Consider the following 54,663-nt stretch of genomic DNA (forward strand, 5'->3'; position numbering starts at 1 on the left):
GCGGCCGAGACGATGTTCGAAGTCGGCGCGTTGACCACCATGACACCCGCTGCGGTGGCTGCCTTGATGTCGACGTTGTCGAGCCCGACGCCCGCGCGGGCGACGACCTTGAGCTTCGGAGCGTGGGTGAGCGCCTCTTCGTCGATGTGCGTCGCCGAACGGATGAGCACCGCGTCGGCATCCGCGAGCGAGGCGAACAGCGCTTCGCGGTCGGTGCCGTCGACGTTGCGAACGTCGAAGTCGGGGCCGAGGGCCTCGATCGTGGCGGGAGAGAGAACTTCAGCGATGAGCACGACGGGCTTCGGCACAGGGATCCTTCGGGGCAGCGCGACAGGGGGCCGATGCGCCGCACACCGTGGGGGCGCGATCACTTCAACTGTACCCGAGCGGCTCCGCTGCTCCGTGCCGTGTGACGCCGTCTGTCAGAGAGCGACGGTCACGAGATCGGACATGTTGAGGATGCTGTAGCCGATCAGGCTCAGCCAGAACACCGCCACGACGCCGAGACCCGCCAGCAGCACCAGAGCGAGCTCGCCCGCGCGTCGCCGTCGCCCGATCACGTACGCGAACACGAAGACGAGCGCCGGGAACACCACTCCGAAGAGAAGGGTCATCCAGCCGATGCCGGTGAGTCCGCTCTGGGCCATGGAGACGAGATGAGCGACGGCATTCCAGATCGCATAGGCGTAGAAGAGTCCTGCGACTCCGAGCACGAGTGCATTGAGCCACCGCGGGGAGGCGGAGGTCGCCGGAGAGGTCGACTGCTCGGTCATGATCCGATCACCCCCACCGTCACGAAAGGCCAGGGCACGAGCAGCACGACTCCGAGCAGCAGCAGTCCGACCCGGATCCACGTCGCCTTCCCACGGGTCAAGACCCACACCGCGAGGAACCAGAGTGCGGGCGCCGCGACCGCGAGCACGAACCACGGCACGTACATGGCATCGGCCACGATCAGATTGGCCAGCGGCTTCAGCCGCATCCCTCCGACGACCCATCCGATGCTGTACAGGAGGTACACGCCGCCGACGACCCCGAGGGTCAGCAGCATCGCGGTGCTCAGGTGTGCTGATTCCTGCTCGTCCGGCATCGTGACGGTGCCGTCGGTCTCGACGCGACCGACGGCCTCGCTGCCGCGGCCGACGGCGTTCCAGCCGTCCGGCAGCGCCGCATCATCGGCGTGATCCCGCTGGGTGGACGCCTCGCTCTCAGAGCGCTTCGGAGTGCGCGCCTTCGGCGCGACGCCGTCGTCGCCGTCCCAGCTCAGGGCATCGTCGGAGTCGGAAGTCATGTCCCCAGCGTAGGACACGTCGTCCACTATGCTCGGGGGCATCTGGGCCACCGCGGCCCTCTCCGGAAGGGAAGCCAGTGGCCGAGCAGAACGACAGGGTCGACCAGAGCACACCGGGCGGAGCCGACGAGCCCGCCGCGGGATGGAAGCCGACAGCCGCGGCGAAGTCGCGGGCGACGACCTTCCGCTGGATCGCCGCGGTCCTGTGGGGTCTCGCCATCGCGGCCGAGGCGGTGTCGATCTTCTGGCTGCTCCGCCAGCGCGAGTACGTCGGCGAGGACGGCACGCTCGTGCGCGACCCCGACACGGGCCTCCTGGAAGAGCAGGGCGTCACGGCGCAGTTCCCGCAGTGGGCGTTCGTCACGCTTCTCGTCCTGCTCGTGGTCATCGCCGCGCTCGCGATCACCGGCTCGGTGCTCTGGAAGAAGGCCAACAGGCTCGACCCCGCGCGCCGATCCGAGACCGTGCGCTTCTTCGTGCAGAACCAGCTCGGCGCGATCATCGCGATCGTGGCCTTCCTCCCCCTGGTGATCCTGATCTTCCTCAACAAGGACATGAGCAAGGGGCAGAAGACGACGGCCGGCATCGTCGGCGTGGTCCTCGCCCTGCTCGCCACGGTGATCGGTGTCGACTTCAACCCGCCGTCCGTCGAGAAGTACACGGCCGACCAGTCGGCGGTCATCCTGATGCTCGGAAAGGACGAGGTCGTGTGGGTCGACGGCGGTGCGGTCTACCACGTGTGCGATGAGGTCTCCGACATCCAGACCGGCAGCGAGAAGCGCACCGGCACCACGGCTGAGGCCGTGGAGGCCGGCAAGAGCCGCCTCACGCTGAAGTTCGCCTCCGAGCTGCGCACCTGCGGTCTCGCCGTGCCCGAGAACGCCGACGAGATCGAGGACGCGTTGCGCGAGATCCAGGGCGGAGCGGTCGACACTCTTCTGCCCGCGCCGGTATGGGCCGACCCCGCCGACGCCCCGATCGAGGTCGAGGAGGCTCCGGCGGAGTGACCCGCAGAACCGCGAGAAGGGGCCCGGTGCGATCCGCACCGGGCCCCTTCTCTTCGACCGTCTCAGATCAGCGCGCAGCGCTGCCGTCGACGTAGTCTTCGTCCTGCTGCTTCCATGCGAAGAGCGAACGCAGCTCCTTGCCGGTGGCCTCGATCGGGTGCGTCTCCTCCTTGGCACGCAGTGCCAGGAACTCCTCGGCGCCGTTGTCCTGGTCGTCGATGAAGCGCTTCGCGAAGTTGCCGTTCTGGATGTCCGCGAGGATCGCCTTCATCGACTCCTTGACCTCGGGGGTCACGACGCGGGGACCCGAGACGTAGTCGCCGTACTCAGCAGTGTCGGAGACCGACCAACGCTGCTTCGCGATGCCGCCCTCCCACATGAGATCGACGATGAGCTTCAGCTCGTGCAGCACCTCGAAGTACGCGATCTGCGGCTGGTATCCCGCTTCGGTGAGCGTCTCGAAGCCGGCCTGCACGAGGTGGCTGACGCCACCGCACAGCACGGCCTGCTCGCCGAACAGGTCGGTCTCGGTCTCTTCGGTGAAGGTCGTCTTGATGACGCCGGCACGGGTGCCGCCGATGGCCTTCGCGTACGAGAGCGCCGTGGCCCACGCGTTGCCCGATGCGTCTCGCTCGACGGCGATGATGTCGGGGATTCCACGGCCGGCGACGAACTCGCGACGGACCGTGTGACCCGGAGCCTTCGGGGCGACGAGGATCACGTCGACGCCCTCAGGAGCATCGATGTAGCCGAAGCGGATGTTGAAGCCGTGCGCGAAGGCGAGCGTCTTGCCCTCGGTGAGGTTCGGTGCGATCGACTCGCTGTAGATCGTGCGCTGGTGCTGGTCAGGCGCGAGGATCATGATGAGGTCGGCCCACTGCGTCGCGTCGGCGACGGTCTTGACCGCGAATCCGGCCTCTTCCGCCTTCGGCGCCGACTTCGACCCCTCCTTGAGGGCGATGGCGACCTCGACACCCGAGTCGCGAAGGTTCTGCGCGTGCGCGTGACCCTGCGAGCCGTAGCCGACGATCGCGACCTTCTTGCCCTGGATGATCGACAGATCGGCGTCTGCGTCGTAGAAGATCTCGGTGCTCACTGGTTTCTCTCCTTGATTGATGTTCGTGTACGTGTGTGAAATCTGGTCAGCCGCGCAGGACGCGCTCGGTGATGCTCTTGCCTCCGCGGCCGATGGCGAGGAGGCCCGACTGCGCGATCTCCTTGATTCCGAAAGGCTCGAGGGCGCGGAGCATGGCATCGACCTTGCCCCTGTCACCGGTGACCTCGATCACCAGCGCGTCGGAGGCGTAGTCCACCACAGACGCGCGGAACAGGTTCGCCACCTCGATGACGTTCGACCTGGTCGCGTTGTCGGTGCGCACCTTGACGAGCATGTGCTCGCGCTGCACCGAGGTCGGGAAGTCGAGCTCGACGATCTTGATGACGTTGATCAGCTTGTTGAGCTGCTTGGTCACCTGCTCGAGAGGAAGATCCTCGAGATCGACGACGACCGTGATGCGCGAGATGCCAGGCACCTCGGTCACGCCCACCGCGAGAGAGTCGATGTTGAAGCCACGGCGTGCGAACAGTCCCGCGACTCGGGTCAGCAGGCCGGGGGTGTTCTCCACGAGGAGGCTCAGCACGTGAGTCGACATGGTCAGTCCTCCTCGTCGAATGCGGGCGCGTGCTCGCGGGCGTACTGGACGTAGCTGTTGCTCACGCCCTGGGGAACCATCGGCCACACCATCGAATCGGCGCTGACGACGAAGTCGATGACGACGGGACGGTCGTTCGTCTCGAGGGCGAGCTTGATCGCCGCGTCCACCTCCTCCTCCTTCTCCACGCGGATCGCGAGGCAGCCATATGCCTCCGCGAGCTTCACGAAGTCGGGGATGCGGACGGTGCCGTGACCGGTGTTGAGGTCGGTGTTCGAGTGGCGGCCGTCGTAGAACAGCGTCTGCCACTGGCGCACCATGCCCAGCGACGAGTTGTTGATGATCGCGACCTTGATCGGGATGTTGTTGATCGTGCAGGTGGCGAGCTCCTGATTGGTCATCTGGAAGCAGCCGTCACCGTCGATCGCCCACACCACACGGTCGGGCTCGGCGACCTTCGCGCCCATCGCAGCGGGAACCGAGTAGCCCATGGTTCCTGCGCCCCCGGAGTTCAGCCAGGCGTTGGGGCGCTCGTACTTGATGAACTGCGCAGCCCACATCTGGTGCTGTCCCACGCCCGCGGCGTAGATGCCCTCCGGCCCGGTCAGCTCACCGATCCGCTGGATCACGTACTGCGGAGCGAGGAGGCCGTCGGTCGTCGGCGCGTACCCGAGCGGGAACTCGTTGCGCAGCCCGTCGAGGTACGACCACCACTCCTCGGTGTCAGGGGTCGTGGTGGTGATCGCGGTGCGGAACGCCGACTCGAGATCGACCAGCACGTCGCGGACGTCGCCCACGATCGGCACGTCTGCGGTGCGGATCTTCGAGATCTCGGCCGGATCGATGTCGACGTGCACGACCTTGGCGTTCGGCGCGAAGAGCGCGGCCTTGCCGGTCACGCGGTCGTCGAACCGCGCCCCGAGGGACACGATCAGGTCGGCCTCCTGCAGCGCCAGCACCGCCGGAACAGTGCCGTGCATGCCCGGCATGCCGAGGTGCTGCTGGTGGGAGTCGGGGAATGCGCCGCGAGCCATGAGCGTGGTCACGACGGGCGCCTTCGTGGTCTCGGCGAGGGCGAGCAGCTCGGCAGACGCGCGACCGCGGATCACACCGCCGCCGACGTACAGCACCGGCTTCTTGGCCTCGGCGAGAAGGGTCGCCGCCGCCTGGATCTGCTTGCCGTGCGCCTTGGTCACGGGGCGGTATCCGGGCAGGTCGTACTTGGGAGGCCAGACGAACGGCGCCATCGCCTGCTGGGCGTCCTTCGTGATGTCGACGAGCACCGGTCCCGGTCGGCCGGTCGAGGCGATCTCATAGGCCGCCGCGATGGCGCCCGGGATCTCCGACGCATCCTTCACGAGGAACGAGTGCTTCGTGACCGGCATCGTGATGCCGACGATGTCGGCCTCCTGGAACGCGTCAGTGCCCATCAGCGTCGAGAACACCTGCCCGGTGATCGCGAGCAGCGGCACCGAGTCCATGTAGGCGTCGGCGATCGCGGTCACGAGGTTGGTCGCACCGGGACCCGACGTCGCGATGCAGACGCCGACCTTGCCCGAGGACGACGCGTAGCCTTCGGCGGCGTGTCCCGCTCCCTGTTCGTGCCGCACGAGGATGTGCCGCAGCTCGGCGGCGTCCATCAGCGGGTCGTAGACCGGGAGGATCGCTCCTCCGGGAAGACCGAAGACGTCCTTGACGCCGAGGAGCTCGAGCGTGCGGACCACGGCCTCGGCTCCGGAGATCTCCGGTGCGGCGGACTTGGGTGCGGGCGGCCTCGGCACAGCCGAGACGGTGTCAGCAGTCATGACACTCCTTCTGGTGGTCTGTTGGCGACGTCGGAGGCTGGGATGCCGGAGCCGACGCGGATCAGCCGGTCGTCGCGCCCTCGGCGGCGGACCGCACGAGTCGCGAGTACTTGGCAAGAACGCCACGGGTATAGCGCGGGGGTAGCGGCTCCCAGCCAGAGCGGCGGGAGGCGAGCTCCGCCTCGTCGACGAGTAGGTCGAGAGAGCGAGCTGCGATATCGACCCGTATCAGATCACCATCGCGCACGAAGGCGATAGGACCTGCGTCCACCGCTTCGGGTGCTATGTGGCCGATGCACAGGCCGGTTGTGCCGCCTGAGAATCGTCCGTCAGTCAAGAGTAGTACATCTTTTCCGAGCCCCGCGCCCTTGATGGCCGCGGTGATGGCGAGCATCTCGCGCATACCGGGTCCGCCCTTCGGACCCTCGTAGCGGATGACGATGACGGTGCCCGCCTCGATCTCGCCGTTGGCCACGGCGTCCATGGCCGCGCGCTCGCGCTCGAACACCCGGGCGGAGCCCTCGAAGACGGCCGCGTCGAAGCCTGCGGTCTTCACGACGGCACCCTCGGGCGCGAGCGACCCGTGCAGGATCGTCAGGCCGCCGGTCGCGTGGATCGGGTTGTCGAAGGTGTGGATGACCTCGCCGTCGATCGGCTGCGGGTCGAGGTCCGCGAGGTTCTCGGCGAGCGTCTTGCCCGTCACGGTGAGCGCGTCACCGTGCAGCAGGCCCTCGTCGAGCATCGCCTTCATGATCACGGGGATGCCGCCGTGGCGGTCGACGTCGTTCATGACGTACTTGCCGAACGGCTTCATGTCCGCGACGTGCGGCACCTTGTCGCCGATGCGGTTGAAGTCGTGCAGGCTCAGCTCGACCTCGGCCTCGCGCGCGATCGCGAGCAGGTGCAGCACGACATTGGTCGAACCGCCCAGGGCCATCGCGAGGGCGATCGCGTTCTCGAACGCCTCCTTGGTGAGGATGTCGCGGGTCGTGATGCCCTGGCGGAGCAGGTTGACGACGGCCTCGCCGGAACGGTGCGCGAAGTAGTCACGACGACGATCTGCGGCGGGCGGAGCGGCAGACCCGGGAAGGCTCAGGCCCAGGGCCTCGGCGACCGACGCCATCGTGTTCGCCGTGTACATGCCACCGCAGGCGCCCTCACCCGGTGCGATCGCGCATTCGATGCGCTTGAGGTCCTCTTCGCTCATGAGTCCCGCGCGGCAGGCGCCGACGGCCTCGAACGAGTCGATGATCGTGACGTCCTTCTCGGTGCCGTCCGAGAGCTTGACCCAGCCCGGTGCGATGGAGCCGGCGTAGAGGAACACGCTCGACAGGTCGAGCCGGGCGCTGGCCATCAGCATTCCGGGGATCGACTTGTCGCAACCGGCGAGCAGCACCGATCCGTCGAGTCGCTCGGCCATCATCACGGTCTCGACCGAGTCGGCGATGACCTCGCGCGACACGAGCGAGAAGTGCATGCCCTCGTGGCCCATCGAGATGCCGTCCGAGACCGAGATCGTCCCGAACTGCAGCGGGTACCCGCCGCCGGAGTGCACGCCCTCCTTGGCACCCTGCGCGAGCCGGTCGAGGCTCAGGTTGCAGGGTGTGATCTCGTTCCAGCTGGAGGCGATTCCGATCTGGGGCTTGTCCCAGTCGGCGTCGCCCATGCCGACGGCACGGAGCATGCCTCGGGAGGTCGTCGCCTCGATGCCGTCGGTGACGACGCGGCTGCGGGGCTTGATGTCGATGGGCGCGCTGGTGGAGGGATCATGCGAGGACATGACGGAAGTCTATTCCCGCCGGGAGGTGCGCTCGTCCGCGAGCGCCTCCAGAAGCAGGGCGATCTGTTGTGGGTTCTCCACACGAAGCTCGGCGGCGCTCTCCCCCGGTCCCACGCGGACGCCGAGATCGTCGCCGCTGAGCACGCGCATGGCGTCCTCGTCCGTGACGTCATCGCCGGCGAAAAGGATGGCGGTGGCGTCGAAATGCTCGCGCAGCGCGGTCATCGCGGCATCCTTGCCCTCGTTCCGCGACGAGAACTCGAGCACACGGTGCCCCGAGCGGCGTCGCCAGTGCGGGAAGCGCTCCGCGACGAGTGCATCGATCTCGGCGAACACCGCCTTCTCGACCTCCGGTGTGGCCGTGCGGGTGTGCACACCCATTCCGAAGGTCTTGGGCTCGAGCTCCGCCCCCTCGTATCGATCGATGATCGGCCGCGCGGCCTCCCACAGCTCCTCTCGCGACCCCTCCGCGGTGTCGCCGTCGGCCTCGTTGGCGCCGACCCCGGGATACCAGTACTGCGCACCGTGCGATCCGGCCAGCGCGATCAGCGAGTCATCCGTGTGCTCGGTGATCACCCGCAGGTCATGCATGCTGCGCCCGGAGACGTAGGCGACGACCGTGTCGGGGAGCGCCGCGAGACGGGCGACCTGCACGGCGACCTCGGGCAGAGCCCTGGCGGCCATCGGATCGGGGACGAGCGGAGATGCCGTGCCGTCGAAGTCCAGCGCGACGATGAGTCTGGGTGTGGCGGCGATGGCGCTCAGCGCCGGGTCTGCGGCTCCGGGGGTCCAGCTACGGGTCACAGTGTCTCCAATCGAGGCGGTGTCCTCCCAGTATGACCCGGCGGAACGGTGCGACCCGGCCGATCAGCGTCCGCGGACGTCCGCGAGTGCGCGCAGGAACGACGACGACCACGCGTTCACGTCGTTCTCCAGCACGCGACGTCGCAGCGACCGCATCCGCTTGCCCTGCTCAGCGGGCGTCATGGTGACCGCGGTCATGATCGCGTCCTTCAACCCGGCGATGTCGTGCGGGTTGACGCGCACCGCCTGCCGCAGCTCGTCGGCGGCGCCCGTGAACTCGCTCAGCACGAGCACCCCGCGATTGTCGGCCCGCGTCGCGACGTACTCCTTCGCGACGAGGTTCATGCCGTCGCGCAGCGCGGTCACGAGCATGACGTCGGCGGCGAGGTACAGTGCGACCATCTCCTCGCGCGGGTAGCCCTGGTGCAGATAGCGGATGGCGGTGTGCCCCATGGTGTCGTGATCGCCGTTGATGCGCCCGACCGCGAGTTCGATCTCATCGCGAAGATGCACGTACGCGTCGACACGCTCTCGGCTCGGACTCGCGACCTGCACGAAGGTGACGTCGTCGACGCTCAGCTTGCCGTCTTCGAGGAGCTCGCCGTACGCCTTGATGCGATGCCGGATGCCCTTGGTGTAGTCGAGGCGGTCCACGCCCAGGAGGATCTTCTTCGGGTTGCCGAGGCTCGCTCTGATCTCGGCCGCGCGCGCTCGGACATCGGGGCGTGCCGCGAGCTCGAGGTACGGAGCGGTGTCGATCGAGATCGGGAAGGCCCGAGCGACGGCGGTGCGCGTGCCGCCCCCCTCGGTCGGGATGGTGACCGCCGACCCCTTCACCTCGTGACGCAGACGACGGCGCACAGCGGTCAGGAAGTAGGTGGCGTCCTGTGCGCGCTGGAAGCCGATGACATCAGCGCCGAGCAGGCCTTTGAGCACCTGATCACGCCACGGGAGCTGGGCATAGAGCCCGTGCGCAGGGAACGGGATGTGGTGGAAGTAGCCGATCGTGACATCGGGCCTCAGTTCGCGGATCATCTGCGGCACCAGCTGCAGCTGGTAGTCGTGCACCCAGACGGTGCCGTCCTGTGCGACGACGTCGGCGGCTGCCTCCGCGAAACGGCGGTTGACCTTGACGTACGCCTCCCACCATTCGCGGTGGTACTGCGGCGGCGCGATGACGTCGTGGTACAGCGGCCAGATCGTGTCGTTCGCGAAGCCCTCGTAGTAGTCGGCGACCTCCTCGGCGCTGAGCGGCACCGGGATCAGGTCGATGCCGTTGATCTCGAATCGATCCAGCTCGACATCCGGCTGGCCGGCCCACCCGACCCAGGCTCCGCGCGCACTGCGCATCATCGGCTCGAGTGCGGCGACCAGACCGCCCGGGGAGGTCCGCCACTCCTCGTCTCCGTCAGGACCCACGACCCGGTCGACGGGAAGTCGGTTGGCGACGACGACGAAATCTGCGACTGACATGGGTGAGTGCTCCTGACGATGCAGTGGGGGTGCTCCTCAGGCTACAGAAGCTCAGACCGAGGCTACGCGAGGTCGGGGGCCGCTCAGCCACCAGTTGACAAGCCCGGCGACGAAGGCTATCGCCGCAGAGATGATCGGCAGCACGAGAGCGCTGGTCGTTCCCGCGCTCTCGGCGAGCTCTCCCGCCACGGCCGCGCCGAGGGACTGGCCGACGACGATCCCCGAGCCGAGCATCGTCATCACGGTCGCCGAGCGCCCCAGAGGGCTGCGCGCAGCCCCGAAGCTGTACTGCGTGACGAGGGTCGGGCCGATGCCGATCCCCATGATCCCGAGAGCGATCATCATGGTCGCCGGCGAGTCGACGAGGAGCAGCAGCAGGCTTCCGCCGAGCAGGATGCCGGCGAACAGCAGCCAGCGCGCGCGGAGCGAGAACCGCACCGGGAGCCACGCGACGCCGAGCGCGAGAATCGCCGACCCGACGCCCATCACGCCGTAGAGGAGCCCTGCCTGTTCTGCGGCGCCGCGGTCCGCCATGAAGGAGGTGAGCGATGTGAGCATCGTGCCGAAGAACATGCCGACGCCGAGGATGCCGACGACGACGATCAGCAGACGCGGGCTGAAGAGCTCGGTCACGGCCGACGGCGCCCGCCCGTCCTCGCCTCGGTGCACCGAGACGACACGCGCGCTCGGATGCAGGGCGAACGCGCCCACGAACACGACCGTGAGCACCGCCGCACCGATGAGCGGGGCCCACGGCGCGATGGCGGAGGCGAGGATGCCGACGATGAACGGGCCGAACACGAACACGGTCTCATCGGCGGCGGACTCATACGCCATGGTCCCCGAGACGGTGCGCGTGCGCGCCGCCTCAGGCATCCGATCGGCGATCATCGTCACGAGTCTGGATCGAGACATCGGAGCGACCTGCGGAGCGGTGGCGCCGATGCCGAACGCGGATATCAGCACCAGCGCGTCCGCTCCCCCCGTGTAGACGACGACGGTGAAGAGCACCAGCATCGCCCCGTTGGCGATCGCCAGGATCAGCAGCACCATGCGCTGTCCGAACCGATCGGCGGCGGCGCCGAGCAGAGGTCCGAAGCATGCTGTGCCGAGTCCGACGGCCGCCGAGGTGAGTCCGCCGAGCGAGAGCGAACCGCGCGCCGAGACGACGACCGTGAGCACTCCGACGACCATCATCGCGAACGGAAGCCGGGCGATGAACGCGATGATGAAATACGGGAGCCCCGCGATGCGGAGCAGTCCTCGCTCCTCAGCCGCGGGGATCGGGGCAGGGTGCTCGGGAATGGGAGTTGCGTGTGTCATGGGCTCTCGCGCGTCCACGGACGCGGGGTCGGGTGCCGCCGCTGTCCGCCGGGAAGCCGGCGGCCGGTAGATACACGGATTGCGGCCGCGGACCAGCCGCGACCCTTCCATGGTATCGCGGTCGGCGGGACGACGCCTGGGTTCCCGGGCCGCCTCATCGGCGAACGGCTCTGACAGATTCCCCGCCGAGTTGTCAAGGCGGGGCGCGACGCAGCCGTCGACAGGTAGCGTGAAGTCATGAACTACCTCTCGGGCACCGGAATCGTCGGCGCGATCATGACGGGCGTCACTCTGCTCCGCGGATCCCGCGACACCAAGATCACCTGGCGCTCCGCCCTCGCGTGGGTGAGCTGGGGAATCACGCTCGCGCTGTCGATCGGCGCTGTCATCGACACCCGCCGCGCGAAGCAGGGTCGCCCCGTGTCGCCCGATTCGCCGGTCTATGCCAAGCAGCAGAAGGAGCGCGAGAAGGAAGCCAAGAAGCAGCGCTCCGAGGGCGTCAAGCCGATCAAGCGCTGAGTCTCAGCGGGTGAGGATCAGCGCCTCGCCCTGACCGCCTCCTCCGCATAGCCCCACAGCCGCGACGCCGCTTCCTCTGCGAGCGAGTTCGTGTGCCATGTGGACGACCAGACGTGTGCCTGACGCGCCGATCGGATGACCGATCGCGATGCCGCCGCCGTGGACGTTCACGATGTCGCTGGAGAGCCCGAGCTCGAGCTGCGATCGGGCGACGACCGCTCCGAAGGCCTCGTTGATCTCGACGACATCGAGGTCTGCGGCCGTGATGCCCTGCTTCTCGCACGCGCGTTCGATGGCCCGCGCGGGCTGCGCCTGCAGCGAGTTGTCCGGCCCTGCGGTCTGCCCGCTGGCGCCGACGGTGACGAGCACCGGCCAGCCTCTGGTCGCCGCCGTGGCGCGGGTCGTCACGACGACCGCCGACGCTCCGTCGGAGATCTGAGACGAATTGCCGGCCGTGATCGAGCCGCCCTCGGCGAACGCCGCCCGAAGGCCCGCGAGAGACTCGACGGTCGTGTCGGGCCTGATGCCCTCATCGGCGGTGACGAGCGTCGGCTCCCCCCGCCGCTGGGGAACGGCGACGGACACGATCTCATCGTCGAAGACGCCGGCGGCCTGAGCCGCCGAAGCACGCTGATGCGACAGCGCCGCCACCTGATCCTGAGCCCCGCGCGTCAGCTCGTAGCGGGCGTTGTGGCGCTCGGTGGACGCGCCCATGCTCTCTTTGTCGTACGCGTCGGTGAGGCCGTCGTGGGCCATGTGATCGAGCACCTCCACGCTGCCGTACGTCCATCCGTCCCGCGACCCCATGAGCAGGTGCGGAGCCCTGGTCATGGATTCCATGCCCGCCGCGACGACGACCGCCGCGTCTCCCGTCCGAATCATCCGAGCCGCGTCGATGATCGCCGTGAGACCTGAGAGGCACACCTTGTTCACGGAATGGGCGGGAACGTCCCAGCCGATACCGGCTCCGATCGCCGCCTGTCTCGCTGCGTTCTGTCCCGAGCCGGCCGCGAGGACCTGGCCGACGATCACGGCGTCCACGTCCGAGGGATCGATGGACCCCTGTTCCAGGGCACCTCGGATCGCGAATGCGCCGAGCTCCGGCGCGCTGAAGCTCGCCAGCTGTCCCTTGAGGCGGCCCTGGGGAGTGCGTGCCGCGGCGACGATCACGACGTCCGCGTCGCTCGAGTGGTCTGGGGCGTTCATCTCCGCCTCTCCGTTCTGTGCGTTCATCGGTCGTGCAGTTCTTCGGGGACCGTGAGTGTCGGCTCCGTCGCCGCCACGACCTGCTCCACCGTCACGCCCGGTGCGAGCTCGACGAGCGAGAGACCGTCCGGTGTCACGTCGATCACCGCCAGGTCGGTGATGATGCGATCGACGACCCCGCGGCCTGTGAGTGGAAGCGAGCAGTCGTGCACGATCTTCGCCGATCCGTCCTTCGCGGTGTGCTCCATCAGCACGATGACGCGCGCGGCACCGTGCACGAGATCCATCGCGCCGCCGGGTCCCTTCACCATCTTGCCCGGGATCATCCAGTTCGCGAGGTCTCCGGTGGCGGACACCTGCATGGCGCCGAGGATCGCCGCGTCGATCTTGCCGCCTCTGATCATGCCGAAACTCGTCGCGGAGTCGAAGTACGCGGCACCGGCCAGCACCGTGACGGTCTCTTTGCCGGCGTTGATCAGGTCCGGATCCACCGCGCCCTCGTGCGGGTACGGTCCGACGCCGAGGATGCCGTTCTCGGATTGCAGCACGACGGTCACCCCGTCGGGCACGTGGTTCGGCACGAGCGTGGGCAGCCCGATGCCGAGGTTGACATAGGAGCCGTCCCGCAGCTCTGCGGCAGCGCGAGCGGCCATCTCATCGCGTGTGAGCGCCATGTCAGACTCCTTCCGGCGTGACGGTTCGACGTTCGATGCGCTTCGGGATGTCGGTGCCGACCTCGACGACGCGGTGCACGAAGACACCCGGCAGATGGACGCGGTCCGGATCCAGCTCCCCCGGTTCGACGAGCTGCTCCACCTGCGCGATGCAGATTCGTCCGGCCATCCCCGCGAGGGGGTTGAAGTTGCGCGCCGCCTTGTTGAAGATCAGATTCCCGTGCCTGTCCCCCGCCAGCGCATGCACCAGCGCGAAATCGGTGGTGATGGCCTCTTCGAGCACATACTCGCGCGGCCCTGCCGCGGTGTCGAAGGTACGAACATCCTTCGCCGGAGACGCCACCGCGATGCTGCCGTCGGGGTTGTAGCGTCGCGGGAGCCCACCCTCGGCGACCTGCGTGCCGACGCCGGTCTGGGTGAAGAATGCGGCGATCCCAGACCCTCCCGCCCTGAGCTTCTCGGCGAGGGTTCCCTGCGGTGTCAGCTCGAGCTCGAGTTCGCCGGAGAGGAACTGCCGTTCGAACTCCTTGTTCTCCCCGACGTAGGACGAGGTCATCTTGCGGATCCGGCGAGCGGCGAGCAGGATGCCGAGCCCCCAGTCGTCCACTCCGCAGTTGTTGCTGACGATGCTGAGCCCGCTCGTGCCCCGGGCGAGCAGTGCGTCGATGAGCGCAGTCGGATTCCCGGAGAGCCCGAATCCTCCGACGGCGAGAGACGCACCGTCCTCGATGTCTGCGACCGCTTCTTCGGCGCTCGCCCACTGTTTGTCGATCACGCATGCTCCTTCGAATGACGCTCGTTCCTTCAGCATCCGCTCTCCGGCATCCCCGAGGGAAGAACACTCTTGCGATGTGGACACATCAACGAATAGCGTCCACATTATGGAACCCGCCGCCTCGATTCCCGGAACGCAGGCGATCGCGCGCGCCGCGAAGCTCTTGAGGCTCGTGACCTCCAGCGGCCACGACGGTGCGTCGCTCCAGGAGCTGTCCGCGTCCGCCGGGTTGTCCCGCTCGACCACGCATCGCCTGCTCTCCGCACTTCGCGCCGAGGGTCTGGTCGACCGCGACGAGTCCTCCACTCGCTGGATGCCCGGGCCGGAGCTCTATCTCATGGGATCCGTCGCCGCAGCCCGTTACGACGTGACTGCCCTGGGGCGTGATATCGTCCGCTCGCTCGCGGTCAAGACCGAGGAGAGCGCCTTCCTCTCGGTGCGCCGTGCCGATGAGACGGTGTGCCTCGTCCGCGAGGAGGGCTCCTTCCCGATCCGGTCATTCGTGCTGAGCGAGGGCGTGCGGTTTCCGCTCGGCGTGGCAAGCGCCGGACTCGCCATTCTGGCGTTCCTCCCTGACCACGATGTGGACGCCTATCTGGAACGTCATCCGGAGCTCGAGACCAACTGGGGCAGATCTCACGGTGCCGCACCCCTGCGAACACGGCTGACCGAGACGAAGGAGAGAGGCTATGCGGTGAATCCGGGGCTGATCGTGGAGGGCAGCTGGGGTCTCGGCGCGGCGGTCTTCGATCGCTCGGGTCGACCGGAATGGGCCTTGAGCCTGACCGGCGTGGGATTCCGCTTCGGCCCTGATCGGATCGGCGAGCTGGGCAGGACGCTCCTCGCCCATGCGCACCAGCTCTCGGCTCGGATCGCGGGGGCTCGGCGCTGACCCGGACTTATACATACCAATGGGTATATACTTTCTGGTATGAATCGTCAGGATGTCATCCCCTCGCTCGTGCTCTCCGGGTATGCGCTCGGCCGGATCGCCGCACAGGACGCCGGCAATGATGCGCCTGCCGCGCAGTGGCGGGTGCTGAGTCTGCTCGAGCAGTCCGGGCCCAAGCGGGTCGGAGAGCTCGCGGCAGCCGCACGCACGACCCAGCCCGGGATGACCCGGCTCATCGGGAATCTCGAGCGCGAGGGATTGGTCCTTCGCTCCCCCGTCGCCGAGGACTCTCGCGCGACAGCCGTCGCCATCACCGCGGCCGGGTCCCACGCGCTGCAGTCATGGCGCGAAGAGTTCCGTGACACGCTCGCCCCTCGCTTCGCCGACCTCGACGGCGACGAATGGAGCATCCTGACGCGCGCCGCCGAGATCCTCGCGGCGCACACCACCACCGACTCGACAGGAGCAGCAGCGTGAACACCCCCGCCACCTCAGTGTGGAAGCAACCAGCCCAGGTCTGGGCCGTCGCCTTCGCGTGCGTCGTCGCATTCATGGGCATCGGACTCGTGGATCCCATCCTCCCCGCGATCGCGGAATCCCTGCAGGCGACCCCGTTCGAGACGGAGCTCCTGTTCACGAGCTATCTCGCCGTCACCGGTCTCGCGATGCTCGTGACCAGCTGGATCTCGAGCCGCATCGGCGCCAAGAAGACGCTTCTGATCGGGCTGGCGCTCATCGTGGTGTTCGCCCTGCTCTGCGCGCTCAGCGGCAGCGTCGACGCGGTCATCGGCTTCCGCGCAGGATGGGGTCTGGGCAACGCGCTGTTCATCTCCACCGCTCTCGCGACGATCGTGGGCGCGGCGTCGGGGGGCAGCTCAGCTGCGATCGTCCTCTACGAGGCAGCCCTCGGGCTCGGTATCGCCATCGGTCCGCTTCTGGGCGGCCTGCTGGGCGAGCAGAGCTGGCGCGCACCGTTCTTCGGAGTGGTGGTGCTCATGGCGATCGCCTTCCTCGCCGTGCTCGTGCTTCTGCGCGGACCCGAGGACAAGCGCGCGCCCATCCCGTTCTCGGCACCCTTCAGGGCCCTGGGTCGTCCTGCGCTCGCGATTCTCGCGATCGCGGCCTTCTTCTACAACATCGGCTTCTTCATCCTGCTCGCGTTCTCGCCGTTCCCTCTGGGCTTCGGGGCCATGGGGATCGGCTTCACGTTCTTCGGCTGGGGCCTCGCCCTCGCCATCACGAGCGTCTGGGTGGCTCCCCTGCTCATGCGCCGGATGTCCCGCACGAGCGTGATCCTCACCGTCCTGCCGCTTCTCGCCGTGGATCTGATCATCGCCGGCCTGCTGGTCGAATCCGCCACTGCGCTGGTCGTGTGCATCGTCATCGGCGGACTGCTGCTGGGTGTGATGAACACCGTGCTCACCGAAGCGGTGATGGAGGCGACGGACCTGCCCCGCTCGGTCGCATCGTCGGCGTACTCGTCGGTGCGGTTCCTCGGCGGAGCCATCGCGCCGCCCCTCGCAGCGGCTCTCTGGCACGCGTTCAACGCGACGATCCCGTATCTGGTCGCCGCTCTCGCCGTGCTCATCGCAGCGGCGACGATCTTCTGCGGCAGGAAGATCCTCGCGCACATCGACGACGAGCCCGACGACGCCGCGATCGAGGACGCGCAGGCCATCCTGCTCGGCGACGCCGGGTGACACGCCAGCCTGCTGCGTTCGATGCCGTGGGGCGATGAGCGAGCTCTCAGAGCGCAGCAGGCCCACCGGCGGCGCTGTCATCGCAGTCGCCTGATCGACCTACTTGACGGTGACCGTGATCTCCGCGGTCTTCTGGTCGTCGAGGTCCTCGGGAACGGCGCCGCGGAATCGGTACTCGAACTGGATCACGGTGGTTCCCTCACCCACGGGCGCGAAGCGGTAGGTGAGCGCGCTCGGCGCTCCGGTCTCACCCTCCTCGCCCAGGTACCGCGACCGCTCGTCGCCCGGTCCGAGAACCGCCGGATCGGGCTCCCGCGTCAGCACCCACTCCTCACCGACGGTGGGATTGATGTCACCGAAGTCGACCACGAGCGCCTCATCCGGGGCCAGCGTCACCGAAGAGGCCGTGTAGTCGATGCTCGTCTCGAGCCCAGCCGAGCATGCGGTGAGCGGAAGACTGCAGACGGCCACGATCGCTCCGACTGCGAATCTCTTCACCCGTGCGCGCATCGCCACCCCTTAGCGTTTGCATCAAACTAGCGCACGGAAAGCGCTGTCGGCGGCATCACCGCGACGCAGAAAAGCCCCGATGACTGGCGAGAGTCATCGAGGCTGATCCGTGCACCCCCTCGGACTTGAACCGAGAACCCACTGATTAAGAGTCAGTTGCTCTGCCGATTGAGCTAGAGGTGCGTGGCGCGGTATTCCCCGGCCGAGGAATTACATTACCAGCCGATCGCCGCGGTGCGAAATCGAGTCGGGTCCCACGTGTACGCCGCGCGTGTCGCCCCGTGTCACGAGCCCTCGGGCCCCCGGGCGGGGCGGTTATCCTGGAGATGTGACCGCCTCCCCCCGCGTCGACGACTTCTCTCGCGACCTCGCACTCGCCCTTCGACTCGCCGACGCCGCAGATGCGCAGTCGCTCCCCCGGTTCGACAGCTCCGACCTGGAGATCTCGACCAAAGCGGACAATTCTCATGTCACCGATGCGGACCTCGCCACCGAGCGGGCGATCCGCGCCATCCTGTCGACCGAACGGCCCGATGACGGCATCTTCGGCGAGGAGTTCGGCGCTGAGGGCAGCACCCATCGGCAGTGGATCATCGATCCCGTCGACGGCACCGCGAACTTCCTCCGCGGAGTGCCGCTGTGGGGCACGATGATCGCCCTCGCGGTCGACGGCGTACCGCAGGTCGGAGTGGTCAGCATGCCCGCGATCGGACGCCGCTGGTGGGCGGCGTCAGGGTCAGGGGCATGGACGGCGACGGATGCCGAACCGCGCCGGGTCTCGGCATCCTCCGTGTCGTCTCTCGATGACGCGAGCGTGAGCTTCCAGAGCATCACCCAGTGGGCCGAGTCCGGTCACCTCGACCAACTGCTGAAGCTGGCCGACCGGGTATGGCGCGACCGTGCCTACGGAGACATCTACGCCTACATGCTCCTGGCCGAGGGGCGGATCGACATGGTCGCGGAATTCGGCGTCAAGGAGTACGACGTCGCGGCCGCAGTCCCGATCGTGCGCGAGGCGGGCGGTCGGATGACCGGTTTCGACGGCGCAGAGACGATCTCCGACCTCTCGGCGCTCGCCACCAACGGCATCCTCCACGACGCGTTCCTCGCACTTCTGCACGACTGACCCCCGATGAAGGCACGCGCGATGAACCGCTTCACCTCCGCCGCACTCGGTGCGCTCCTGCTCACCGTCGCGCTCGTCTCCTGCGCAGCGACGCCCGAGGGAGCGCCGTCGCCCACGCCCGACTCGCCGAAGCCCTCCCCCACGGCGACTGCGGAGCCGGCAGCCACTCCCACACCCTCCGCGGCGGTGGAGCCAGCCTGCGACACGATCGTCTCGGCCGGAACCGTGCAGGCACTCACCGATCAGGGCTGGACCTTCGAGGAGAAGGAGTTCGTGGTGGGTGGCGTGACGCTCGCCGACGGGCTCCTCTGCTTCTGGGCCGACTACAGCGTCGCCTCAGATCACGGTCAGCTCTACGGGTGGTCGACGATCAGCGCTGAAGACGCCACTGCTGCACAGACCTCCCTCCTCGGAGAAGGCTGGACCCGCGAGGACGGCCCCGACGGCATCTACATCACCGAGAACCCGCAGTTCGCGATGGGCACCGACGAAGACGGCTACGGCATGACGTATCTGTTCGGCGACGGCTGGGTGAAGTTCGCGGACACGCGCCAGGGCCTCATCCTGATCGAGTGGGCCGGCTGACGCTCACTCGACCGGAGAATCGATCACCTCGTCGACGAGGAGGATGCCGCCTGTCGAGTTCACCGACTGCATCAGATCGTCGATCCACCGCGGGTTCAACTGAGGCTGCTCCGGCTCGTCGAAGGTGAAGCGCAGCGGGATGGACGGATGGATCCAGATGGTGGATCGTCCGCCGGGCTCTCCCTCGGGATGACGCCATGACAGGGTGAAGCTCTCCTGACGGCGGAGCTTGGTCGCGATGACGATCTTCAGATGCGCGAGTGCTCGATCCTCGATGTGGATCGGAACGTCCGACGCGCCATAGAACAGCGTTGCCATGCGAACCAGAATACTGGCACAGGTGGCTCGGAACGCGCATCTGACGTGGCAGGGAGGAGCTCATCCTGCGCGGTGTATCGTCGCACGCATGGACTCCCCGCTCGCTGACATCGCAGTGGAGCTGTACACGGGGTCACCTGCAGAGTTCGTGAGCGCACGCAACGCGCGCGCCGCCGAAGCCGACGACGCGGGCCTCGCCGCGCAGATTCGCGATCTGAAGAAGCCGTCGGTCGCCGCCTGGGTGGTCAACGTCTTCGCACACGAGCGCGCCGCGCAACTCGGAGAAGCGCTTCAACTCGCCGAAGAGCTCCGCGAAGCTCAGGCGGACCTGGATGCTCGCGCGCTCGCGCAGCTCGGTCGCGACCGCCGCGCCCTCACGAGCCGACTCGCGGCAGATGCCGCTGCGCTCGCTGAAGCGCGCGGACAGCGCGTCACGGCTTCGACGAGAGAGGCGGTTCAGCAGACCATCAGCGCGGCCTTCTTCGATCCCACTGCGGCCGCCGCCGTCGCCTCGGCGAGGCTCGTGCGCGAGCTGGAACCGGCCGGCACGTTCGCCGACATCGCCGACACCCTCGTGGGTGGAGGCGCACCCGCACCGCCCGCGATCTCGCCCACACCCGTCGACGAGGTGCGGTCACGCAGAGAGCGACGGGACGCGGAACGGGCCGTCAGAGAAGCCCAGAAGGCTCAAGACACTGCGGCACGCGAAGCGGCGACGGCCGACCGAGCACTCCGCGATGCTGCGGTGAGGATCGAAGCCCTCACACGTCGTGAGCGTGAACTCGAAGCTGACCTGGCGAAGGTCCGACATGAAGCGAAGCGCGCGCGAGAAGACGCCGAGGAGGCGGAGGCCGAACAGGAATCGCTCGCGCAGCGAGTGCGGGAGTCGGAAGAGCATCTCCGCACCGCAGAGGACGCTCTCGACCGGCTCACCACCGGCTGACCACCGACGCGGGAGGACGTGTCAGCGGACGCACGCGCCGTCGAACGACCTCGACAGCGTACCGGTATTCTGTGTGTATCCTGAGCGCGAGGCTCCACGGCGGAGCCGATTTCACAGGGAGTGGCATGCGCAATCGGTTCCTGAGTGCCATCCTCGTCGCGACCGCGGTCGTCGCAGGCTCGCTCACTCCGTCAGCGGCGGTGGCAGCGCCTCCGCCAGCGGCGGATTGGGTACCCGTCGGCACGCTCCTCGATCAGCTGCGTGTCGAGGCTCCGTCCACCGTGAAGTACGACCGCGACCTCTTCTTCGAAGGCGCGGATCTCGACGGGGACGGATGCCGCACCCGTCAGGAGGTGCTGCTCGAGGAGTCCGACATTCCGACGACCGTCACCGGCGCGTGCACCGTCACTGGAGGTCAGTGGTTCTCCTACTACGACAACGTCACGCACATCGACCCCGCCGCGATCGAGATGGATCACCTTGTCGCGCTCAAGGAAGCGTGGGCGTCCGGCGCGTGGGCCTGGACCGACGCGCAACGACAGAGCTACTCCAACGACCTCGACGACCAGCGCACCCTGACCATGGTCACCGCCGCCGTGAACACCGCGAAGGCCGACAAGGATCCTGCATCCTGGTTGCCTCCATACCGGCCGATGCGGTGCAACTATGTGTCCGAGTGGGTCGCGGTGAAGTGGCGGTGGAACCTGTCCGTCGACCCCGTCGAGAAGAGCGCCATCCAGACGCTCCTCCGAGAATGCGGCCCCCAGTGGGACGCCTGGATGCCGGCGACGCCCGCCGTCGGACGGCCCTCCGCGCCGCCGATGCCAGACCCCGTCGGCGTGTACCGGTTCTGGAGCCCCGTCTACCAGGGGCACTTCTTCACCACTGACCCGACGGAGCGCGATCAGATCATCGCCCGTTGGCCGAACGTCTGGACCTACGAGGGGCAGCGGTACACCGCGTTCACGACTCAGGTCGCCGGAACCATCCCGCTCTACAGGTTCTGGAGCAGCACGTACTCGGGGCATTTCTACACCGCAGACCCCGCCGAGCGCGCGGCTGTCATCGCCAAGTGGCCGAACATCTGGAAAGACGAAGGGATCGCGTACTACGTCTACCCGGCCGACTCCACGCAGGCCGGCACCGTTCCCGTCGCGCGGTTCTGGTCGAACTCCGCGGCTCATCACTTCTACACCGCGGACGCGGCCGAACGAGATGCAGTCCTCGCCAAGTGGTGGCGGGTGTGGATCTACGAAGGCGACAACTTCCGAGTACCGTCCTCAGGCATCCCCGTCCCTCAGCCGCCTCAGCAACCTCAACCGCCTCAGCAACCGGGGAACCCCGGGGACACGTGGAATTGCACGGACTTCGCGAACTATGCTGCAGCGAAGGAATGGTTCGACCGGTTCTACCCCTACTACGGCGACGTCGCAAAGCTCGACTTCGACAACGACGGCATCCCCTGCGAGACCCTGCCTGGCGCGCCGTAGGCCGAGCCTGAGCCGCGTCGATTCCCGATCACGCACACAAAAGACCCGCCTCCCTTCGTGATCTTCACCAGGGAGGCGGGCCTTCTTGCTTGTGACAGCGACGTGGTGGAGCTGGGGGGAATCGAACCCCCGTCCAACGCTGAGTCTCCACGCCTTCTCCGGGCGCAGTCTGTGAAGACGTTCTGCTCGGCTCCGACCTTTGTCACAGACACCTAAGTCGACGAGCCCAGCCTGGGAAGAGTCCCACGTGACGTCCAGACGCCATCACGCAGCAAGATTCCTAAATGACGCCAGGATCCGTATCGGAATCACATACGGCCTGACGGACTATCGGGCTCGCTTATGCAGCGAGGGCGAAGTCGTTGCGCTTGGTTTCGGCAACTATTTTTTTGCAGAGAGCGTTTACGAGATAACTCTGCATCCTCGGCCCGCTTCTCGTGGATTCACAGGCGCTGTCGAAACCGATCAGCCCCGTGGTCCTTCTCTCGAAGGAGCCGCTGTCACTCTGTGTACTTATCATCCCGGGAACCGGAGTCCCCGAGCCTCACAGACTACAACGTTCGCGAGGCCTTCGCCATTCCATGCCCTGGCGTAGAGTCACGACATGAGCGAAGTCACCGTCACCGTCCGCGGCGAGCACGAGGCGCGAGTTGCGCCCGAGCGCGCCACCATCCACGTCAGTGTCCGCGCAGACGGCGCCGACCGCGCAGGAGTGGTCGATAGCGTGATGCATCTCACCGAGCCGGTGCGCGAGAGCATCACCGCGCGGCTGGACACGGGCATCGTCGTCGACTGGTCCAGCAAGCGGTTGTCCGTGCGCGCCGAGCGCCCGTGGAACTCGGAGGGCACGCAGCTCGCGCCCGTTCACTACGCCGGCGTGGATCTGACTGCGACGTTCGCCGAAGCCTCGGCGCTCTCGCTCTGGGTGTCCGAGGTCTCGGCATGGGACGGTGTCGAGGTCGGCTGGGTCGACTGGCACCTCACCGCCGAGACGAGGTCCCGGGTCGAACGGGAGGTCGCGGCGCAGGCCGTCGGAGCGGCCGTGACGCGCGCGCAGGCATACGCCACAGCGCTCGGACTCGGTTCCGTCGTTCCCGTCGAGATCGCCGATGTCGGTCTGATCGCCCCCGCACCCGTTCAGCCGCTCGCGGGCATGCCCAAGATGCGCGGGGCGATGATGCAGGAGTCCCAGGACGTGGGCGGGCCGTCAATGGACTACGAACCCGACGAGATCGTCATCTCCGCAACGGTCGAGGCGCGATTCGTCGCGCGCTGAACCGCGCCCCGCACCGCAAAGCGGTCAGGCGTCGATCGCGAACGGCGCCAGATCGGCGGCGAGTCGCTCGGACACACGCGCGTGCACGACTGTGCCTTGCTCGCTGTGGTCCACCGCCAGCAGCATCCCGGTCTCGTGGATCGCCGCGACCAGATCACCCCTGTCATAGGGAACGACCGCGTGCACCTCCACGGCCGGCTTCGGAAGCGCCTCTTCGATCGCCGCTCGAAGCTCTTCGATGCCCTCGCCCGACCGGGATGAGACGAAATGCGCCGTGGGCTCGAGGCCTCGCAGCACGAGACGCTCGTCGTCGTCGATCAGATCGGCCTTGTTGAACACCACGAGCTCGGGCATATCACGCACACCGACGTCGCCCATGACGTCCCGCACGGTCTGCAGTTGACCGGCGGGATCGGGGTGAGATCCGTCAACGACGTGCAGCACGACGTCGGCGTCGCCGACCTCTTCCAACGTGGATCGGAAAGCCTCGACGAGCTGGTGCGGAAGGTTGCGGACGAAGCCGACGGTGTCCGTCAGCGTGTACACACGCCCGTCCGACGTCTCCGAGCGGCGGACCGTCGCATCCAGCGTCGCGAACAGTGCGTTCTCTACGAGCACCCCTGCGCTCGTGAGAGCGTTGAGAAGGCTCGACTTGCCGGCGTTGGTGTATCCGGCGATGGCCACGGAAGGAATCGTGTTGCGCTTGCGCTCGGCACGCTTGGCCTCTCGCGCCGGGCCGAAGTCACGGATCTGCCGACGAAGGAGCGCCATCTTGGTGCGGATGCGGCGACGGTCGAGCTCGATCTTCGTCTCACCGGGGCCACGGGAGCCCATTCCGGCACCACCGGCACCGACCTGGCCACCCGCCTGACGGCTCATCGAGTCACCCCAGCCGCGCAGGCGCGGCAGGAGGTACTCGAGCTGCGCGAGTTCGACCTGGGCTTTGCCCTCACGGCTCTTGGCGTGCTGGCTGAAGATATCGAGGATGACGGTGGTGCGGTCGATGACCTTGACCTTGACCACGTCCTCGAGAGCTCGTCGCTGGCTGGGGGCGAGTTCCGTGTCGGCGATCACGGTGTCCGCGCCCGTGGCCGCCACGATGTCCTTCAGCTCCTGCGCCTTGCCGCGCCCGATGTAGGTCGCGGCGTCCGGGTGCGGCCGCCTCTGCAGAACGCCATCGAGGACAACGGCTCCTGCGGTCTCCGCGAGGGCTGCGAGTTCGCGGAGCGAGTTCTCCGCGTCTTCCTGAGCGCCTTGCGGATACACGCCGACCAGCACCACGTTCTCGAGCCGGAGCTGGCGGTACTCGACCTCCGTGACGTCTTCGAGTTCTGTGGAGAGACCGCCGACGCGCCGCAGCGCATGACGATCCTCGAGGTCCCACTGGTCGCCGTCCGAGAACGCGTGTGACGCGGTGGACTGGTCCTGCAGCGCCTGAGCGGTGCCGAAGACTCGTGCCTCCGTCCGCTTCTCCGCATTCGCGAGAACGCGATCGACTGCTTCGTCACCTGTGGAGTGTGTGCTGGTCTCCGTCATCCGTCCCTTATCTCTGGGTTTTGTTGCGAGCCTTAACCTTAGCCCGCGCTGTCCGCTACGCTCACGGTATGGGGTCCGACCATTACTTCACCGCGGCCCCGGCAAGCCCCGAGAACCTGCGATCGATCCGTGTGACGCTCGCAGGCCGAGAGCTGGACGTCACCACTGCTGGCGGCGTCTTCAGCCCGGATCGGCTGGATGCCGGTACTGCCGTCCTTCTCGCAAACACGCCTCCGGTTCCGCCGGGAGGCCATCTTCTCGACCTCGGAAGCGGGTGGGGACCGGTCACGCTGTCGATGGCATTGGCCGCGCCCCATGCGACCGTGTGGGCGGTCGATGTGAACGAGCGGGCTCTGGATCTCGTGCGTCGCAACGCCGCGGCTCATGGTCTCAAGAATGTCAACGCCTCACTGCCCGAGGATGTTCCCGCTGACGTGACTTTCCGCTCGATCCGCTCGAATCCTCCGATCCGCGTCGGCAAGAACGAGCTTCACGGCCTGCTCGAGAAGTGGATCCCCCGCCTCGACGAGCGCAGCGACGCGTGGCTCGTCGTGCAGCGCAACCTCGGCGCGGATTCGCTGCAACGGTGGATCGGCTCGACGTTCCATCCTGGTTTCAGCGTGCACCGCACCGCGACCTCCAAGGGCTATCGCATCCTCAAGGTGCGCAAGCACGGCACCCCACCCACCGAGCCGATCGCTCTCGTCTGACGTCTCGCCGCAGCGACATCAGCGACCGAGAAGGTCGGGAAGGTCGCGCATGTCGGCGAACACGACGGCTCCTTCCTGTTCGAGCCACTCGGCTGGGGTGAGCCCGCCGGCGTAGCCGTATACCCGCATCCCGGCGGCTCGAGCGGCGCGGACGCCGAACCGGCTGTCCTCGACCACCGCGCAGTGTTCGGGGTGCACCCCGAGCCGATGTGCGGCGTGCAGAAAGAGATCCGGGGCGGGCTTACCGACGACCACGTCTTCCACGCTGAAGATCCTTCCCTCGAATCGCGGAAGGAGACCGGTCATCCCGAGCGTTCTCCGGATCTTCGCATGGGTACCGCTCGAAGCCACGCACGTGGCCGTCACGATCTCGTCGAGTGCGTGCTCGACGCCGTCCACCGCGATCAGCTCAGCGAAGGCAGCGACGTACCACGGCTGATAGGTCGCCTCCCAGTCATCGCGAAGCGGGCTCCCGAGGAACGACTCGATCTCCGAGCGGAAGTAGGCGGCAGAACGTCCGACGAACCGGTGCACGATCTCGTCCGAGGACAGTTCCCACCCGAGATCGGCGAGTACCCGCCGGTCCACCTCGATCGAGAGCCGCTCGCTGTCGACGAGGACTCCGTCGCAGTCGAAGATGACCAGATCGATCGGACCGGTCGCGCCCATCAGATCAGGTCGACCTCGCCGCTGAACACGAGCTGCGCGGGGCCGGACAGCGCGACGCGCTCGCCGTCCTCCGCGGGGAACATGCGCACGCCGAGCGTGCCACCCGGCACCTCGACCCGCCAGTTGTCGGGCGCCTTCGCACCTGCCCAGTAGCGCACCGCCAGAGCTGTGGCCGCCACACCCGTGCCACAGCTGAGGGTCTCCCCCACACCGCGCTCGGAGACGCGCATCGAGACGTGCCCGATCCCGTCCCGCACAAGCGGCTCACCCGGGACGACGAATTCGACGTTCGCACCCGCGGGCGGGGTGGGTTCGAGCACCGGAGCACGGTGGAGTTCGAGTGAGGCGAGTTCCGCCTCGGATGCGAGGGCGACCACCACATGAGGATTCCCGACGTCGATGCCCAGCCCCGGGCGCGTGACAGGGAGCCCGTCCGCCGTGACAAGAGGGTCGTCGCCGGAGAGCTTCCACAGGCCGAGATCCACCTGATATCCCGTCTCACTGCGGGTCACGTCGCGCACGCCCGCTCGGGTTCCGATCGGGAGCGTCGAGCCGGGCTGGATCGTGGCGAGCCCGGAGCGCACGAGATAGTGCGCGAAGACGCGGATGCCGTTGCCGCACATCTCGGCGATCGATCCGTCGGCGTTGCGGTAGTCCATGAACCATTCAGCCGCCGGCTCCTCAGCGAGTGACGCCCGCCCGTCCACGATCGCTGCAGAGCGCACGACACGAAGGATGCCGTCGGCTCCGATGCCGCGGTGCCGGTCACAGAGCACTGCGACCTGTTCCGAGCTGAGTTCCAGTGAGCCGTCGGGGTCGGCGATGATCACGAAATCGTTGCCCGTACCGTGCCCTTTGGTGAATGCGACCATTCGTCCAGTCTAGAGATCTCGGCTAGGCGTCGACGATCAGGCGTCTGCCCGTGTTCGACACGGAGAATCGTTCGTAGCCCAGGTCGTCGTAGAAACCGAGGACGCCTTCGTTCCCCTCCCTGACCATGAGCTGCACCTTCGGGCAGCCCATGGCGACGAGAAGCCGTTCGGCCTCGTGCACGAGTGCTCGCGCGATCCCCCGCTGGCGGTGCGACTTGGCGGTCGCCAGGTAGTACAGCCAGCCGCGGTGGCCGTCGTAGCCGGCCATGACCGTCCCGAGGATCGACGCTGAGCTCGATTCGGGCTCGGTGCTCTCGACGACCAGAAACAGCTCCGGCTGCACCGTGAGCTTGCGCTCGATGTCGAGCCGCGGATCGTTCCACGGGCGCGTGAGCCCGGCCTCATCCCAGAGCGCGACAACCGCCTCGGTGTGCGCCCGGTCGAACGCCCGGACCGGCCAGCTCTCGACTGCGCGCCGAGGGGCTGACGCCTCAGCCACGGCGCACGCGGTAACGCCCGCACATGAAGTTGCGGTTGCGAGCCACCTCGAGGAGCTCGAGGTCCAGCATCCGCGGCAACAGGGGCGCCCCGGATCCGAGAGTGACCGGCGCGTACTGCACCCACACCTCATCGAGAAGACCCGCATCCGCGAACTGCCCGGCCAGGTCTCCGCCGCCGACGACCCACAGATCCTTGCCGCCGGCGGCAGTGACCATCTCGGAGTGAACGGCGGTCACATCGCCCTGCGCCTTGCGGACGTCGGCGCCGACGGGAATCTCGAGCTCCCTGTGCGTGAACACCCAGGTCGGCTGCTCGTAGCCCCAGCGCCCTTCTTCGTGCTGCATGACCCAGTTGTAGGTCGATGCCCCCATGGCCAGCGCCCCGATCGTCTTCTCGAACGCCCCATAGGACATCGGTCCTTCGGCGTCGATGTCCTGCTTGAGGAGCCAATCGAGGGAGTGCTGGTCAGTCGCGATGAAACCGTCGAGGCTGCTCGCCGTGTAGAAGTGGGTGGCCATGCATCCACCTTCTCATCGGTCACCGACATCGCGCGATGGCGGTGAGGGAGATGTCGACTCAGGACTCGACGAGTGCCGTCGCGTCGACCGGGGGTTCGTGCCAGGTGAGACCCGGATACCGCTTGAACCAGGACACCTGACGTCGGGCATACCGACGCGTGAGGGCCTGCGTCTCGGCGATCGCCTCGTCTTGACTGAGCCGCCCGTCGATCTGCCCCAGAGCCTGGGAGTAGCCGATGGCACGCTGCGCAGTGACGCCATCCTCGAGCCCTTGCCGCCGGAGCCCCGCCACCTCGTCGACGAGGCCTGCACGCCACATCTGTTCGACCCGTGCGTCGAGCCGTTCGACGAGGACGCTGCGCTCGACATGGAGACCGATCAGTCGGGTGTCCGCCTGCCAGAGCGACGGCTGTTCCGGCAGAGCGGCACCGTGTGTGGCGCTGCCCTGCTCGAGCACCTCGAGGGCGCGGATCACCCGTCTCCCGTTGTGGGGGTCGACGCGCGCCGCCGTGGCCGGGTCGAGCGCTCTCAGCCGGTCGAGCATCGCCCCCGCACCCTCGTCCTCGAGCTCGCGTTCGAGCCGAGCGCGGATGACCGGGTCGCGCGGCGGGAAGGCGAAGTCGAAGACGACGCTGGAGACGTAGAGCCCGGAGCCGCCGACGAGGATGGCGTCAGCACCACGGCGCTGGATATCGATGATCACGGAGCGCGCAAGAGGCTGATACCAGGCGACCGCCGCTTCCTCGTCGACCTCGCGCACGTCGAAGAGGTGGTGCGGAATGCCGCGTCGGTCAGCGGCGGCGAGCTTCGCCGTGCCGATGTCCATTCCGCGGTAGAGCTGCATCGCATCGGCGTTCACGATCTCGGCCGCGTTGCCCCGCCGGCGCAGCGCCGCGGCGAGATCGAGCGCGAGATCGCTCTTGCCCGTCCCGGTCGCGCCGACGACCGCCCAGAGCCGCGGCGCATCGTGCGTGCCGCCCGGCTCCGTACCCGTCATCCCTTGGATACCGGCTTCGTCGCGAGCAGCGGTCACCTGCCGACGCGCAGCGTCGGCAGGCCGAGAGACACCGCCCGCGTGCCGTCGGGCGCCGCAGGCGCCGGCACGGCGCACGATTCCGCCTGGGCGCGATCCCACGCGTCCCCGCCGCGCGTGCGACGGATCTTGAGCGGGGAGCCCGTCGGGTCATCGGCGAGCAGGTGGAACGGAGCCGCATGGGTGATGGTCACCGAGACGACGTCACCGGGCCGGGGAACAGCCGACCCCGGGGTCACCTCGAAGTGCACGAGGCGGTTGTCCTCTCCCCGGCCGGTCAGCCTATGCGTCTCGGCGTCCTTCTTGCCCTCGCCCGTCGAGACGAGGACCTCGACCTCGCGGCCGATCTGCTTCTGGTTCTCTTCGAGCGAGATGCGCTCCTGCAGCGCGATGAGCCGGTTGTAGCGTTCCTGCACGACGGCCTTCGGAACCTGGTCTTCCATGGTCGCCGCCGGTGTGCCCTCGCGGATCGAGTACTGGAAGGTGAAGGCGCTCGAGAAGCGGGCCTGTTCGACCACCCGCATCGTGTCCTCGAAGTCCGCCTCGGTCTCACCGGGGAACCCGACGATGATGTCGGTGGTGATCGCGGCATGCGGAATGCGATCACGGACGCGGTCGAGGATTCCGAGGAACCTCTCACTGCGATAAGAACGACGCATGGACTTGAGGATGCGATCGCTGCCGGACTGCAGCGGCATGTGAAGCTGCGGCATCACAGTGGGAGTCTCAGCCATCGCGTCGATCACGTCGTCGGTGAACGCAGCCGGGTGAGGACTCGTGAAGCGAATGCGCTCAAGTCCGTCGATCTCGCCCGCCGCGCGCAGGAGCTTGCCGAATGCCTGGCGATCGCCGAACTCCACGCCGTAGGAGTTGACGTTCTGTCCGAGCAGGGTGACCTCGATGGCACCGTCCTCCACGAGGAGGCGGATCTCGTTCAGGATGTCACCCGGACGGCGGTCCTTCTCCTTGCCGCGAAGGCTCGGAACGATGCAGAAGGTGCACGTGTTGTTGCATCCGACCGAGATGGACACCCACCCGCTGTGCGCAGAGTCGCGCTTGGTCGGGAGCGTCGAGGGAAACACCTCGAGCGACTCGAGGATCTCCAGCTCGGCGTCACCGTTGTGTCGCGCTCTCTCGAGAAGGCCGGGAAGCGACCCCATGTTGTGCGTGCCGAAGACCACGTCGACCCATGGTGCCTTGTCGAGAACGGCTTGCTTGTCCATCTGGGCGAGACAGCCCCCGACGGCGATCTGCATGCCGTCCTTGCGGCGCTTCACCGAAGCGAGCTGACCGAGGGTCCCGTAGAGCTTGCCCGCGGCATTGTCGCGAACTGCGCACGTGTTGATGATCACGACATCGGCCTCGGCGCCGTCCGTGGCTCGGACGTATCCCGCACTTTCGAGCGAGCCCGAGAGACGTTCGGAATCGTGGACGTTCATCTGGCAGCCGAAGGTGCGGACCTCGTACGAACGCTGGCGCCCGTCACGGTCGATTGCGGCTGACGACGACGCGATGATCGTCGGTTCACTGCGCGGGATAGTCATGATCTCCCCATTGTACGAGCGGTTCCCCCTCGCTGCCGCTGACCGGGCCGGCTACCGGGCAGGTGCGCGCCCCCCGCCGCCTCAGTCCGAATCGACGAATCGGACCCGCGACGAGGAAGAGCCGGAAGAACCCTCGGCGAGGGCCGTCTTCGCAGCCGTCATCGCGATGGAACCGTTGTACCCGCGACGTGATAGCTGACCGACGAGGCGTCTCAGAGCAGTATCCGGGTCGAGGCGGGACATCGATCGTGCTTTCGAGCGAGCGTACTCGAGTGCACGCTCCGCGTCGTCGTCGGGAACGTCACCCAGTGCCGCGTCGATCACATCGCGGGGAATCCCCCGCTGCGAGAGCGCTCGCGACAGAGCGACCCGTCCCTGTCCTTTTCGCTCGATTCCCGACATCACGAGCTGATCGGCGAGAACCGCGTCATCGAGGTAGCCGCGGCGACAGAAGTCGTCGATCACGTCGTCGATCGATCCGGAGTCGAGCCGGACGCCGTTCTCCTCGTAGCCCTTGAGCACCATCCGCGCCTCGGACAACGAGAGCGATCGAGCCCTCAGCTTGCGCACGAGAAGCTCCTCGGCGTCGACACGCAGCTTCGACGGATCGGCTCCGCTCTCATCTGCTGAGTCTTCGTGCGGCTGCAGTGCACGCAATCGGGGAGCAGACCGAGCCGCAGCGCCACGAGCTGGATGCCGTTCGCTGGGCCCACGAGAGTCGACGAGTGGAGCTGGAGCCGAGTCGCCGGTGGATGCGACTCCTGCCGCCGTCGATTCCTCGTGGCCTGCGTCTTCCACGGCGCGGGGGGTGACTGCATCGGACCCGACAGAGCTTCGATCGACCGGCTTCATCCGCGCGGAATCACGGCCGAACAGAGGGATGATGGGGGCGAGCTCCTGAGGCTCGCCCCCGCCATCACTCATGGTTCGCTCCGGTTGCGCCACAACCGCGAACCATCACGATCATGCCGGGCGGCGCTCGGCGAGCTCGTCAGCAGGTGCCTCGGTGGCTCCTCCGATGCCGAGCTTCTGCTTGATCTGGGTCTCGATCGCCAGCGCGATGTCGGGGTTCTTGAGCAGGAACGTTCGCGCGTTCTCCTTGCCCTGTCCCAGCTGGTCACCGTCATAGGTGTACCAGGACCCGGACTTCTTGACGATGCCGTGCTCCACACCGAAGTCGATCAGGCTGCCCTCACGGGAGATGCCGACGCCGTAGAGGATGTCGAACTCAGCCTGCTTGAACGGCGGAGCCATCTTGTTCTTCACGACCTTGACCCTCGTACGGTTTCCGACTGCGTCGGTGCCGTCCTTCAGCGTCTCGATTCGGCGGATGTCCATTCGGACGGACGCGTAGAACTTCAGCGCCTTTCCACCCGCGGTGGTCTCCGGCGAGCCGAAGAAGACACCGATCTTCTCGCGCAGCTGGTTGATGAAGATCATCGTGGTGTTCGTCTGGTTGAGCCCACCGGTGAGCTTTCGCAGCGCCTGAGACATCAGACGAGCCTGCAGACCCACGTGGGAGTCACCCATCTCGCCCTCGATCTCGGCTCGAGGCACGAGCGCGGCCACAGAGTCGATGACGATCAGGTCGATGGCCCCGGAGCGGACGAGCATGTCCGCGATCTCGAGCGCCTGCTCACCCGTGTCGGGTTGCGAGACGAGAAGGGCGTCGATGTCGACACCGAGCTTCGCGGCGTAGTCAGGGTCGAGCGCGTGCTCGGCGTCGATGAAGGCAGCGATTCCGCCGGCGCGCTGAGCGTTGGCGATCGCGTGGAGGGTGAGCGTCGTCTTACCCGACGACTCAGGACCGTAGATCTCGACGATTCGCCCACGCGGCAGTCCTCCGACGCCGAGGGCGACATCGAGAGCGATGGAACCGGTCGGAATGACGGCGACAGGCGCACGCTCGTCGCTGCCCAGTCTCATGACCGAGCCCTTTCCGAACTGACGATCGATCTGGGCGAGGGCGGTCTCGAGGGACTTCTCGCGGTCAGCGGGTGATGGCATGCCGTGCTCCTTATGCTCGCGTGGTGCCGCCTGTAGGCTGTCGCGGTCCTCCCGGCTGGGCGGAACTCTCCGACAAGGCGTATGGCTCTTCGGCTTGTTCTTCACCGTAGGAGGAGCCTCCGACATTGCGTCGTCAGCACCGCGAAACAGGGAGAGAAACGTCTCTGAACCACTTGTGCAGAAGACTACGCCCGTTTCGAACACATATTCGACGACACGCCGTCTCGGCGTGTCGCAAATCGAAACCGCCTCGAACGCGGCCCTCGCCGCGAACGCCTCAGAGGGTCATCGCTTGCGCGGCTCCAGACGACCTGCACCGTGTCGCCGCTCCAGGGGGACATCCGTCTCGGCGCACAGCGCCAGCCAGATCTCGCGCGGTGCGACGCCAGCGTCCAGCGCTTCGTCGGCAGTGCGCCCGGCGAGCTGAGTCAGAACGAGGTCGCTGATCAGAGATGACCCGCGACCGCCGAATTCCGCATCGACTGCGCGGAGGAACTCACTACGTCGCATCAGAGGCTATGAGAGTCCGACGTTCAGTGGAGCGACAGCTCGGGCTCGACAGAAGCCACGAGGTCGTCCGGAACGACATCAGGGAAGACCTGAATGCCTTCGAGGACCGAGATCCGGTCGCCGACCTCTCGCATGATGATCGAGATGGGAACATCCAGAGCGTCAGCCACCGAGGCGAGAATCTCACTCGATGCTTCCTTCTGGCCCCGCTCGACCTCGCTGAGATAGCCCAGCGCCACAGAAGCCTTGCTTGCAACCTGCCGGAGCGTCCGCCCCTTCTGCAGGCGGAAGTCCCTCAGCACATCGCCGATTTCCTGTCGTACAAGAATCATCGGAACCTCCTCCCAGATCGTCTTCTCGAGGTCTCCCTCGAAGAGACCGCCAGTCTAGTCCTACCGACCTTCACAAAATCTACCTTCGCACGCTGTGCTTTCGGTGTGAGCACATAGGACATAACGGAGCGCACCCATCCCCTATTCCCGCAGAACCCGAGCGAGCATATCGATCGCCGCGTCGACCGCCTGCGCCCGCACCTCGGCACGATCACCGGCGAATCGAAACAACTCGGTGACCGAGAAATCCGGCGTCACCACGGCCACATGCACCGTGCCGACCGGCTGACCGTCAGGTGAGTCCGGCCCCGCGATACCCGTGGTCGAGACGCCGACGTCGGCAGGGGCCCCGTCGACGTTCAACGCACCGCGCACCCCCGCCGCCATCTGAAGAGCGACGTCGGGGTGCACGGGACCGTGCGCGTCGAGCAGCGCGTCGTCCACGCCCAGCAGCGTGTGCTTCACCGGAGTGGCGTACGCGACGATCGCTCCGCGGAGGGCGGCCGACGCCCCCGGCACGGAGACGAACTCGGCAGCGAGAGCACCGCCCGTCAACGACTCCGCGACACCGAGCGTCCAGCCACGCTCGACCAGCGCGGCGAGCACGGCCGACGCAGATGTCACGAGGGCTGCCGCGCGCCTCGTACCTGCGCGACGATGTAGTCGATTCCGCTCGCCACGGTCAGGATCAGCACGAGCACCATCATGATCGCGGTCACGAGCAGCCACGGCTCCAGCCCGATCACGACGTGCAACGGAAGCAGCGCCCAGGACAAGGCCACCGCCTGCACTGCCGTCTTGATCTTGCCCATCCAGGCCGCAGCCACGACGTGCTCCTTCGCCACCATGAGACGGTGGATCGTGATGCCCCACTCCCGAATGAGGATGATGATCACCAGCCACCAGTTCAGCTCGCCGAGTATCGCGAGACCGATGAAACCGGCGCCGGTGAGCAGCTTGTCGGCGATCGGGTCCCAGAGCTTTCCGAAGTCGCTGACGATCTCGTAGCGGCGGGCCAGATAGCCATCGACCCAATCGGTCGAGATCGCAACGATGAAGAGAACGGCGGCGATCCAGCGGACAGCGATGTCGTCGAGTCCGAACGTGCCACCGATCAGCAGGAGGACGAAGAAGATCACCGCGAGCGGTATGCGCGCGACCGTGATCGCGTTGGGAAGCTGCCGTGGAATGGCCATCAGTCGCGTCCCGTCAGTCCCCAGGCGTCTTCGTCGCCATCGTCTTCAGCCTCGACCACAGGGAGTCCCTGGAACTGCGCCTCGACCGGGTCGTGCGGCGTCCCGGCAGCAGTCGCGGCCGAGGAGGGGGCAGGCGGCTTCGGCGGAGTGTCGTCGCCTCGCAGCTTCGCCATGACCTGGGGCAGCTGTTCGGCCGTCGCCAGCACATCGCGCGCCTTCGATCCTTCTGACGGGCCGACGATCTCTCGCGACTCGAGGAGGTCCATCAGGCGACCGGCCTTCGCGAACCCGACGCGGAGCTTGCGCTGCAGCATCGACGTCGACCCGAACTGCGACGACACGATGAGTTCGGCCGCGGCGAGAAGAAGCTCGAGATCGTCGCCGATGTCCTCGTCGACCTCCTTCTTCTTCGTGGGCTCCAGCGCTTCCTGGACGTCGGCGCGGTAGTCCGGACGGGCCTGACGCGTCACGTGCTTGACGACCGCGTCGATCTCCTTCTCATCGACCCACGCACCCTGCAGTCGGAACGGCTTGGACGACCCCATGGGCGAGAACAGCGCATCGCCCTGTCCGATCAGCTTGTCGGCGCCGGGGCTGTCGAGGATCACGCGACTGTCTGTGACGCTCGTGACGGCGAACGCGAGGCGCGAGGGGACATTCGCCTTGATCAGACCGGTCACGACATCGACGCTGGGTCGCTGCGTCGCTAGCACGAGGTGGATACCGGACGCGCGTGCGAGCTGGGTGATGCGGACGATCGAGTCCTCGACGTCGCGCGGGGCGACCATCATCAGGTCCGCCAATTCGTCGACGACGACGAGGAGGTACGGGTAGGGCTTGAGCACGCGTTCGCTTCCCACGGGAAGCTCCACCTCGCCGGCGCGGACGGCACGGTTGAAGTCGTCGATGTGACGGAACCCGAACGACGCGAGGTCGTCGTACCGCATGTCCATCTCCTTCACGACCCACTGCAGCGCTTCCGCCGCCTTCTTGGGGTTCGTGATGATGGGTGTGATCAGGTGCGGCACCCCGGCGTAGCTCGTCAGCTCCACGCGCTTGGGGTCGATCAGGACCATCCGCACATCCGTGGGTCGGGCGCGCATGAGCAGACTCGTGATCATCGAGTTGACGAAGCTCGACTTTCCGGAGCCGGTGGAACCGGCGACAAGCAGGTGAGGCATCTTCGCGAGGTTGGCGATGACGATGTTCCCACCGACGTCCTTTCCGACGCCGATCGTCATCGGGTGGGTGCTCTTGTGCGCTGCCGGAGACCTGAGCACATCGCCGAGCGCGACCATCTCCTTGTCGGCGTTCGGGATCTCGATTCCGATCGCGCTCTTTCCGGGTATCGGCGAGAGGATCCGCACATCGTTCGATGCGACCGCATACGCGAAGTTGTTGCTCAGCTGGAGGATCTTCTCGACCTTGACGCCGTGCCCCACCTCGACCTCGTATTGGGTGACCGTGGGGCCACGCGAGAAACCAGTGACCTTCGCGTCGACCTTGAACTGTGTCAGCACGCTCGTGATCTGCTCGATCACCTTGTCGGTCGCCTCGGAGCGCGCGACCGGTGGAGGCCCTTCGACCAGAAGACCTGGCGACGGCAGCACGTACGGGGCGACGGGGGCCTGGGGGCCTCGCTCCCCCGGCCCGGCCGTGCCGAAGCCGTCGAGACCCGGAAGCTCCGGCATCTCTCCGGTGTCGGACTCGTCGTCTAGCAGTGCGGTGGTCTGCTGCCCTGCCAGGGATTCCGTCACGGACCGCACGTCCGTCAGCACCTCGGTCGCCGCGTCATACGGATCTTCCACGACGACGGCCTGATCGTAAGCCGGAGTCGGCTCGGAGGTCGTCAGCAGCGCGGTGATGTCGTCGGAGCCCAGCGTCCCCTCGTCGGGGTCTTCCTCACGGCCGGTCTTGTTCCGCCGCCACCAGGGAAGGACGTCGGGGTCGTCGACCTTGTCGGACTCGTCGATCGCCGCGGCTTCCTTCGCAGGCTTCTCGGTGCGCTCAGCGTCGAACATCCACGCGTAGAGGTCGCCCAGGCGCTGCCCGATACGGTTCGGCGGAGTCTTGGTCAGGATCAGGATGCTGAGTCCCGCCAGCAGGGCCAGGACGATATAGGCACCCACCGGAGTGAGATACGAGAGCGGCTCACCGATCATCCAGCCGAAGAGACCGCCCGCTTCGCTGAGCGCAGGCATGCCGTCCCGGGGCTGCGCACGAACGAGCAGTCCGGCGGAGTCGACTCGACCCGCTGCGATGTGGCAGAAGCCTGCCAGGGTGAGCACGAAGAGTCCGAAGCCGATGCCGATGCGCCCGTTGTCGTGGACGGACGAGGGATGGCGGAACAGCCACCCTGCCAGCAGCAGCAGCAGCACGGGCATGACGAAAGCCACACGCCCGACCAGAAGCCCCACCGAGTAGGCGCTGATGTTCGACGCGACCTCGTTGCCGATGAAGAACCATTCGTTGACCGCTCCGGCGATCGCCAGAAGCACCAGCAGGAAGGGGAATCCGTCGCGCCGGTCATCCTTGTCGAGCGTCTCCGGGCCGAATGCCCGGAACAGACCACCGACGCCGTGGGCGAGCCCGTTCCACGCTCGTACCGCCACCGGAGGCTTGTCGATCTCGTCGATGTACTTCTTCGGCGCAGCCTGGGCCTTCGGCGCAGCCTGCCGCTTCGGGCGAGGCGTGGCGCTCTCGGACGCGCGCGCGGACTTCGTGGTACTCCTGGCCATGCTCTCACGTTACGGCCAGAGGCCGACATTCACCCGTAATGACGCGGCATTCCGGCCGGTTCCCGGGCCCGCGAAGGGAGATCAGGACGTGCGATGCACCATCGTGTCACGGAGATCCCCCGCGTCGGTGACCACGAAGCCCTCCGACCGATACAGGGCGTGCGCGAAGTTGTCCCGTTCGACGCTGAGGCTGATCCGAGGGTGCCCCTGCTCGCGCGCGTGGGTGACGAGGCGTCGAAGCAGGGTCCGTCCGACTCCGTGCGCCCGCCAGATCGGCTGCACTCCGATGATGAGCTCGGGCACCGCGGTTCCGACGAAACCGAAGCCTGCGTCGTCCGGCGCGAGCATCCGATACCACGCCGCACCGATGGGTCGCAGATCGGAGTCGAGCGCAATGAAACCGGCATCCGCCGGCCGCATCCACCCCGCGATGTAGCGCCGGTGCTCGACGGCGCTGAGAATCTCATGCCGAGCGCGTGCCCCGCCGGAGCGCCAGTTCGCCGCCTCGACGACCATGTCGCCGAGGAAGCTCCCGTCCGCCTGGTCGGCGGGTCGAATCGAGAAGACGTCCGGCATGGAGTGAGCCTAGGCCGTTCGCGTTACAGCCGAGTGTCGGTCGACTGGGAACCCGCGAACCACCGGGCTCCGATCACGCTTCGATGACCAGCGGGACGATCATCGGACGACGACGGAGCTTCTGGTTGACCCAGCGCCCGATGGTCCGACGGATGACCTGCGAGAGCGCATGCGTGTCGCGCACGCCGTTGCCGGAGGCCTCCTTGAGGGCGGCGATGATCTTCGGGGTGACGTCATCGAAGACGGAATCGTCTTCGGCGATGCCACGCGCGTGGATTTCCGGACCGGAGATGATGCGACCGGTGGCGGCATCGACCACGACGATCACGGAGACGAAGCCCTCTTCAGCCAGGATCCGACGATCCTTGAGGTCTGCGTCCGTGATCGCGCCGACGGTCGAGCCGTCGACGTACACGAAACCGAGATCGAGCTGGCCGACCACTCGGGCGTCGCCGCCCTTCAGGTCGATGACCGTGCCGTTCGAGGCGATGATCGTGCGCTCGGCCTCGATGCCCGTGTCCTGCGCCAGCTTGGCGTTGGCGATCAGATGGCGGTACTCGCCGTGCACCGGCAGCACGTTCTTGGGTCGCAGGATGTTGTAGCAGTAGATGAGCTCACCCGCTGCAGCATGGCCCGAGACGTGCACCTTGGCGTTCGCCTTGTGCACCACGTTCGCGCCGAGCTTGGTCAGACCGTCGATCACGCGGTACACGGCATTCTCGTTGCCGGGGATGAGGCTCGAGGCCAGGATGACGGTGTCACCCGGTCCGGGCTCGATCGCATGGTCGAGGTTGGCCATGCGACTCAGAACGGCCATGGGCTCGCCCTGCGAGCCGGTGGACATGTAGACGATCTTGTCGTCCGGAAGGTCGCGGGCCTTCTTGTAGTCGATGAGAAGACCGCTCGGCACCTTCAGGTATCCGAGGTCCTCGGCGATCGTCATGTTGCGCAGCATGCTGCGTCCGAGCAGCGCGACCCGTCGGCCGTGCGCATGCGCGGCGTCGAGAACCTGCTGCACGCGGTGCACGTGACTCGAGAAGCTCGCGACGATGACCCGGCGAGGCGCCTTGCCGATGACCTGATCGAGCACGGGGCCGATCGAGCGCTCCGTGGGAGTGAACCCGGGCACGTCGGCGTTCGTCGAGTCGACGAGGAACAGGTCGACCCCTTCCTCGCCGAGGCGGGCGAACGCGCGGAGGTCGGTGATGCGTCCGTCGAGCGGAAGCTGGTCCATCTTGAAGTCGCCGGTCGCCAGCACGAGGCCCGCGGGAGTGCGGATCGCCACGGCGAGTGCGTCCGGGATCGAGTGGTTGACCGCGACGAACTCGAGGTCGAACGGTCCGACCTGCTCCCGCTGGCCCTCCTTCACCGTGAGGGTGTAGGCCTTGATGCGGTGCTCCTTGAGCTTCGCCTCGACCAGCGCGAGCGTGAGGCCCGATCCGATCACGGGGATGTCGCTCTTCAGGCGCAGCAGGTAGGGAACGGCACCGATGTGGTCCTCGTGCCCGTGGGTGAGGACGACTCCGACGATGTCGTCGAGGCGGCTCTTGATCGGCTCGAAGTCCGGCAGGATCAGGTCGACTCCGGGCTGGTGCTCCTCCGGGAAGAGCACTCCGCAGTCGACGATCAGGATCTTGCCGTCGAACTCGAAGATGGTCATGTTGCGACCGATCTCACCGAGTCCGCCGAGCGGAGTGACCCGCAGCGTCCCCTCGTCGAGAGCTGCGGGTTCTGCGAGCGGGATGGACATGCTGTCTCCTCAGTCGGACACTCCACGCGTCCGTTCGTTCATGGTGACGCGCCTCGGCGCGTGCGTTCTCAGCGGGTCGTGCCGTGCACCTTCGGCAGGGCGCCGCCCGCGGCCGCGTTGCGGTCGGGGCGGAAGTTGGAGAAGTCTGCTCCCGGAACGTCCCTCACGAGATCGAGCTCGTCCTCGATGAGCGCGGCCTCCCACTCTTCGGGACCCACCAGGGGCAGACGCACGCGGGGGCTGGAGATCCGGCCCAGGCCGTGCAGGATGTACTTCGCGGCTACGGTTCCCGGGACGTGCGTCATGACCGCGCGCACGAGCGGCTCGAGCCTCTTGTGCTCTGCCGTGGCCGTCGTCAGATCGCCTCGGTTGACGGCGTCGATGATGGTGCGGTACGGAGCCGCCGCGACGTTGGCGGTCACGCCGATCAGGCCGGTCGCGCCGATGGCGAGATGCGGCAGAACATTCGCGTCGTCTCCCGAGAAGTACATGAGGTCGGTCTGGTTCAGGACGCGGCTCACCTCGGAGAAGTCGCCCTTGGCGTCCTTCACGGCGAGGATGTTCGGGTGCTTGGCGAGGCGCAGGATGGTCTCGTACTTGATCGGCACGCCGGTGCGACCGGGGATGTCGTAGAGGATCACCGGCAGGTCGGTGGCGTCGGCCACCAGGCGGAAATGCGTGAGGATCCCGGCCTGGGTCGGCTTGTTGTAGTACGGCGTGACGATCATGATGGCGTCTGCGCCGGCCTTCTCGCTCGCCTTGTAGAGCTCGATCGCGTGCGCGGTCTCGTTGGATCCACCGCCGGTGATGATCTTGGCGCGTCCGGCCGAGACCGACTTTCCGACCTCGACGAGCTTGAGCTTCTCAGGGTCCGTCAGGGTCGAGGTCTCGCCGGTCGTTCCCGTCACGACGATTCCGTCAGCACCGGCGGTGATGACGTCATCGATGTGCTTCTCGACGGCGGGCCAATCGACTTCGCCGTCGGCCGTCATCGGAGTGACGAGCGCGACGAGAACCTGTCCGAAGGGGTTGCCCGAGTGCGTCATGCCCCCAGCGTATCGGTTCGAATGCCGCTCACCCAGACGAGGGACGGCGGATGACATCTCCCCGGACGATCGCGACCATCATCTTGATTGGGATCCACATAGGCTCGACTCCATGGCATGGGTCACACGCGAATCGTCGACGGTGTACGAGAACCGGTGGATCGAGGTTCGGGAGGACCAGGTCACGGGGCCCGGGGGCGATGGCATCTACGGCGTGGTGACCATGCGGCATCCGGCGGTCTTCGTCGTCGCACTCGATGACGAGGACCGCGTCTGCCTCATCACTCTCGAGCGCTACACGACCGGAGTGTCGATAGAGATTCCTGCCGGAGGAAGCGACGGCGAAGAACCGCTCGCTGCAGCGCAGCGCGAGCTGCTCGAGGAGACGGGCTTCGTCGCCGAGGACTGGACGGAACTCGGAACGATGAACGCCCTGAACGGGATCGCCCACGCCCCCGAGCACGTGTTCCTCGCTCGGGGTCTGACTCCGTCCGACGACTCCACTCACACGCAGGCGGAGGAGGGCATCGACGCCGTCACCTGGGTACCGTTCTCCGACGTCCTCGGCATGATCTCCGATGGCCGCATCACCGATGGAGAGACCGTGGCGGCGATCGGATACGCCGGTATCCGTCTGGGCAGATTCCGCTGATCTCCTAGCGCCCTCATTCGCGCACGGCGCGCCCACAGCGGGACGCGGTCGACGTTCAGATCAGACGCGGCCGCGACGTGCGACGCCGGAGGTCAGCGCGCTCGGAAGCAGGGACGCGACAGCGACGATCGCCTTGTAACGCAGCGACGGGATCGAGACGGCCCTTCCGCGCGCCGCGTCACGGAGCGCCTCGCGGACCACATTCCGCGCGTCGAGCCACATGAAGCCGGGAACGCCCTCGTGCCCCGGTTCGAGTCCCATCCGCTCGTGGAAGGTCGTGTGCGTGAAACCCGGGCAGACGGCGGTGACCGTCACTCCGTCGGGTGCGTACTCGACATTCGCCCAGCGGCTGAATCCGATCAACCAGCTCTTGCACGCGGAATACGTGGAGCGCGAGATGAACCCTGCGACGGACGCGACGTTGATGATCCGGCCCCCACGGCCGCGCATCGTCTGAAGCGCCGCGTGCATGAGCCGCATCGACGCCTCGACGTGAACGCGCAGATGGCGCACCTCGTCGTCGATGTCGTTGTCGGCGAACTGCAGCGGGAGGCCGAAGCCTGCATTGTTGATGAGAAGGTCGACCGGATCGGAGGCATCACGGAGACGGTCGGCCACGCGCTCGACATCCTCGTCGATCGACAGGTCGGCGGGAAGCACCTCGACCGCGACACCGTGCTCGCTGCGCAACTCGGCCGCCACGACCTCGAGATCGCCGGCGGAACGTGCGACGAGGATCAGATCGGCTCGGCGCCGGGCCAACTGGCGCGCGAACTCTGCGCCGAGGCCGGCGCTCGCTCCGGTGATCAGTGCGGTGGGCATCAGCGCTCGTATCCCAGGAAGCGGAACCGGATGCCGGAGCGCGACGTCTGCCACTCCCCCTCGTTCACGAGCCGCCACCCGGCTTTGGACGGCGCATACGCGTCGCCGGAGACCTCGATGTCGAGCTCGGTGACTTCGAGGCGGTCGGCGTCGGCGATCACCAGGCGGAAGATCTCGGCGCCGCCGATGATCCATACCTTCTCATGGCCCCGCACCGCGTCCGTGACGGTCGCGGCACGACGGGCGCCGTCCGCGGACCAGTCCTGCTGGCGGGTGATGACGATGTTCTCTCGCCCTGGAAGCGGGCGGAAGCGCTCAGGGAGCGAGTCCCACGTCTTGCGACCCATGATCACGGGAGCGCCGAGGGTGACTTCCTTGAAGTGAGCGAGATCCTCGGGGACGTTCCAGGGCATGCCGCCCTCTGCTCCGATGACGCCGCCGTGCGCCTCTGCCCAGATCAGCCCGACCCAGGTCATACCGCGACCGCCGCCCTGATCGGAGCGTGGTGCTGGTAATCCTCGACGACGAAGTCCTCGTAGCCGTAGTCGAGGATCGACTCGGGCTTCCGGGCGAACCTCAGCGTCGGGTATGGATACGGTTCGCGCGTGAGCTGTTCGTTCACCTGGTCGAGGTGATTGTCGTAGATGTGGCAGTCACCCCCGGTCCAGACGAAGTCGCCAGGCTCGAGTCCCACCTGCTGGGCGATCATCAGCGTCAGCAGGGCGTAGGACGCGATGTTGAACGGGACGCCGAGGAACAGGTCGGCGCTGCGCTGATAGAGCTGGCAGGAGAGCTTGCCGTCCGCCACGTAGAACTGGAACAGGGCGTGACAGGGAGCAAGCGCCATGTCGGGGATGTCGGCCGGGTTCCAGGCAGACACGATGAGTCGCCGGGAGTCGGGCGTCTGCCGGATCTGCTCGATCACCTGAGCGAGCTGATCGATGCTCTCACCCTCCGGCGTCGGCCAGCTGCGCCACTGCACTCCATAGACAGGACCCAGATCGCCGTCGGCATCCGCCCATTCGTCCCAGATGGTGACGCCATGCTCCTGCAGCCACTTCACATTCGAGTCGCCCCTGAGGAACCAGAGGAGCTCGTAGGCGATCGACTTGAAGTGCACCCGCTTCGTGGTGATGAGCGGGAAGCCCTCGGAGAGATCGAAGCGGATCTGCCGCCCGAAGACGCTGGTGGTGCCGGTTCCTGTTCGATCGGACTTGTGAGTGCCGGACTCCAGCACGTCTCGGAGAAGGTCTTCGTACGGCGTCGGGACGGCTGCGCTCATGTGTGCCAGACTACCCGCCCTGGGGGCTGTCGAGTCGGATCGTCACGATGCGACATATCGGCCCGGGCGGTGCCGGATCACCCGTATTCTCGACGCATGTCACCCGCCGTCGCCCTTCTCCTCGCCGCAGCGCTGCTCGTGCTCGCCGGCACGATCGGTGTCGTGCTGAGACTTCTCGACGGACGGCGTCGCGGAGGCGGCCATCTGCGCTTCGATCCGAACGACGCGGGCGTGTCGCGCCTGGGCGCGAGAGCGACAGTCGTGCAGTTCAGCACCGAGATGTGCACCCGCTGCCCCCAGGTACGACGCATGCTCAGCAGCTACGTCGCAGAATCGGAGGGCCTGGACCACGTGGAGGTCGACCTGACGCATCGACCGGATCTGTCGGCTCGATACAAGGTCATGCAGACACCGACGACCTTCATCGTCGACGGATCAGGAGCCGTCCGCGCACGCTTCCATGGCGTGCCCCATCGACACGCGCTGAACGACGCGCTGGCAACCGTATGACGAGGACGGAAAGCACATGACGACACCGGCCGGCATCGATCCCCGCGGCCCGCGATTCGCAGCGACGGTCACGACAGTGCTGCTGCTCGTCGCGACATATCTGGCGCTGGTCGGCATCTCGACCGCACGGACCTTCGGCTGGTTCGCCTATCAGCCGCTCGACTCGGCCGACATCGGCTCGGCCACGTGGGCCGTGACGTCGGCGACCCTTGCACAGCGCGCGCTGGACCCGGGGTTCCTCCTCACGATCGTGATCGCCCTGCTGTTCCTGTGGGGCGTCCTGTCACCCGCGACTGCACCATGGGGCGTCGTGTTCCGCAGGGTCATCCGTCCGAGACTGGCCGCTCCGACCGAGCTCGAGGATCCGCGTCCACCGCGGTTCGCCCAGGGTGTCGGTCTCGTCGTCGTCACGATCGGTCTCGTGCTGCACCTCGCCGGGGTCCCGTGGGCGCTGCCCATCGCGACCGCCGCCGCTTTCATCGCCGCCTTCCTCAATGCGGCGTTCTCCTTCTGCCTCGGATGCCAGATCTATCTGCTGCTGCAGCGAGCAGGCATCCTCGGTCGCGCGGCGTCGACCGCCTGAGCGCTGTTCCGCCGCACGCCCACGCTCGATAGGCTGGCCGCACACGCGACCCGCATCGAGCAGCGCGCGATACAACGGAGGAATCATGCCCGTCACCAGCGAAGCCACCACCACCTGGACCGGATCCCTCACCGAGGGCTCGGGCACAGTCGCGTTCTCCTCGTCGAAGCTCGGGACCTTCCCGATCAACTGGAAGGCCCGCAGCGAGGGCAGCGACACCACCACCACGCCTGAAGAGCTGATCGCCGCAGCCCACGCGTCGTGTTTCAGCATGGCGCTGTCTCACGCGCTGTCCGAGAACGGCACTCCGCCGGAGCGCGTCAACACGAGCGCGTCCGTCACCTTCAAGCCCGGTGTCGGAATCAGCGGAAGCCACCTCAACGTGAACGCGGTCGTTCCCGGGCTCAGCCCTGAGGAGTTCCAGTCGATCGCTGCCGAGGCGAAGGTCGGCTGCCCCGTATCGCAGGCGCTCGCCGGCATCGAGATCACGCTCGAGGCCACGCTCGCCTGACGTCGGTCATCCGCGAGCGATGCGAATCGCCTCGCGGATGCTGGCGCGAGCGTCCTTGCGGCGGCCAGCGGCATCCTGGACGACGCCGAGTCGGTAGCGCGCGCGCCAGTCCGTCGGCTCCGCATCCGCCTCCCCCGCGTATCTCGCGATGAGCGGGTCGGCGTCGGCACGAGCGATTCGGCCACTCGGCGTCAGCTCGGACTCCGCCGCGGGCATACCGCCCTCGGCATCGAGCTCACGCCCGAGCCGGTCGGCAGCGAACCCGAACTGCATCTCTCGGACGAGCGCCCATGCCCCGATCGGGGCGAGAACGATCAGCGCGATGCCCATGCCGATGGACACCGGTGTGCCGACAGCGAAGAACATCACGGCCAACCAGATGGCGACGGCGAGGTAGACCAGCAGTGCGGCGGCCATCAGGCCGACGCCGATCCGCGACATCACGAGCGGATGCCGATGTCGATCATGCTCTCGAGCCCGACGAAGACGCCGATCGCCTGGGCCGCGAACGGCACCGCGAGACGGATGCCCGGGGCGTAGGCGAGTGCGGGGTCGACCGTGTCATGCGTGAACGTGAGGGACTCACCGGGGCCGGACAGGACGACCTCCTGCTTGGCGATGACGCCGGGACGCCGGAGCGAGTGGATCGGCACGCTGCCGACCTGCTGTCCGCGCGCTCGCTGGTCGGCGTGCGGTGCGCTGACGGGGCCCTGTTCGGCGCGTGCGGCGGCGATGAGCTCGGCCGTGCGCACCGCAGTGCCGCTCGGCGAATCCACCTTCGCCTCATGGTGTGCCTCGACGATCTCCGCCGATCCGAAGAACGGCGCGGCTGCTGCGGCCAGAGCCGAACCGAGCACCGATCCCAGCGAGAAGTTCGGGATGAAGACAGCCCCGGTTCCGGCGTTCTCCACCAGAGGACGCACGAGTGCGATCCGCTCGGTGGACCATCCCGACGTGGCGACGAGAATGTTGATCTCGCGCTCGACCGCCGCGCGCACGACGTCGACACTGACCTGAGGCGTGGTCGCGTCGATCACCAGGTCCGCACCGTCGAGCTCGGCGAGGTCGCTACGAGACGTCAGCACGCGCGTCACCTCGAAGCCCTCGAGCTCGTCGATCACCGCACCGATGATCGATCCGAGCTTCCCGGTTCCGCCGACGAGTGCTACCTGGGTGGTCATGCGTTCAGTCTATTTCGCGACCTCGATCCGCCCGGCGCGGCGGGCCGGAACTCGGGGAATCAACGGGGAATCAGACGGGCATCGCATCGGGGATGCCGGTGCGCAGCTCGACCGGGAGGTGCCCGGTGTCGTTGTGAGTGAGGAGCGTCCAGGGCCGGCCCTGTTTCTGGGCGATCACCGTGAGGCCGCAGTGCGCCTGGTTCAAGGTCATCCATCGCCACTCGGGGGCACCGAGGACCTCACGCACGAACCACGAGATCACGAAGTTGTGCGTGATGAGAACCTCGTGCACGTCACCCGGTTTGCGCACCAGGAACTCGTTGACCGCGTCGAACATCTGAGCACGCCCGGCATCGAGCTCCGCCTCGGTCACCGAGCCGAAGAACGGTTCGTAGGCGGCCGGGGTCTCGTCGGTCATCCCCGTGGGCACGCAGTCGAACAGCAGTGCGGTCGGCTCTGGATCGACCGACGGGAGCCGCTCGGCGATCGCACGGGCCGTCTCGTTGGCGCGCAGGAGCGGAGAGTGCCAGACGGCGTCGAGCGGGAGTCCCGAGAGCCGATCTGCGATGAGTTCGGCCTGACGCTGGCCACGCGGCGACAGGGGTCCGTCGGCGAGACCGTGCTCGGCGTCCTGATGTTCACCATGTCTGACCAGATATATGTAATGCGTCACAAACTCGCTCGCTTCATCGACAGCGTCCGCCGGGATTCACTCCACCCTATGCCAGGTCTGTGACAGAGGCGTTACGACGCTCAGTTGCCGGCGCGAGTGAGCTCGGTGACCTGTGCGCGCGACAGCGTGACGCCGGCGCCCTGCATCAGCTCGTCGACGTGCTCGGTCGCGAAGGTGTTGACAATGGGCGCCGCGATGGTCCGCTGCGCGAGCAGCCACGCGATGGACACGGCGGCCACGGGAACCTCGAGTTCGGTCGCGACCTGGTCGAGAGCCCGCAGGATCTTCGTGCCACGCCTGTTGAGATGCCCCCGCAGCTGCTCCCCGCGTACGCCCCGCGAGGTCAGCGCCTTGCTGCGGTGGCGACCGGAGAGGAAACCGTGCTCGAGAGCGTGCGACGGCGTGACCGCGAGGCTCTGCGCACCCGCCACCAGACGCAGGTCCCCTTCGAACGGCTGACGGCGGACGAGGTTGTACGGCGAATCGATGACCTCGATGCGTGGGTACCCGGCCGAGGCGAGGATGCGCGCCTCCACGAGCCGCTCGGGTGCGAAGCCGAATGCGCCGAGTGCGCCGATCTTGCCCGCGTCGACCATCCACTCGACCGTCGCGAGGGTGTCCTCGAGATTCGTCGTGCGGTCGAGCGTCGCGTCGAGGTACAGCACGTCGATGCGCTCGACGCCGAGCCGCGTGAGCGACCCCTCGACAGCGCGGACGAGGTTCACCGAACCGAGACCCGGATTGTCTGCGTGAGCACCGATCCGCACACTCAGCAGGGCGCGGTCGCGTCGCCCTCTGGACTGCAGCCATTGGCCGATGATGTGCTCGCTGCGACCGCCGGAGAATCCGTCGGCGGTGTGGATGGCGTTGCCACCGAATTCCACGTAGCGATCGAGGATTCCATGGCTCGTCTCGAGGTCGACGTTCCAGCCGAACTCCGCCGCACCGAGCATGAGCGGAAAGGTCTCGAGTCCGGTCTCTCCGAGAGGTACGCGGATGGTCTCCCCTATTCCGGGTCCGACGATCGGGATGGGAGCGGACGGGTGCTCTGCGGCGCCCTGCTGCGCGCGATCGGCCGGCGCTCCTGCGCCTACACTGAACAACCGCATATCCTCACCCCCGCGTCAATCGGTGCGTACCGACCTGCGTCACTGCCTGAAATGCACCCCCCGGTGCGTACTTCGAGAGTAGGCGAGATCTGCGAACTCCCCGACCAATACGGGGAACGGCGCAAGAACTTCCCATAACGGTTTGATCACATCGGATACGACGAAGCCCGGACCGTCCGTGAGGACAGCCCGGGCCTCGTGTCGAAGCGCTGGCGATTACTCGGCAGCAGCCTCGTCAGCAGGAGCTGCGTCCGCTGCGGGGGCGTCGTCGAGCACGGGCTCGAGCGACAGCTTGCCGCGGTCGTCGATCTTCGTGATCTTCACGAGGATCTTCTGCCCGACGGACAGGACGTCGTCGACGTTCTCGACGCGCTTGCCACCGGCGAGCTTGCGCACCTCGGTGACGTGCAGCAGGCCGTCCTTGCCGGGCAGCAGCGAGACGAACGCACCGAACGTCGCGATCTTCACGACGGTTCCGAGGAACTGCTCTCCCACCTCCGGGTTGGTCGGGTTCGCGATCGCGTTGACCTGAGCACGGGCAGCCTCGGCCGAGGGGCCGTCGGTCGCGCCGATGTAGACGGTGCCGTCCTCCTCGATGGAGATCTGCGCGCCGGTCTCGTCCTGGATCGCGTTGATCGTCTTGCCCTTCGGGCCGATCAGCTCACCGATCTTGTCGACCGGGATCTGCACGCTGATGACGCGCGGCGCGGTCGGCGCCATCTCGTCGGGAGCGTCGATCGCGGCGTTCAGCACGTTGAGGATGGTCAGACGGGCGTCGCGAGCCTGGGTCAGCGCGCCGGCGAGCACCGACGACGGGATGCCGTCGAGCTTCGTGTCGAGCTGGATGGCCGTGACGAACTCGCTGGTACCGGCGACCTTGAAGTCCATGTCGCCCAGTGCGTCCTCTGCGCCGAGGATGTCGGTGAGGGCCGCGTAGCGCGTCTCTCCGTCGACCTCATCGGAGACGAGTCCCATCGCGATGCCGGCGACGGCTGCGCGCAGAGGCACACCCGCGTTCAGCAGCGACAGGGTCGACGCGCAGACGGAACCCATCGACGTCGAGCCGTTGGAGCTCAGCGCCTCGGAGACCTGACGGATCGCGTAGGGGAACTCCTCGCGGCTGGGCAGCACCGGCACGAGCGCGCGCTCGGCGAGGAAGCCGTGCCCGATCTCGCGACGCTTCGGCGAACCGACCCGGCCGGTCTCACCGGTCGAGTAGGGCGGGAAGTTGTAGTGGTGCATGTAGCGCTTGCTCGTGGTCGGCGACAGCGAGTCGATCTGCTGCTCCATCTTGAGCATGTTCAGCGTGGTGATTCCCATGATCTGGGTCTCGCCGCGCTGGAAGATCGCGGAGCCGTGAACGCGCGGGATGACCTGGACCTCGGCGTCGAGCGGACGGATGTCGGCCAGGCCGCGGCCGTCCATGCGCACGCTCTCGGTGAGGATGCGGCCGCGGACGATCTTCTTCGTGACGGACTTGTACGCTGCGGAGAACTCGATCGGGGCTCCAGCGGGCAGGTTGCCTGCTTCGACCGCTTCGATGAGCTGCGCCCTGACGCGGTCCTTGACCTCGTCGTCCTTGCCCTGACGCTCCTGCTTGTCGGCGATCTGGTAGACGTTCACCAGGTCGTCGTAGGAGCGCTCGGCCACGAAGTCGTAGACCTCGCTGGAGTACGGCGGGAAGACCGGGTACACACCCGGCTCCTTCGACGCGCTGGCGGCGAGCTCGGCCTGAGCCTTGACGAGCTGAGCGATGAAGGGCTTCGATGCCTCGAGGCCCTGCGCGACGACAGCCTCGTCGGGCTTGGTGGCGCCGGCCTTGATGAGGTTCCAGCTGCCCTCGGTGGCCTCAGCCTCGACCATCATGATCGCGACATCTTCGGTGCCGTCGGACTTGGTGACGACGCGACCGGCGACGATCAGGTCGAACACGGCCTCGCTGACCTGCTCAGCCGTCGGGAACGCGACCCACTGGTCCGCGTGCTCGCCGTGGCCGGGGATGAACGCGAGGCGCACACCGGCGACGGGACCCGAGAACGGGAGACCCGAGATCTGCGTCGACGCGGAAGCCGCGTTGATCGCGAGGGCGTCGTAGAACTCGCCCGGGGCGATCGACAGGACGGTGATGACGATCTGGACCTCGTTGCGCAGGCCGTCGACGAACGACGGACGCAGCGGACGGTCGATCAGACGGCAGACGAGGATCGCCTCGGTCGAGGGACGTCCCTCACGACGGAAGAACGAGCCGGGGATCTTGCCTGCTGCGTACGAACGCTCTTCGACGTCGACCGTCAGCGGGAAGAAGTCGAAGCCCTCGCGCGGGTGCTTGCCTGCGCTGGTGGCCGAGAGGAGCATGGTCTCGCCGTCGAGGTACGCGGCGACTGCGCCCTGAGCCTGCTGCGCGAGGCGGCCGGTCTCGAAGCGGATGGTGCGGGTGCCGAAGCGGCCGTTGTCGAGAACGGCCTCGGTGGCGGTGATTTCAGGACCTTCCAAGAGGTCTCTCCTTCTTTGTTTAGACTCGCGAGTCCGTGTGACGCGCGAGCGCATTCATGAAGGAGCGGATTCAGCCGGATACGGGCGCGCGGGCATCCCCGCGAATCTCACCTGCGCTGGCCACCAGTAGAAAGCCACCCGACGTCGCGCCGAGGAACCCACCACAGGGGACCAGCTCTCCGCCGATCGCTCCATGAGTCGATATGAAATTGTGCGGTCGACACACGTCGACCTCCTCCAGCCTATCAGCGCGCCCTTGGATGTCCTCCGTTTCCGTCTGCGGCGGGTTCGTTCAGTGGACCTTGACGTCCTGCGGAGCGCTCGATCGTCCGAGATAGACGTAGTCGTCGTGCTTCGCGACCCGGCCATCGCCGGCCGCCCGACCGTGCAGTCGTCGCCACACCCAGGGCAGCGCATGGCGGCGCCACCACAGTCCCGCGCCGATCTGCTCGTTCTCATGCAGCGCGGCATCGAGCACCCCCAGTGCGTCGGCGTGCGGCACCGAGAGGACCTCGCCCGCGCGATACGCGAGGAATCTGTGACCACGACTGCTGAGGTGGACGAGGTCCTCCCCCCAGTTCGGGCGATCCGGAAGCGACGGGTACAGGTCGGTGTCGATCAGGATCGCGCTCGTCCGCGCCGCGATGCCGGACAGTGCCGTGGCGAATGCCGCGAACCTCCTGGTGTAGATCCCGGCCGCTCTCCGTCGGGGCAGGAACGGCGTGACGAGCAGCACGTCGGCCCCGATGTCGCGGAGCCGGGTGACCGCGCCCTCGAGCTCCGCGGCGAGCGCGGGCACGTCGACCGTCGACTTAACCAGATCGTTGGCGCCGATCAGGATGGACACGAGGTCCGGCTGCAGTTCGAGCGCTCGATCGAGCTGGGTGCCGCACACATCACGCACACGCTTCGACCGGACGGCGAGGTTCGCATACCGGAGACCTCCGCGTGCGGCGAGCAGCAGGGCGAGCCGGTCGGCCCATCCACGGAGCGCACCATCCGGTGCCGGATCGCACAGGCCTTCCGTGAGCGAGTCCCCCAGCGCCACGTAACGCCGCCAGGTGCGCGCTTGCACCGGGGCGGTGGGCTCCGGCCGTGTCAGGCGGCGAGCGCGCGCTCCCTCATCGATCATCCTGAGCTCTCGGGCCTCCTCGTAATGCCCCATCAGCTGAGAACAGACGTTCGCCCAGCTGCGACCCTGCACGGCCTCGCGTCCCGCTGCGCCGAACGCCCGGCGTTTGCGGCCGTCGCCGGTGAGGTCGACCACGCGCATCCGCAGGTCGCCGAGATCGCCGGGACGGTAGAGCCATCCGTCGATTCCCATCCGGACGAGGCCGAGGGGGCCGCCGCGACCGGTGGCGACGACGGGCACCCCGCTGGCGTGGGCCTCCTGGAGGGTCTGTCCGAAGGTCTCGCTCTCTCCCGGGTGCACGAACACGTCGAAGGATGCCATGGCTGCTGCGAGCGCGTCGCCTTCGAGGTGCCCGAGGAAGCACGCACCGGGCATCAGGGACTCGAGTCGAGGCCTGCTCGGTCCGTCGCCCACGATCACGAGGCGCGCACCGGGGATTGTCTGCAGCACTGCCAGGTCTTCCACCTGCTTCTCGGGTGCGAGCCTGCCCACGTAGCCGATCACGACCTCGCTCGTCCACTCCGCGCGCAGTGTCGCGCTCCGGCGGGCCGGCTGGAACCGCTCGGCATCCACGCCTCTCCCCCACAGACGGATGCGATCCACACCGAGCTGCGCGAGCTGCTGCGCCGAGTCGGGCGACGGCGCGAGCGTGATGGTCGCGCGCCGATGGAGCCGCGCGATGTGCGATTCGGCGACACCGGTCGCCACAGGGATGCGATACCTCTGCGTGTATGCCGCGACATCGGTCTGGTACGCGGCGACGGCGGCGACGCCGATGTGCTCTGCGGCGAGCGCGCCTCGCCATCCGAGGGCGAAGGGCGAAGCCAGGTGGACGACATCGGGGCGGAAGCGTCGCAGCGATGCCGCGACCTGACGTGCAGGCGGGGTCCCCACGCGCACACTGCGGTACCCCGGCAGCGCGAGGCTGGGGACCGCTTCCACAGCGGCTCCGTGCACCTCCCCGGGGATGCCGGTCCCATCGGGCGCGATCACATGCGCATCATGGCCAGCACGTTCGAGGTGACTGAGGATCTGCAGGACGGATCCGGTGACACCGTTCATGTGCGGAAGGAAGGACTCTGTCACGATCGCGACTCTCACGTCCTCAGGATGCAGCCCTCGACTCCCACCCGAGGCGCGAATCGGGTCGGAGCACCAGAAGTTCACCGGATGCTGGACGGCTCTTCACCGGCTATCCCGGCGTTGGTTCCCGTTCACCTCCGACGACCACGGTGGGAACGTGTCCACTGAACTGCTCGACGGCCCCTGGGCTCTGGTGGTCATGAGCCTGCTCGTGCTGGGCGACTCGTTCTTCGTGGTGGTTCCGGGAGAGATCGCGGTGACCGCGCTCGGCGCCGTCGCATCGACGACCGGCGATCCTCCCCTGTGGTGTGTGATCCTGTGGGCGGGCATCGCCGCGGTCGCCGGAGACGTCACCTGCTATCTCGTGGGTCGCAGCGTGGGCATCGACAGGTGGCGCTGGATGCGCACGCCCCGAGTGCGCCGAGCGCTCACCTGGGCGCGGCTGCGTCTGGAAGGCGGAACCGCCACCGTGCTCTTCACCGCGCGCTTCGTCCCTTTCGCTCGACTGGCGATCAACCTCATGGCAGGGGCCTCGCGGATCCCGCCGGCTCGGTATCTGCCGCTCGTGACGATCGCGGCGTTCGGGTGGTCCGCCTACCAGGCATCCGTGGGCGCCATCGTCGCCGTGCTGCTTCCGGGAGGCCCTCTGGTCGCTGTCCTCGTGTCCGTCATCGTCGCCGTCGGGCTCGGCGCCGCGATCGATGTCGTGTCGCGCCGAGCACGGAACTGATCCACCCATGCCTCAGATGCGTGCCCTAGGCTGGCGAGCATGAGCACCGAAGAAGGCGCCTCCTCCAGCGAGGAGATGAAGCGCAAGTTCAAGGAAGCGCTCGAGAAGAAGAACGCGCACCACCGGCAGGGCGAGGCCCACCTGGATGGCGACTCCGCCGTCCATGGCGCGCCCGCCCCGCAGACGCGGCGCGAGTTCCGACGCAAGAGCGGTTGACCACACGGATGCGGGAGCCGACTGCCGTCGACTCCCGCATCCCTCTTCTCAGCAGGCAGCTCAGCTTCGCGCCGCGCGCGCCCGTGCCCGCTCCTCCTTCGCCGCCATCTCGTCGAGCGCGGATTCCTTGAGGCCCTGGATGTCCACGGCCGTGCGCTCGTCCGCCATGCCGTGATCGTCCACGCCGTCGAGCGAGGACTCCTCGAACGGCAGCGCGCCGCTCAGCACCTGCTGCACGCGTTCGCGATCGATCTGGCGCGTCCAGGTGCCGATGAGCAGCGTCGCCACCGCGTTGCCGGTGAAGTTCGTCAGGGCCCGTCCCTCCGACATGAACCGGTCGATGCCCACGATCACGCCGACGCCGTCGACCAGGTCGGGACGGTAAGCCTGCAGCCCGCCGGCGAGGGTGGCGAGTCCGGCTCCGGTGACACCGGCGGCACCCTTGCTGGCGATGATCATGAAGACGAGCAAGCCGATCTGCTCACCGATCGTCATCGGCTGCCCCATGCCGGTCGCGATGAAGAGCGACGCCATCGTGAGGTAGATCGCCGTGCCGTCGAGGTTGAAGGAGTACCCGGTGGGGACCGTGATGCCGACGACGGGCTTGGATACCCCGATGTGCTCCATCTTCGCGATCAGACGCGGAAGGGCGGACTCAGATGACGAGGTGCCGACGATCAGCAGGTACTCGCGGGCGAGGTACTTCACCAGGCTGAAGATGTTGACCCGGGTGACGGCGAAGAGCAGGGTTCCGAGCACGACCACGATGAACAGGATGCAGGTGATGTAGAACGCGACCATCAGCACGCCGAGGCTCCAGATCGCGGCGATGCCCGTCTTGCCGACGACTGCGGCGATGGCTCCGAACGCGCCGAGCGGTGCAAGCCACAAGATCATGCCCAGGATGCGGAAGACCAGCTTCTGGAGGTTCTTGACCGCATCCATGATCGGGGCGCCCTTTTCGCCGAGTCCCTGGAGCGCGAACCCGACGAGCAGCGC

Annotated in this window: 59 protein-coding genes, 1 tRNA gene and 1 other RNA gene (2 of these 61 only partly in view); 17 read left to right on the top strand and 44 right to left on the bottom strand. The window is 67.2% G+C overall.

The window, feature by feature from the left end; all coding sequences use genetic code 11:
* The 3 genes from serA to QRN21_RS01125 all read right to left on the bottom strand — a co-directional run.
* Positions 1–308, bottom strand: the beginning of a protein-coding gene (gene serA, locus QRN21_RS01115) for a phosphoglycerate dehydrogenase (protein ID WP_053095864.1). The gene continues 1,297 nt to the left of window position 1, outside the view; 308 of the gene's 1,605 nt are visible here — the first part of the coding sequence; its start codon is at positions 306–308; the stop codon falls past the left edge of the window.
* Between the two features lie 114 nt (positions 309–422).
* Entirely contained in the window at positions 423–773 is a 351-nt protein-coding gene (locus QRN21_RS01120; protein WP_285362951.1) for a hypothetical protein, read from the bottom strand.
* Positions 770–1,291, bottom strand: a complete 522-nt coding sequence (locus QRN21_RS01125; protein ID WP_285362952.1) for a hypothetical protein — start codon at positions 1,289–1,291, stop codon at positions 770–772. The genes QRN21_RS01120 and QRN21_RS01125 overlap by 4 nt, the downstream gene beginning before the upstream one ends.
* Positions 1,292–1,368: 77 nt before the next feature.
* Here QRN21_RS01125 and QRN21_RS01130 point away from each other — a divergent pair, with 77 nt between their 5' ends.
* A complete protein-coding gene (locus QRN21_RS01130) occupies positions 1,369–2,298 on the top strand; it encodes a hypothetical protein (RefSeq protein ID WP_285362953.1) in 930 nt (309 codons plus the stop codon).
* A gap of 67 nt (positions 2,299–2,365) precedes the next feature.
* Here the strand turns inward: QRN21_RS01130 and ilvC are convergent, their stop codons facing one another.
* The 7 genes from ilvC to QRN21_RS01165 all read right to left on the bottom strand — a co-directional run bounded on the left by ilvC (position 2,366) and on the right by QRN21_RS01165 (position 11,135).
* A complete protein-coding gene (gene ilvC / locus QRN21_RS01135) occupies positions 2,366–3,553 on the bottom strand; it encodes a ketol-acid reductoisomerase (protein WP_261987737.1) in 1,188 nt (395 codons plus the stop codon).
* Positions 3,441–3,950 (bottom strand): acetolactate synthase small subunit, encoded by a 510-nt coding sequence (ilvN, locus tag QRN21_RS01140; protein WP_056278631.1) that lies wholly within the window; start codon positions 3,948–3,950, stop codon positions 3,441–3,443. The genes ilvC and ilvN overlap by 113 nt, the downstream gene beginning before the upstream one ends.
* A 2-nt stretch (positions 3,951–3,952) precedes the next feature.
* Positions 3,953–5,755, bottom strand: a complete 1,803-nt coding sequence (locus QRN21_RS01145; protein WP_285362954.1) for an acetolactate synthase large subunit — start codon at positions 5,753–5,755, stop codon at positions 3,953–3,955.
* A 61-nt stretch (positions 5,756–5,816) separates the two neighbouring features.
* A complete protein-coding gene (gene ilvD / locus QRN21_RS01150) occupies positions 5,817–7,535 on the bottom strand; it encodes a dihydroxy-acid dehydratase (RefSeq protein WP_053095858.1) in 1,719 nt (572 codons plus the stop codon).
* Positions 7,536–7,544: 9 nt separating this feature from the next.
* On the bottom strand, positions 7,545–8,339 hold the full coding sequence (otsB, locus tag QRN21_RS01155; protein WP_083569323.1) for a trehalose-phosphatase: 795 nt from the start codon (positions 8,337–8,339) through the stop codon (positions 7,545–7,547).
* A 63-nt stretch (positions 8,340–8,402) separates the two neighbouring features.
* Complete coding sequence (locus QRN21_RS01160) at positions 8,403–9,812, bottom strand: alpha,alpha-trehalose-phosphate synthase (UDP-forming) (protein WP_056278630.1); 1,410 nt, start codon at positions 9,810–9,812, stop codon at positions 8,403–8,405.
* Between the two features lie 51 nt (positions 9,813–9,863).
* Complete coding sequence (locus tag QRN21_RS01165) at positions 9,864–11,135, bottom strand: MFS transporter (RefSeq protein WP_285362955.1); 1,272 nt, start codon at positions 11,133–11,135, stop codon at positions 9,864–9,866.
* Between the two features lie 237 nt (positions 11,136–11,372).
* On the opposite strand from QRN21_RS01165, the gene QRN21_RS01170 reads away from it, so the two are divergent.
* On the top strand, positions 11,373–11,654 hold the full coding sequence (locus QRN21_RS01170; protein ID WP_053095855.1) for a hypothetical protein: 282 nt from the start codon (positions 11,373–11,375) through the stop codon (positions 11,652–11,654).
* Between the two features lie 3 nt (positions 11,655–11,657).
* Here the strand turns inward: QRN21_RS01170 and QRN21_RS01175 are convergent, their stop codons facing one another.
* The 3 genes from QRN21_RS01175 to QRN21_RS01185 are packed head-to-tail and all read right to left on the bottom strand — an operon-like array spanning position 11,658 to position 14,309.
* Positions 11,658–12,860, bottom strand: coding sequence for an acetyl-CoA C-acetyltransferase (locus QRN21_RS01175; protein ID WP_053099088.1), 1,203 nt, complete (start codon positions 12,858–12,860; stop codon positions 11,658–11,660).
* A 23-nt stretch (positions 12,861–12,883) separates the two neighbouring features.
* The gene (locus QRN21_RS01180) at positions 12,884–13,534 is read right to left on the bottom strand and encodes a CoA transferase subunit B (RefSeq protein WP_187249537.1); all 651 of its coding nucleotides are present in this window, start codon (positions 13,532–13,534) and stop codon (positions 12,884–12,886) included.
* A gap of 1 nt (position 13,535) precedes the next feature.
* A complete protein-coding gene (locus QRN21_RS01185; RefSeq protein ID WP_056279039.1) occupies positions 13,536–14,309 on the bottom strand; it encodes a CoA transferase subunit A in 774 nt (257 codons plus the stop codon).
* A 106-nt stretch (positions 14,310–14,415) separates the two neighbouring features.
* On the opposite strand from QRN21_RS01185, the gene QRN21_RS01190 reads away from it, so the two are divergent.
* Genes QRN21_RS01190 through QRN21_RS01200 form a run of 3 tightly spaced genes read left to right on the top strand, consistent with a single transcriptional unit; the run spans position 14,416 to position 16,901 of the window.
* On the top strand, positions 14,416–15,201 hold the full coding sequence (locus tag QRN21_RS01190) for an IclR family transcriptional regulator (RefSeq protein WP_285362956.1): 786 nt from the start codon (positions 14,416–14,418) through the stop codon (positions 15,199–15,201).
* 39 nt (positions 15,202–15,240) lie between these two features.
* A complete protein-coding gene (locus QRN21_RS01195) occupies positions 15,241–15,678 on the top strand; it encodes a MarR family winged helix-turn-helix transcriptional regulator (protein ID WP_056278629.1) in 438 nt (145 codons plus the stop codon).
* Positions 15,675–16,901 carry an MFS transporter gene (locus QRN21_RS01200; RefSeq protein ID WP_056278628.1) on the top strand — a complete coding sequence of 409 codons (1,227 nt, stop codon included), beginning with the start codon at positions 15,675–15,677 and terminating at the stop codon, positions 16,899–16,901. The genes QRN21_RS01195 and QRN21_RS01200 overlap by 4 nt, the downstream gene beginning before the upstream one ends.
* 99 nt (positions 16,902–17,000) lie before the next feature.
* On the opposite strand, the gene QRN21_RS01205 is transcribed toward QRN21_RS01200, so the two are convergent.
* Together QRN21_RS01205 and QRN21_RS01210 are read right to left on the bottom strand one after the other, a co-directional pair.
* Positions 17,001–17,411, bottom strand: coding sequence for a protease inhibitor I42 family protein (locus QRN21_RS01205; RefSeq protein ID WP_157538163.1), 411 nt, complete (start codon positions 17,409–17,411; stop codon positions 17,001–17,003).
* Between the two features lie 110 nt (positions 17,412–17,521).
* A tRNA-Lys gene (locus tag QRN21_RS01210) sits at positions 17,522–17,594 on the bottom strand.
* Positions 17,595–17,739: 145 nt separating this feature from the next.
* On the opposite strand from QRN21_RS01210, the gene hisN reads away from it, so the two are divergent.
* Together hisN and QRN21_RS01220 are read left to right on the top strand one after the other, a co-directional pair.
* Positions 17,740–18,537 (top strand): histidinol-phosphatase, encoded by a 798-nt coding sequence (gene hisN / locus QRN21_RS01215; protein WP_285362957.1) that lies wholly within the window; start codon positions 17,740–17,742, stop codon positions 18,535–18,537.
* 21 nt (positions 18,538–18,558) lie between these two features.
* Entirely contained in the window at positions 18,559–19,122 is a 564-nt protein-coding gene (locus tag QRN21_RS01220) for a hypothetical protein (protein ID WP_056279038.1), read from the top strand.
* A gap of 3 nt (positions 19,123–19,125) precedes the next feature.
* Here the strand turns inward: QRN21_RS01220 and QRN21_RS01225 are convergent, their stop codons facing one another.
* Positions 19,126–19,440, bottom strand: coding sequence for a DUF7882 family protein (locus tag QRN21_RS01225; RefSeq protein ID WP_285362958.1), 315 nt, complete (start codon positions 19,438–19,440; stop codon positions 19,126–19,128).
* A gap of 88 nt (positions 19,441–19,528) precedes the next feature.
* On the opposite strand from QRN21_RS01225, the gene QRN21_RS01230 reads away from it, so the two are divergent.
* Positions 19,529–20,383 carry a transposase gene (locus QRN21_RS01230; RefSeq protein WP_285362959.1) on the top strand — a complete coding sequence of 285 codons (855 nt, stop codon included), beginning with the start codon at positions 19,529–19,531 and terminating at the stop codon, positions 20,381–20,383.
* A 125-nt stretch (positions 20,384–20,508) separates the two neighbouring features.
* Positions 20,509–21,873: a GmrSD restriction endonuclease domain-containing protein gene (locus QRN21_RS01235; RefSeq protein ID WP_285362960.1), complete on the top strand. Its 1,365-nt coding sequence runs from the start codon at positions 20,509–20,511 to the stop codon at positions 21,871–21,873.
* A 103-nt stretch (positions 21,874–21,976) separates the two neighbouring features.
* Here QRN21_RS01235 and ssrA read toward each other — a convergent pair.
* Positions 21,977–22,346, bottom strand: a transfer-messenger RNA (tmRNA) gene (gene ssrA, locus QRN21_RS01240).
* A 131-nt stretch (positions 22,347–22,477) separates the two neighbouring features.
* Between ssrA and QRN21_RS01245 the strand changes: the two genes are divergently transcribed.
* Complete coding sequence (locus QRN21_RS01245) at positions 22,478–23,149, top strand: SIMPL domain-containing protein (RefSeq protein ID WP_053095846.1); 672 nt, start codon at positions 22,478–22,480, stop codon at positions 23,147–23,149.
* A gap of 24 nt (positions 23,150–23,173) precedes the next feature.
* Here QRN21_RS01245 and hflX read toward each other — a convergent pair whose 3' ends face one another.
* Complete coding sequence (hflX, locus tag QRN21_RS01250; RefSeq protein ID WP_372983662.1) at positions 23,174–24,508, bottom strand: GTPase HflX; 1,335 nt, start codon at positions 24,506–24,508, stop codon at positions 23,174–23,176.
* 245 nt (positions 24,509–24,753) lie between these two features.
* Between hflX and QRN21_RS01255 the strand changes: the two genes are divergently transcribed.
* Positions 24,754–25,395, top strand: coding sequence for a class I SAM-dependent methyltransferase (locus QRN21_RS01255; protein WP_053095844.1), 642 nt, complete (start codon positions 24,754–24,756; stop codon positions 25,393–25,395).
* 18 nt (positions 25,396–25,413) lie between these two features.
* Here the strand turns inward: QRN21_RS01255 and QRN21_RS01260 are convergent, their stop codons facing one another.
* From QRN21_RS01260 to dapA, 16 genes are all read right to left on the bottom strand, one after another.
* On the bottom strand, positions 25,414–26,064 hold the full coding sequence (locus QRN21_RS01260; RefSeq protein WP_285362962.1) for an HAD family hydrolase: 651 nt from the start codon (positions 26,062–26,064) through the stop codon (positions 25,414–25,416).
* The gene (gene dapF, locus QRN21_RS01265; RefSeq protein ID WP_285362963.1) at positions 26,064–26,936 is read right to left on the bottom strand and encodes a diaminopimelate epimerase; all 873 of its coding nucleotides are present in this window, start codon (positions 26,934–26,936) and stop codon (positions 26,064–26,066) included. The genes QRN21_RS01260 and dapF overlap by 1 nt, the downstream gene beginning before the upstream one ends.
* Before the next feature lie 22 nt (positions 26,937–26,958).
* Positions 26,959–27,435, bottom strand: a complete 477-nt coding sequence (locus QRN21_RS01270; protein ID WP_285362964.1) for a GNAT family acetyltransferase — start codon at positions 27,433–27,435, stop codon at positions 26,959–26,961.
* Entirely contained in the window at positions 27,428–27,955 is a 528-nt protein-coding gene (locus QRN21_RS01275; protein ID WP_056278524.1) for a dihydrofolate reductase family protein, read from the bottom strand. Before QRN21_RS01275 ends, QRN21_RS01270 begins: the two co-directional genes overlap by 8 nt.
* Positions 27,956–28,013: 58 nt before the next feature.
* Positions 28,014–28,952 (bottom strand): tRNA (adenosine(37)-N6)-dimethylallyltransferase MiaA, encoded by a 939-nt coding sequence (gene miaA, locus QRN21_RS01280; RefSeq protein WP_285363173.1) that lies wholly within the window; start codon positions 28,950–28,952, stop codon positions 28,014–28,016.
* Positions 28,953–28,984: 32 nt separating this feature from the next.
* The gene (miaB, locus tag QRN21_RS01285; RefSeq protein ID WP_053095838.1) at positions 28,985–30,532 is read right to left on the bottom strand and encodes a tRNA (N6-isopentenyl adenosine(37)-C2)-methylthiotransferase MiaB; all 1,548 of its coding nucleotides are present in this window, start codon (positions 30,530–30,532) and stop codon (positions 28,985–28,987) included.
* Positions 30,533–30,613: 81 nt separating this feature from the next.
* Positions 30,614–31,189: a regulatory protein RecX gene (locus QRN21_RS01290; RefSeq protein WP_285362965.1), complete on the bottom strand. Its 576-nt coding sequence runs from the start codon at positions 31,187–31,189 to the stop codon at positions 30,614–30,616.
* 306 nt (positions 31,190–31,495) lie between these two features.
* Complete coding sequence (recA, locus tag QRN21_RS01295) at positions 31,496–32,539, bottom strand: recombinase RecA (RefSeq protein ID WP_053095836.1); 1,044 nt, start codon at positions 32,537–32,539, stop codon at positions 31,496–31,498.
* 285 nt (positions 32,540–32,824) lie between these two features.
* A complete protein-coding gene (locus tag QRN21_RS01300; RefSeq protein ID WP_053095835.1) occupies positions 32,825–33,049 on the bottom strand; it encodes a DUF3046 domain-containing protein in 225 nt (74 codons plus the stop codon).
* Positions 33,050–33,072: 23 nt separating this feature from the next.
* Complete coding sequence (locus QRN21_RS01305; RefSeq protein ID WP_042541772.1) at positions 33,073–33,381, bottom strand: helix-turn-helix domain-containing protein; 309 nt, start codon at positions 33,379–33,381, stop codon at positions 33,073–33,075.
* A gap of 141 nt (positions 33,382–33,522) precedes the next feature.
* Positions 33,523–34,005 carry a CinA family protein gene (locus QRN21_RS01310; RefSeq protein WP_285362966.1) on the bottom strand — a complete coding sequence of 161 codons (483 nt, stop codon included), beginning with the start codon at positions 34,003–34,005 and terminating at the stop codon, positions 33,523–33,525.
* Positions 34,002–34,577, bottom strand: a complete 576-nt coding sequence (gene pgsA, locus QRN21_RS01315) for a CDP-diacylglycerol--glycerol-3-phosphate 3-phosphatidyltransferase (protein WP_285362967.1) — start codon at positions 34,575–34,577, stop codon at positions 34,002–34,004. Before pgsA ends, QRN21_RS01310 begins: the two co-directional genes overlap by 4 nt.
* Positions 34,577–37,315 (bottom strand): FtsK/SpoIIIE family DNA translocase, encoded by a 2,739-nt coding sequence (locus QRN21_RS01320; RefSeq protein WP_053095832.1) that lies wholly within the window; start codon positions 37,313–37,315, stop codon positions 34,577–34,579. Before QRN21_RS01320 ends, pgsA begins: the two co-directional genes overlap by 1 nt.
* Before the next feature lie 81 nt (positions 37,316–37,396).
* Entirely contained in the window at positions 37,397–37,891 is a 495-nt protein-coding gene (locus tag QRN21_RS01325; RefSeq protein ID WP_056278507.1) for a GNAT family N-acetyltransferase, read from the bottom strand.
* A 73-nt stretch (positions 37,892–37,964) separates the two neighbouring features.
* Positions 37,965–39,641, bottom strand: coding sequence for a ribonuclease J (locus QRN21_RS01330; protein ID WP_053095830.1), 1,677 nt, complete (start codon positions 39,639–39,641; stop codon positions 37,965–37,967).
* Between the two features lie 68 nt (positions 39,642–39,709).
* Complete coding sequence (gene dapA / locus QRN21_RS01335) at positions 39,710–40,687, bottom strand: 4-hydroxy-tetrahydrodipicolinate synthase (protein WP_053095829.1); 978 nt, start codon at positions 40,685–40,687, stop codon at positions 39,710–39,712.
* Positions 40,688–40,799: 112 nt separating this feature from the next.
* Between dapA and QRN21_RS01340 the strand changes: the two genes are divergently transcribed.
* Positions 40,800–41,339, top strand: a complete 540-nt coding sequence (locus tag QRN21_RS01340) for an NUDIX domain-containing protein (protein WP_056278504.1) — start codon at positions 40,800–40,802, stop codon at positions 41,337–41,339.
* Positions 41,340–41,399: 60 nt separating this feature from the next.
* Here the strand turns inward: QRN21_RS01340 and QRN21_RS01345 are convergent, their stop codons facing one another.
* From QRN21_RS01345 to QRN21_RS01355, 3 genes are read right to left on the bottom strand one after another with little or no spacing between them, the layout of a single operon-like run.
* A complete protein-coding gene (locus QRN21_RS01345; protein ID WP_056278502.1) occupies positions 41,400–42,161 on the bottom strand; it encodes an SDR family NAD(P)-dependent oxidoreductase in 762 nt (253 codons plus the stop codon).
* Positions 42,161–42,637 (bottom strand): dihydrofolate reductase, encoded by a 477-nt coding sequence (locus QRN21_RS01350; protein ID WP_053095826.1) that lies wholly within the window; start codon positions 42,635–42,637, stop codon positions 42,161–42,163. The genes QRN21_RS01345 and QRN21_RS01350 overlap by 1 nt, the downstream gene beginning before the upstream one ends.
* On the bottom strand, positions 42,634–43,443 hold the full coding sequence (locus QRN21_RS01355) for a thymidylate synthase (RefSeq protein ID WP_285362968.1): 810 nt from the start codon (positions 43,441–43,443) through the stop codon (positions 42,634–42,636). The genes QRN21_RS01350 and QRN21_RS01355 overlap by 4 nt, the downstream gene beginning before the upstream one ends.
* A 96-nt stretch (positions 43,444–43,539) precedes the next feature.
* Here QRN21_RS01355 and QRN21_RS01360 point away from each other — a divergent pair, with 96 nt between their 5' ends.
* The 3 genes from QRN21_RS01360 (at position 43,540) to QRN21_RS01370 (ending at position 45,047) form a co-directional block, all read left to right on the top strand.
* The gene (locus QRN21_RS01360) at positions 43,540–43,953 is read left to right on the top strand and encodes a thioredoxin family protein (RefSeq protein WP_053095824.1); all 414 of its coding nucleotides are present in this window, start codon (positions 43,540–43,542) and stop codon (positions 43,951–43,953) included.
* A 16-nt stretch (positions 43,954–43,969) separates the two neighbouring features.
* Positions 43,970–44,536 carry a DUF4395 domain-containing protein gene (locus tag QRN21_RS01365; RefSeq protein WP_053095823.1) on the top strand — a complete coding sequence of 189 codons (567 nt, stop codon included), beginning with the start codon at positions 43,970–43,972 and terminating at the stop codon, positions 44,534–44,536.
* An 85-nt stretch (positions 44,537–44,621) separates the two neighbouring features.
* Positions 44,622–45,047 (top strand): OsmC family peroxiredoxin, encoded by a 426-nt coding sequence (locus QRN21_RS01370; RefSeq protein ID WP_056278497.1) that lies wholly within the window; start codon positions 44,622–44,624, stop codon positions 45,045–45,047.
* Positions 45,048–45,053: 6 nt separating this feature from the next.
* Here the strand turns inward: QRN21_RS01370 and QRN21_RS01375 are convergent, their stop codons facing one another.
* From QRN21_RS01375 to QRN21_RS01400, 6 genes are all read right to left on the bottom strand, one after another.
* A complete protein-coding gene (locus tag QRN21_RS01375) occupies positions 45,054–45,488 on the bottom strand; it encodes a hypothetical protein (RefSeq protein ID WP_083569321.1) in 435 nt (144 codons plus the stop codon).
* Positions 45,488–46,228, bottom strand: a complete 741-nt coding sequence (gene dapB / locus QRN21_RS01380; protein ID WP_053095820.1) for a 4-hydroxy-tetrahydrodipicolinate reductase — start codon at positions 46,226–46,228, stop codon at positions 45,488–45,490. The genes QRN21_RS01375 and dapB overlap by 1 nt, the downstream gene beginning before the upstream one ends.
* A 70-nt stretch (positions 46,229–46,298) precedes the next feature.
* The gene (locus tag QRN21_RS01385; RefSeq protein WP_053095819.1) at positions 46,299–46,901 is read right to left on the bottom strand and encodes a histidine phosphatase family protein; all 603 of its coding nucleotides are present in this window, start codon (positions 46,899–46,901) and stop codon (positions 46,299–46,301) included.
* A gap of 80 nt (positions 46,902–46,981) precedes the next feature.
* Positions 46,982–48,010 (bottom strand): aldo/keto reductase, encoded by a 1,029-nt coding sequence (locus QRN21_RS01390; RefSeq protein WP_053095818.1) that lies wholly within the window; start codon positions 48,008–48,010, stop codon positions 46,982–46,984.
* A gap of 216 nt (positions 48,011–48,226) precedes the next feature.
* The gene (locus QRN21_RS01395) at positions 48,227–50,503 is read right to left on the bottom strand and encodes a polyribonucleotide nucleotidyltransferase (RefSeq protein ID WP_053095817.1); all 2,277 of its coding nucleotides are present in this window, start codon (positions 50,501–50,503) and stop codon (positions 48,227–48,229) included.
* A gap of 292 nt (positions 50,504–50,795) precedes the next feature.
* Positions 50,796–52,721 carry a GDSL-type esterase/lipase family protein gene (locus QRN21_RS01400; protein WP_232224546.1) on the bottom strand — a complete coding sequence of 642 codons (1,926 nt, stop codon included), beginning with the start codon at positions 52,719–52,721 and terminating at the stop codon, positions 50,796–50,798.
* 154 nt (positions 52,722–52,875) lie between these two features.
* Between QRN21_RS01400 and QRN21_RS01405 the strand changes: the two genes are divergently transcribed.
* Entirely contained in the window at positions 52,876–53,448 is a 573-nt protein-coding gene (locus tag QRN21_RS01405) for a DedA family protein (protein WP_232224545.1), read from the top strand.
* 39 nt (positions 53,449–53,487) lie between these two features.
* Entirely contained in the window at positions 53,488–53,664 is a 177-nt protein-coding gene (locus tag QRN21_RS01410; protein WP_091232420.1) for a DUF5302 domain-containing protein, read from the top strand.
* Positions 53,665–53,724: 60 nt separating this feature from the next.
* Here QRN21_RS01410 and QRN21_RS01415 read toward each other — a convergent pair whose 3' ends face one another.
* Positions 53,725–54,663 carry the 3' portion of a cation:dicarboxylate symporter family transporter gene (locus tag QRN21_RS01415; protein ID WP_072591145.1) on the bottom strand. 501 nt of this gene lie beyond the right edge of the window, so the window shows 939 of its 1,440 coding nt (coding positions 502–1,440); its start codon lies off the right edge, out of view; it ends in the stop codon at positions 53,725–53,727.

This window comes from Microbacterium sp. LMC-P-041 (assembly GCF_030209555.1).
GTDB lineage: Bacteria > Actinomycetota > Actinomycetes > Actinomycetales > Microbacteriaceae > Microbacterium.

What these genes read in the sequence shown, in the direction of transcription:
- QRN21_RS01120 (WP_285362951.1), bottom strand. Translation starts at nt 773, where the DNA reads ATGACCGAGCAGTCGACCTCTCCGGCGACCTCCGCCTCCCCGCGGTGG.
- QRN21_RS01125 (WP_285362952.1), bottom strand. Translation starts at nt 1,291, where the DNA reads ATGACTTCCGACTCCGACGATGCCCTGAGCTGGGACGGCGACGACGGC.
- ilvC (WP_261987737.1), bottom strand. Translation starts at nt 3,553, where the DNA reads ATGCCATGCTCCGCGCCCTCGAGCCTTTCGGAATCAAGGAGATCGCGC.
- ilvN (WP_056278631.1), bottom strand. Translation starts at nt 3,950, where the DNA reads ATGTCGACTCACGTGCTGAGCCTCCTCGTGGAGAACACCCCCGGCCTG.
- QRN21_RS01145 (WP_285362954.1), bottom strand. Translation starts at nt 5,755, where the DNA reads ATGACTGCTGACACCGTCTCGGCTGTGCCGAGGCCGCCCGCACCCAAG.
- ilvD (WP_053095858.1), bottom strand. Translation starts at nt 7,535, where the DNA reads ATGTCCTCGCATGATCCCTCCACCAGCGCGCCCATCGACATCAAGCCC.
- QRN21_RS01160 (WP_056278630.1), bottom strand. Translation starts at nt 9,812, where the DNA reads ATGTCAGTCGCAGATTTCGTCGTCGTCGCCAACCGACTTCCCGTCGAC.
- QRN21_RS01165 (WP_285362955.1), bottom strand. Translation starts at nt 11,135, where the DNA reads ATGACACACGCAACTCCCATTCCCGAGCACCCTGCCCCGATCCCCGCG.
- QRN21_RS01170 (WP_053095855.1), top strand. Translation starts at nt 11,373, where the DNA reads ATGAACTACCTCTCGGGCACCGGAATCGTCGGCGCGATCATGACGGGC.
- QRN21_RS01175 (WP_053099088.1), bottom strand. Translation starts at nt 12,860, where the DNA reads ATGAACGCCCCAGACCACTCGAGCGACGCGGACGTCGTGATCGTCGCC.
- QRN21_RS01180 (WP_187249537.1), bottom strand. Translation starts at nt 13,534, where the DNA reads ATGGCGCTCACACGCGATGAGATGGCCGCTCGCGCTGCCGCAGAGCTG.
- QRN21_RS01190 (WP_285362956.1), top strand. Translation starts at nt 14,416, where the DNA reads ATGGAACCCGCCGCCTCGATTCCCGGAACGCAGGCGATCGCGCGCGCC.
- QRN21_RS01195 (WP_056278629.1), top strand. Translation starts at nt 15,241, where the DNA reads ATGAATCGTCAGGATGTCATCCCCTCGCTCGTGCTCTCCGGGTATGCG.
- QRN21_RS01205 (WP_157538163.1), bottom strand. Translation starts at nt 17,411, where the DNA reads ATGCGCGCACGGGTGAAGAGATTCGCAGTCGGAGCGATCGTGGCCGTC.
- QRN21_RS01220 (WP_056279038.1), top strand. Translation starts at nt 18,559, where the DNA reads ATGAACCGCTTCACCTCCGCCGCACTCGGTGCGCTCCTGCTCACCGTC.
- QRN21_RS01225 (WP_285362958.1), bottom strand. Translation starts at nt 19,440, where the DNA reads ATGGCAACGCTGTTCTATGGCGCGTCGGACGTTCCGATCCACATCGAG.
- QRN21_RS01230 (WP_285362959.1), top strand. Translation starts at nt 19,529, where the DNA reads ATGGACTCCCCGCTCGCTGACATCGCAGTGGAGCTGTACACGGGGTCA.
- QRN21_RS01235 (WP_285362960.1), top strand. Translation starts at nt 20,509, where the DNA reads ATGCGCAATCGGTTCCTGAGTGCCATCCTCGTCGCGACCGCGGTCGTC.
- QRN21_RS01245 (WP_053095846.1), top strand. Translation starts at nt 22,478, where the DNA reads ATGAGCGAAGTCACCGTCACCGTCCGCGGCGAGCACGAGGCGCGAGTT.
- QRN21_RS01255 (WP_053095844.1), top strand. Translation starts at nt 24,754, where the DNA reads ATGGGGTCCGACCATTACTTCACCGCGGCCCCGGCAAGCCCCGAGAAC.
- QRN21_RS01260 (WP_285362962.1), bottom strand. Translation starts at nt 26,064, where the DNA reads ATGGGCGCGACCGGTCCGATCGATCTGGTCATCTTCGACTGCGACGGA.
- dapF (WP_285362963.1), bottom strand. Translation starts at nt 26,936, where the DNA reads ATGGTCGCATTCACCAAAGGGCACGGTACGGGCAACGATTTCGTGATC.
- QRN21_RS01275 (WP_056278524.1), bottom strand. Translation starts at nt 27,955, where the DNA reads ATGGCCACCCACTTCTACACGGCGAGCAGCCTCGACGGTTTCATCGCG.
- miaA (WP_285363173.1), bottom strand. Translation starts at nt 28,952, where the DNA reads ATGACGGGTACGGAGCCGGGCGGCACGCACGATGCGCCGCGGCTCTGG.
- miaB (WP_053095838.1), bottom strand. Translation starts at nt 30,532, where the DNA reads ATGACTATCCCGCGCAGTGAACCGACGATCATCGCGTCGTCGTCAGCC.
- recA (WP_053095836.1), bottom strand. Translation starts at nt 32,539, where the DNA reads ATGCCATCACCCGCTGACCGCGAGAAGTCCCTCGAGACCGCCCTCGCC.
- QRN21_RS01300 (WP_053095835.1), bottom strand. Translation starts at nt 33,049, where the DNA reads ATGCGACGTAGTGAGTTCCTCCGCGCAGTCGATGCGGAATTCGGCGGT.
- QRN21_RS01305 (WP_042541772.1), bottom strand. Translation starts at nt 33,381, where the DNA reads ATGATTCTTGTACGACAGGAAATCGGCGATGTGCTGAGGGACTTCCGC.
- pgsA (WP_285362967.1), bottom strand. Translation starts at nt 34,577, where the DNA reads ATGGCCATTCCACGGCAGCTTCCCAACGCGATCACGGTCGCGCGCATA.
- QRN21_RS01320 (WP_053095832.1), bottom strand. Translation starts at nt 37,315, where the DNA reads ATGGCCAGGAGTACCACGAAGTCCGCGCGCGCGTCCGAGAGCGCCACG.
- QRN21_RS01325 (WP_056278507.1), bottom strand. Translation starts at nt 37,891, where the DNA reads ATGCCGGACGTCTTCTCGATTCGACCCGCCGACCAGGCGGACGGGAGC.
- QRN21_RS01330 (WP_053095830.1), bottom strand. Translation starts at nt 39,641, where the DNA reads ATGTCCATCCCGCTCGCAGAACCCGCAGCTCTCGACGAGGGGACGCTG.
- dapA (WP_053095829.1), bottom strand. Translation starts at nt 40,687, where the DNA reads ATGACGCACTCGGGCAACCCCTTCGGACAGGTTCTCGTCGCGCTCGTC.
- QRN21_RS01340 (WP_056278504.1), top strand. Translation starts at nt 40,800, where the DNA reads ATGGCATGGGTCACACGCGAATCGTCGACGGTGTACGAGAACCGGTGG.
- QRN21_RS01345 (WP_056278502.1), bottom strand. Translation starts at nt 42,161, where the DNA reads ATGCCCACCGCACTGATCACCGGAGCGAGCGCCGGCCTCGGCGCAGAG.
- QRN21_RS01350 (WP_053095826.1), bottom strand. Translation starts at nt 42,637, where the DNA reads ATGACCTGGGTCGGGCTGATCTGGGCAGAGGCGCACGGCGGCGTCATC.
- QRN21_RS01355 (WP_285362968.1), bottom strand. Translation starts at nt 43,443, where the DNA reads ATGAGCGCAGCCGTCCCGACGCCGTACGAAGACCTTCTCCGAGACGTG.
- QRN21_RS01360 (WP_053095824.1), top strand. Translation starts at nt 43,540, where the DNA reads ATGTCACCCGCCGTCGCCCTTCTCCTCGCCGCAGCGCTGCTCGTGCTC.
- QRN21_RS01365 (WP_053095823.1), top strand. Translation starts at nt 43,970, where the DNA reads ATGACGACACCGGCCGGCATCGATCCCCGCGGCCCGCGATTCGCAGCG.
- QRN21_RS01370 (WP_056278497.1), top strand. Translation starts at nt 44,622, where the DNA reads ATGCCCGTCACCAGCGAAGCCACCACCACCTGGACCGGATCCCTCACC.
- QRN21_RS01375 (WP_083569321.1), bottom strand. Translation starts at nt 45,488, where the DNA reads ATGTCGCGGATCGGCGTCGGCCTGATGGCCGCCGCACTGCTGGTCTAC.
- dapB (WP_053095820.1), bottom strand. Translation starts at nt 46,228, where the DNA reads ATGACCACCCAGGTAGCACTCGTCGGCGGAACCGGGAAGCTCGGATCG.
- QRN21_RS01390 (WP_053095818.1), bottom strand. Translation starts at nt 48,010, where the DNA reads ATGCGGTTGTTCAGTGTAGGCGCAGGAGCGCCGGCCGATCGCGCGCAG.
- QRN21_RS01410 (WP_091232420.1), top strand. Translation starts at nt 53,488, where the DNA reads ATGAGCACCGAAGAAGGCGCCTCCTCCAGCGAGGAGATGAAGCGCAAG.